We start from the raw sequence: 45,299 nt of genomic DNA, 5'->3' as shown, positions 1-45,299 counted from the left end.
GAGCAGGATGCCTATCTCTGTCCAGAGCGACACGGGCTGATCTACGCCACCACCGACCGCCATGGTTATCGGCACTACCGCAGTGACCCTGCCATTTGTCGGCACTGCCCACGACTGACCTCCTGCACGAGAAGCGCCAATCACACCAAGCTGGTGACCCGGCACGTCTGGGAGGACGCCAAGGAGCGTATCGAGAGCCATCGGTTGAGCGACTATGGGCGAGGGCTCTACAAGCGACGAAAGGAGACGGTGGAGCGAAGCTTCGCCGATGCCAAACAGCTACACGGCCATCGCTACGCTCGGATGCGGGGACTGGCTCGGGTGAGAGAGCAGTGTCTGCTTGCCGCAGCCTGCCAAAACCTGAAGAAGATGGCCCTGGCGCGGATGCGCCGGCTATTTTCATCCATTTTTGGGGCCTGGAGCGTTGTTCAACGGCGCTGTGAGGCGGTGATAAGCGCCATGACCGTCATCTACCGATTCCCTGGATTTCTGCACGCAAAGTGGGTGGCTTGAACTGAAATGAAGAACCCTGCCTGTAAAAGCAGGGTTCGTCAGCAGTCTGAAGGGACGCCTCGGCGTCCCTTCAGATTAATGACAAACCCCTTTTAACCCAGCGACGCTCTCGATCCTGGCGAGTCGAGAACCGTTTGGGTCCTAACGCGCCTCTTGCTCGCTTAGATGCGAGGGGCGGACCCCTCGCGCTCCCCCTGAAAGGGGACGCGCCGCCACGAGATCGCGAAACCCTGGCCGATCAATCGCTTGCCCTCGGGTCGGCGCGCATGGACGTCTGACCGCCATGGATGGCGGGAATGCGGAAAATGCAGGAGCAGTTTTTCCGCCCTGTCCGGGCGCGCCTTTTGCGACATCCATGTCGCAAACCCCGGTGCAAGCGATTGCCGTCCAGCGCGCTCTCGGAGGCGGCTGGAAGCCATCGTGGCATCTTCAAATACTTTGTCAGCAGTCTGAAGGGACGCCTCGGCGCCCCTTTTGCATGCTGGTCGCTCGAGAATCGGGGTGCTCAGTGCAGCCCCTGGCCGCTGTCGCCGCGAATGATACCGACGCCGATACCCTCGATCTCGAGCTGCTCACGCTGCCCATCGACCTCGATCGGGGCGAAGTCGGGGTTTTCGGCGATCAGGCGGATACGGCCGCCGCTGCGCTCGAAGCGCTTCACCGTGACCTCCTCGCCGAGCCTCGCGACCACGATCTGACCGTTGCGCACTTCGCTGGTGCGATGGACCGCGAGCAGGTCGCCGTCGAGGATGCCGGCGTCGCGCATCGAAAGCCCCCGCACCCGCAGCAGGTAGTCGGCGCGAGGAGTGAAGTAGTCCGCCGGTAGCGGGCAGTAGCGATCGACGTGCTCGGCGGCGAGGATCGGGCTGCCGGCTGCGACCTGCCCGATCACCGCGAGCCCGCGCTCTTCCGCGGGGGGGGCGGAGAGTACGCGGATGCCGCGCGAAGCGCCGGGAATCATCTCGATCACTCCCTTGCGCTTGAGCGCCTTGAGATGCTCTTCCGCGGCGTTGGCCGAGCGGAACCCCAGCGCGCGGGCGATCTCGGCGCGGGTCGGCGGGTAGCCATGGCTGGCCAGGGTCTCGTTGATGAAATCGAGCACGTCTTGCTGACGCTGGGTGAGGGGCTTGGTCATTGCATCGGGCCTGTGATGGCGTCTATGGACTGTGATTGTATCCAGTATATTCGCCGGCGCAAGCGAGAGGGCGATAATTTTGTGTCGGCACAAGCGCTTAGCGCTATTTTCCTGGCTGTTCGGGAGTCAGGTAGCCGGCTCGATCACCTGGAGTGGGCAGTGGGGACGTGCCGCTTCGATGTACGCCGCCGGTGGCAGCACCTAGAATGGTCAGGGTCCTCGCCGCGACCAGCTAGTCAATCCTTCTCGCGGCCCCGACCCGGAGAAACGCATGTCCGCCCAACTTGGCCCAGTGATGCTCGATCTCGCCTCGATGGCGCTCGACGACGAGGAGCGCGAGTTGCTCATGCACCCCGCCGTCGGCGGGGTGATCCTTTTCACCCGCAACCTTGAATCGCCCGCCCAGGCGCGCGCCCTGTGCGAGTCGATTCGCGAACTGCGCCCGCAGCTTTTGATCGCGGTGGATCACGAAGGAGGGCGCGTCCAGCGGCTGCGCACCGGGGTCACCCGGCTGCCGCCGATGGCGGCGTTCGACCGCCTGCATGCCGAGGCGCCCGAGTCCACGCTCGCGCTGTTGCGCGATACCGGCTGGCTGATGGGGCTGGAACTCGCGGCCTGCGGGTTCGATTTCTCCTTCGCACCGGTGCTCGACGTCGATGACGACCGCTGCCCGGCGATCGGTGACCGCGCCTTCTCGGCCGACCCCGAGCGGGTCGCGCTGCTGGCCGGGGCGCTGGTCGATGGGCTCGACGAAGCCGGTATGGTGGCGCTCGGCAAGCACTACCCTGGCCATGGCGGTGTCGACGTCGACTCGCACCACGAGCTGCCGGTCGACCCTCGGCCGTTCGAAGCGCTGCGCGCCCACGACCTGGTGCCGTTCGAGCGGCTATCCCCGCGCCTCGGTGGCGTGATGCCGTCGCATGTCCGCTATACCGCGTTCGACGACCAGCCGGCGGGCTTCTCGGTCCGCTGGCTCGAGTATCTGCGCAGCGAGCTCGGTTTCCGCGGCGCGGTGCTTTCGGACGATCTCGGCATGCAGGGCGCGCATTTCGCTGGTTCTCCCGCCGATCGCGCGCGGCGCGCGCTGGAAGCAGGCTGCGATATGGTGCTGATCTGCAATGACCGTGCCGCGGCGCTGGCGGTGCTCGAAGCGGTCAGCTACGATCCGGTGCGCTCGCGGCGACTCAATGCTCTGCGTTACGATCATCCCCGCCCCGATCTAGGCTCCGTCGACGCGCTCGGCCGCTGGCGTACCACCCACGTGCGGCTCGAACAGCTCGCCGAAGAGCATGGCTACTGAGCCAGCCACTCAATCGACAACCCGATACGACTCCCATTGGACAAGATGCCCGACACTGCCCCTTTCGATCCTCAACGTCATCGTCTCGACATGCAGGCCTTGATGGATCAGGCCGATTGCCTGGTCACCCTCGATGAGATCGAGCACGCGCTCGATCAGATGGCCGCCGAGATAGGCGAGCGCCTCGGCGACGAGCTGCCGCTGTTCTTCTGCATCATGAACGGCGGCTTGATCACCACCGGGCATCTGCTCACCCGGCTCGGCTTCCCGCTCGAGATCGACTACATGCACGCCACCCGCTATCGCGGCGGCCTGCGCGGTGGCGAGCTGTTCTGGCGGGTGTCGCCGGAGCGGCCGATGGTCGGTCGTCATGTGGTGATCGTCGACGACATCCTCGACGAGGGCGCGACGCTCGCGGCGATCATCAACCATTGCGAGAAGGCCGGTGCCGCCAGTGTCTCCACCGCGGTGCTAGTCGAAAAGCGCCACGACCGCAAAGCGGTGCCGGGGCTGCGGGCCGATTTCTGCGGCCTCGAGGTCGAGGATCGCTATGTGTTCGGCTTCGGCATGGATTACCAGGGCTACTGGCGCAACGCACCGGGTATCTTCGCGCCCAAGGGACTCTAAGCCCAAGGGTGGGGGCGCCGGGCCCAGGCGGGCTGGTGGCGCGGGCAAGAGAGCGGCTGCCCGTTGCCAGCCTGCGGCGAGCTGGTCGGATTTCCCCCGAGTGAACGGGAGTGCTGAGGCTACGTTCGACCTCCGGGGCGGGGTTCGCTGATCGGTGTCGCCTCATAATCGCGCCGATGGCGAACTTCTGACCTTTCCCCGCGTCTACATTAGCGCTATCGTCTGGCCCCGCCGGGGGCGCCTCCTCGCTCGCACCTCGGCTGGCATCGAGGAGATCATGTTGCTACCGAGTTCGTCCTGGCTTCGACGCGCATCCTCGCGCGCCTGCGGCGATGGAAACATCTGCGAATGACTGATCAGATCGAGCGTGATGGATCGTCGCGACCCGCGGACGCTCCTGGATCTTCCCCTGTCGCCAGACGGGCCCACTCGGTCCTCCCATGGCGCCTGATCGAGCGAGTCACCGCCTACCGGCAGTCGATCGGAATATTCTTCACTTTGCTGGTCTTCGTCGTCGCGCTGGCGGTTTGCTGGCACATGCTCGAAGAGGTCAATCCCGAGCTCCTGAGAGGTGCGATCTACAGCGTGCCGATCAGCGCCGTGCTGCTTTCGCTGATCGCCGCCTCGGCCAGCTACGTGATGCTGCTCGGCTACGAATGGTCGGCGGCGCGCTATGCGGGGGTGCGCCTGCCGCCCGCGGCGTTGGTCGCAGGCGGTGCCTGCGCCTCGGCGATCGGCAATGCGATCGGGCTATCGATGCTCTCCGGTGGCGCGGTGCGCTGCCGGCTCTACTTTCGCCATGGCCTCGGCACCGTCGAGGTGGCGAGGATGTCGGTATTCGTAAGCCTAGCGCTCGGTTTCGCCTTGCCGCCGCTGGCGGCCGCCGCGGCGCTGCTCGACCTCAACGCGGCCTCGCGGGCGCTGCGGCTGCCGACGCCGATGGTGGTGGCGATAGCCTCTGGGGTGTTCGCGCTCTATGCGTTGGTGATCGCGATCCTCTGGTGGCAGCGCCTGCCGGAGCGGCCGACGCCGGATTCGCGCTTGTTCCGTTTAGGACCATGGTCATGGCGGCTACCCGGGATCAGGCTCTCGCTGCTGCAGCTGGTGATCACCCTGCTGGATGTGATCTTCGCCGCGACCGTGCTCTATCTGCTGCTGCCCAGCTCGCCGCCGTTCAGCACCTTCTTGCTGGTCTACCTGCTCGCGCTCGCCGCTGGCGTGCTCAGCCACGTGCCCGGTGGCATCGGGGTGTTCGAGGCGATCATCCTCGCGGCCTTCGCCAGCGAGGTGGGCGCGGCGCCCCTGACCGCGGCGCTGCTGCTCTACCGGGCGATCTACGTACTGCTCCCGCTGATCCTCGCCTGTCTCACCCTGCTGCTCAGCGAAGGGCGCCGCTACCTGCCGGCACGCTCGACCATGCGCACGGCCTCGGGGCTGGCGGCACCGGTGCTTTCGCTGCTGGTGTTCTTCTCAGGCGTGGTGCTGCTGTTCTCGGGGGTCACGCCGGAATTCGGCTCGCGGCTCGAGACGCTCGGCTTCTTCCTGCCGCATCGACTGATCGACGCTTCGCACTTCGCCGCCAGTTTGATCGGGGTGCTCTGCCTGCTGCTGGCGCGCGGGCTGCGTCGACGGCTCTCGGCCGCCTGGGCACTGACGCTGGCGCTGCTTTTGATCTCCAGCGTGCTGTCGCTGCTCAAAGGGCTGGCCTTCGCCGAGGCGGCGGTGACGATGGGCACTGCGCTGCTGCTGGTGGTGTTTCGCGACGCTTTCTATCGTCGCAGTCGGCTCCTGGCGCTGCCGATCTCAGCGCGCTACCTCGCCGCGAGCTTTTGCGTGGTGCTTGCCTCGGTGTGGCTGATGTTCTTCGTCTACCAGGACGTGCCCTACCGCAACGAGCTGTGGTGGCAGTTCGCCCTGGATGCCGAGGTGCCGCGGGCGCTGCGCGCGGTGCTCGGCAGCAGCGTGCTGCTCGGGGTGATCGCGCTGGGCTGGCTGATGCGTCCGCACCCTCAGGCATTGAGCATGCCGACCAAGGACGAGCTGGAGGAGGCGCTGGCGATCGTCAAGCGCTCCTCCCAGCCCGAGGGCGGGCTGGTGATGAGCGGCGACAAGGCGCTGATGTTCAACGACGCGCGCAGCGCGTTTTTGATGTACAGCCGCCGCGGGCGCAGCATGGTCGCGCTGTTCGACCCGATCGGCGAGCCCCTCGATCGCGCCGGGCTGATCTGGACCTTCCGCGATCTATGCGACGAGCACGGCTCGCGTCCGGTGTTCTACCAGGTCCGGGCGGAGAACCTGCCTTACTACATGGACATCGGGCTGACCGCGGTCAAGCTCGGCGAGGAGGCGCTGGTCGATCTCGATGGGTTCGATCTCGATGCCAAGCAGAAGAAGGACCTGCGCTATACCTGGAACCGTGCTCAGCGAGATGGGCTCGCGCTCGAGGTGTTCGAGGCCGGCGAAGCACCGCTCGATCAGCTAGCGCCGATTTCAGCGGCCTGGCTCGAGACCCGGCGGGTGCGCGAGAAGGGCTTTTCGCTGGGCTGCTTCGACCCCGACTACCTGCGCCATTTCCGCATCGCGGTGATCCGCCACGACGGCCGCATCGTCGCCTTCGCCAACCTGCTCGAGACCGAACGTGGCGAGACCGCGAGCATCGATCTGATGCGTTCGCTGCCCGAGGCGCCGAAGTCGACCATGGAGTTTTTGATGATCGGCCTGATCCTGCGCTGCAAGGCCCAGGGGATGCGCCACTTCAGCCTCGGGATGGTGCCGCTGGCCGGGTTGCAGCCTCGCCGTGGCGCACCGATGACCCAGCGCCTCGGTGCGATGATCTTCCGACGCGGCGAGCAGTTCTACAATTTCCAGGGGCTCAAGCGGTTCAAGGACAAGTTCGACCCGCACTGGGAGCCTCGCTACATGGCGGTGCCGGCGGGTCTGGACCCGTTGGTGGCGCTGACCGATACCGCCGCGTTGATCGCCGGCGGCTTCACTGGACTGGTGAAGCGTTGAGATGAGTAGAGCACGACGAATTGGCCGCCGCACAGTGCTGGTCCGGGGGCTATGGGGACTGGCGGCATTGGCGGTGGCGATGGGGGCGGTGGGCTATTGGTGGCTCGAGCGTCCGCCGCCCCAGGCCAGTGTCGAGGTCCGCACGCTGGAGGATGGTGCGCGGCTGGTAGTGGCGAACCCCCCTGGTGAGGCCACTGCGAGGGTCGTGGTCGCCGCCACCGCGCGCGAGCGGCTCGATCCTGCGCGGCTCGAAAGTCTGGCCGAGCGCACCGATGCCAGCTTGGTCGAGTTCGAGCTGATACCCGATGGCAGCTGCGCCGACCAGCGCCGGCGCTTCGCTCAGGCCAGCGAAGCGCTGGGCGGCGAGCCGACGGTGGTGGTCGGGATCGGCCCCGCGGCGACCTTCGCCTACCGCTGGCTCGCAGAGCAGCGCAGCGACTCATCCCGCGCGCTCTCCGTCGGACTCGACGTCGAGCATGGCGATTGCCCGGAGCCGCTGCCGGCTCAGGCGCCCCACGGGGTGTGGAACATCGTCTGGAACAATGGCGTCGAGGATGCCACGGGGCTGTTCGTGCGCGGTCTCGAGCATACCCAGGTACGCACCACCATCGGCGACTACGCCGCCGATCTCCCGACCCTGGCCGCTGAGCAGCTGCAGGCGATGCTGATCGGTGCGCGGGCGGACCTGCCGGTGATCGAGCTGCCTCCCGCCCAGGTCGAGGGCGGCAGCGGCGCGCGTGCCGACACGGTGACGCTCTACTATTCGGGAGACGGCGGCTGGCGCGACCTCGACAAGGTCACCGGCGAGTACCTCGCCGCCCACGGCTACCCGGTAGTGGGCGTCGATACGCTGAAGCTGTTCTGGCAGCACAGGAGCCCCGAGCAGAGCGCGGCGGATCTCGCCGAACTGATGCAGCGCTATCGGGAGAAGTGGGGCGCGCGGCACTTCGTGCTCGCCGGCTACTCGTTCGGCGCCGACATCATGCCGGCGCTCTACAACCGGCTCTCCGCCGAGGACCAGGCGGCGGTCTCGTCGCTCATCCTGATCGCTTTCTCCGACACCGCCGACTTCGAGATCGCGGTCGAGGGCTGGCTCGGTGCCAAGGGCAGCGAAACCAGAACCGGCCCGGAGCTCTCAAGGATCGCGCCGGACAAGATCGCCTGCATCTTCGGCGAGGAGGAAGCGGACGAAAGCGGCTGCAACCAGCCTGGCGCGGTGGGCGAGAAGATCGGCCTGCCGGGAGGGCATCACTTTGACCAGGACTACGACCGCCTTGCCCAGGTGATGATCGCCGCGATCGACAAGCGCCGCGCTCAGTAGCCGGGGCTTGTCGTCGAGCAGGGCGCCCTGGGGCGCCCTTTTTGCACTGCGCGTCGGCCGTTCAGGCGGCTTCGACCCGGCTGCGGTCGAGTCGTTCGAGCAGTGCCTCGATCTGCTTGAAGCGCTGCTCGACGTCCTCCATCTGCGCCTGGATGCGCAGGGTCTGGGCGCCGTCGAGGCGATAGCGCTCGGGTTCGCGCTGGATCAGGGTGACCAGGGCCATCGGGTCGACACTCGGACGGTCGCCGAAGATCAGCCGGCCACGCTCGGGTCCGGCCTCGATGCGCGCAACGCCGAGACGCTCGGCGAGCGGCTTGAGCCGCGCCTGGCGGAACAGGTGCTTGACCGGCTCGGGGAGAATGCCGAAGCGGTCGATCATCTCGACCTGCAGTTCGCGCAGCTCCGCATCGAGGCGTGCGTTACTGATCCGCTTGTACATCACCAGGCGCTGCTGCACGTCGGGAAGATAGTCGTCGGGAATCAGCGCTGCGACGCCGAGGTTGATCTCGACGCCCTGGGTGATCGGCGCATCGAGGTTCGGCGTCTTGCCGGCGCGGATCGCTTTCACCGCGCGGTCGAGCATCTCCATGTAGAGCCCGTAGCCGATCGTCTCGATCTGGCCGCTCTGCTCCTCGCCGAGCAGCTCGCCTGCGCCGCGGATCTCGAGATCGTGACTGGCGAGGTTGAAGCCCGCCCCCAACGCATCGGACTGGCTGATCGCTTCGAGCCGCTTGGTCGCGTCGCTGGTGATCTGGCGCGGCGGCGGGGTGAGCAGGTAGGCATAGGCCTGGTGGTGGGAGCGACCGACCCTGCCGCGCAGCTGATGCAGCTGGGCGAGGCCGAATTTGTCGGCGCGCTCGATCACGATGGTGTTGGCGCTCGGCACGTCGATGCCGGTCTCGATGATGGTGGAGCAGACCAGTACGTTGAAGCGCTTGTGGTAGAAGTCGCTCATCACCCGCTCCAGCGCGCGCTCGGCGAGCTGGCCGTGGGCGATGCCGACCCGTGCGTCGGGTACCAGCTCGCGCAGCTTCTCGGCGGTGGCCTCGATGGTCTTGACCTCGTTGTGCAGGTAGTAGACCTGGCCGCCGCGCAGGATCTCGCGCAGGATCGCCTCCTTGAGCACCGACTCGTCGCGCTGCTGGACGAAGGTCTTGACCGACAGCCTGCGCGCCGGCGGGGTGCTGATGATCGACAGGTCGCGCATGCCGCTCATCGCCATCGACAGCGTGCGCGGAATCGGCGTGGCGGTCATGGTGAGCACGTCGACCTCGGCGCGCATCGCCTTCAGCCGTTCCTTCTGGCTGACCCCGAAGCGGTGCTCTTCGTCGATGATCACCAGGCCGAGGTTGGCGAACTCGACGTTGCGCCCGAGCAGCTTGTGGGTGCCGATGACGATGTCGGCCTGGCCTTCGCGCAGCCGCTCGATCGCTTTGTCGTGGGCCTTGCCGCTGTTGAAGCGCGACAGCAGCTCGATCGAGATCGCGGTCTCGGCGAAGCGGTCGCGGAAGTTCTCGAAGTGCTGCTGCGCCAGCAGGGTGGTCGGCACCAGCACCGCGACCTGACGGCCGGAGTTGACCGCGAGGAAGGCGGCGCGCATCGCGACCTCGGTCTTGCCGAAGCCCACGTCTCCGCAGATCACCCGATCCATCGGCCGTGGCGAGGTCATGTCCTCGATCACCGCTTGGATCGCGACTCGTTGGTCGGGCGTCTCCTCGAACGGGAAAGTGGCGGTGAAGCGCTGGTACTGTTCGTCAGGTGGCTGGCAGGCGAAACCTTCGCGGGCCTCACGCCGGGCATAGACGTCGAGCAGTTCGGCGGCGGTATCGCGGATCTTCTCCGCGGCGCGCTTGCGCGCTTTTTCCCACTGGTCGCTGCCGAGCTTGTTGAGCGGCGCGTGCTCGTCGCTCGCGCCGTTGTAGCGGGAGATCTGATCGAGCGCGTCGATCGGCACGTAGAGCTTGGCGCCGTCGGCGTACTCGAGGGCGAGGAACTCGGCCTGCTGGCCGCCGGCCTCGATCCGCTCGAGCCCGAGATAGCGCCCGACCCCATGGGCGCGATGGACCACCGGCGAGCCGGCGCGCAGCTCGGAGAGATGACGGATCATCAATTCGTCGTCGTCGGTGGCGCGGACCTGCTGCCGGCGGCGCTGGCGGACGATATCGCCGAACAGCTCGTTCTCGGTGACGATCGCCACCCGCTCGTGCTCGAGGCGCACGCCGCTCTCGATGGCGCCGAAGGTGATCATCACCGGCTGGTCGGCGTCGAGGAACGCCTGCCAGCTCTCGGCCTCGGCGAGGCGCAGCCGCAGCGGCGCGAGGGTCTCCTCGAGCGACTCCTGGCGGCCGCGAGTCTCGGCGACGAACAGGATGCGCTCTCCGGCGTCGAGGCTGGTCTGCAGGAAGCCTTCCAACGCGCGCAGCGGCTTGGCGCTGCGCGCGTCGATCGCCACCTGCGGGATCGGCCCGGTGGCGAACGCCACCGCGTGAGGATGCGCTTCGCGCTCGAGCTGCACCCTCGGGTGGCGCTTGATCTCGGCGAACAGCGCCTCGACCGGGATGAACGCGCGGTGCGGCGGCAGCAAGGGCCTGGTCGGGTCGACGCCGAGGTTGTCGAACCGCGACACGATCGAGTACCAGTGGTGCTCGGCGGCCTCGAACACGCCGGGGGCGAGGGCGAGGCGCAGCCCGTCACCGAAGTGCTCGAACAAACTCGAGGTCCGCTCGAAGAACAGCGGCAGGTACTGCTCGAGCCCGGGCGAGGGGATGCCCGCCAGGGCGTCGACGTACAGCGGCGAGCGGCGTGGGTCGATGTCGAACAGGGTCTCGAAGCCTTCGCGGAAGCGGGCGATCGCCTCCGGGGTGAGCGGATACTCGTGTGCCGGCAGCAGCTCGATCTCCTCGATCTTGTCGAGCGAACGCTGGCTCTCGGGGTCGAAGGTGCGAAGGGTATCGACCTCGTCGTCGAACAGATCGATGCGCAGCGGTGCCCGCGAGCCGACCGGGTAGAGGTCGATCAGCGCGCCGCGGAAGGCGTACTCGCCGGGCTCGAACACCGTCTCCACCGCGCGATAGCCGCTACGGCTGAGCTGTTCGCGAAACCGCTCGCGTTCGAAGCGATCGCCCACCGCCAGGCGCATCGCCTGCACCGCCACGTAGTCCGGCGGTGGCAGTCGTTGCATCAGGGTATTGACCGGCACCAGTACGATCGATGCGTCGCCGCGATGCAGGTTCCTCAGCGTGCGCAGCCGCATCGAGACGATGTCCCGATGGGGCGAGAAGCTGTCGTAGGGCAGCGTTTCCCAGTCCGGAAAGGAGAGGATCGTCTGTTCCGGGCTGGCGAAGAAACCTATCGCTGCCTCCAGGCGCTGGGCGGCTGCGGTGTCCTGGGTGATCACCAGCAGCGGCGTTTTCTCCTCGGCGGCGAGGCGTGCAAGGGCCAGCGCGTCCGCGGCGCCATCGGGAAGCTGCCAGAAGCGGGTCTCCCTCGCGTTGCGGGGCGGGGGAGGCGTCAGGGGCGATACGAGAGCGGATGAAGAGTCGGGCATGGACGTTGTCGAGACGGCCTTTTTTCTCGTGGGTGTCAGCCCGCGCCGCGATGGCGGCGCAAAGGCGAGCGGACGGGGCGCCTGGCGGGCGCGCCCGCGGACGGCAAGACACTATACCGCCGGCAAGGGTAAATGTACTCCCCCGCGCTCGCCGACGCTGGACAAGCTGGCGCCGCTGACGGCAGGCTGTGGCCCGGAGCTCGCTTGCGCGAGCGCTCGCGGGTGGAGGCGGGACGATCGATGAGGTATCCGATGAGGGCTGCGCGGGCGTTGATCCTGCTTGCCATGATCACGCTGCTCGGCGTGATCGCGCTGTTGGTGGCGATGCTGTGGCCTGCGTCCAACAGCGAGCCTGGGCTGAGGTTCAGCGGGGTCTCCGACGGCGGCGGCTATCGGCTAGTGATTCCCGGCCGCTACACGCCGGAGCAGGCCGAGCGGCTCAAGCATTTGATCGGTGCGCGACTCGAGGAGGTCGACGAGCGCTTCTCGCCTAAGCGCACCGATAGCGAGGTGAGCCACTTGGCTCGCGCTCCGTTCGGCGAGGCGGTACCGATCAGTGCCGGCTTGGCGGGCGTGATCGGCGCGCTCTACGCTGCCAGGGAGCTGAGCGGTGGCGCTTACGCCGCCTTGTCGCCTACCCCGCTGAGCGCATGGTGGCAGCCGCAGTCGCCAGCGCTCGAGTGGGTCGATCGCTTCGTTTGGCATCCCCCAGGCCCAAGTGCCCTGCTATCGTTCGATGATCGAGCGCTGCCTTTCGCCCCGGCTCGCCTGGCGGTCGAACGGTTGATCGGTGGGATTGGCGCCGATGCGCTCGCCGATGCGCTCGACGGCGCAGGCGTGGAGCGCTACCGGATCGAAGTGCAGGGCACCGTGCGGGTACGCGGCGGCCCGTGGCCATTCGCGCTCGACGGGGCCGACTTGCTCTCGCTCGACCAGGCGGCGGTGGCCTGGGCCCAGGGCGCGGACGGCACGCAGTGGCTGGTGGTCGCACAGCGAGCACAGGCCGCCCGGCTCACCGCCGATATCCTCGCGGCCCTCGATGCGCAATCCGCCTTCGCACTGGCGCAGCGGCATGGCTGGGCCGTGCGCAGCGTGAATGAAGCGGGGCGAGTCCGGGTCAGCAGCGCGTTCGATCGAATCGAAGTCGAGCAGCCAACGATGCACTGATGCGCTCAGCACTCTCAAGCGACCAACAGCGAGGCGTGAGATGACAGTATTCAGCTACGACGTGGTGGTGATCGGGACCGGGCCCGCCGGGGAGAGTGCGGCGCTCAACGCCGCCAAGCACGGCAAGCGGGTCGCGGTGGTCGAGCGTCGTCCGGTGGTCGGGGGCAATTGCACCCATAACGGCACGATTCCCTCCAAGACGCTGCGCCACGCGGTGAAGCAGATCGTCGACTTCAACACCGGGCGATTGTTTCGCGAGGTCGGCGAGCCGCGGGTCTTCCCGGTGCCCAAGGTGCTCGAAAGCTCGCGCCGGGTGATCGAGGAGCAGGTCGAGATGCGTACCCAGTTCTATGCCCGCAACCGGATCGACGTGCATTGTGGCCACGCCCGCTTCAAGGATGCCAACACCCTGGTGATCGACCCGCATGACGAGGAGGGCAGCGTTACGCTCAAGTTCGCCAGTGCGGTGATCGCCACCGGCTCACGACCCTACCGGCCCGCGGACATCGACTTCGACCATCCGCGGATCTACTGCGCGGACAAGATCCTCACCCTCGAGCACACCCCGCGAAGCCTGATCATCTACGGCGCTGGCGTGATCGGCTGCGAGTATGCGTCGATCTTCTCCGGGCTCGGGGTCCGGGTCGAACTGATCGACAACCGCGATCGGCTGCTGTCGTTTCTCGATGACGAGATCAGCGATGCGCTCTCCTACCATCTGCCCAGCAGCCACGGCGTGCTGGTTCGCCACAAGGAGGAGTACGAGCGGATCGAGACCGACGACCGTGGCGTGGTGCTCTACCTGCGTTCCGGCAAGCGGCTGCGCGCCGATGCGCTGATGTGGGCCAACGGTCGTACCGGCAATACGGACGATCTGGGCCTCGATGCGATCGGGCTCAAGCCCAACTCGCGCGGCCAGCTCTCGGTCGACGACCACTACCGCACCGAGATCGAGCACATCTACGCCGCCGGTGACGTGATCGGCTGGCCCAGTCTCGCCAGCGCGGCCTACGGGCAGGGTCGCTCGGCCTCCGCCGATCTGCTCGAGAGCCCGCAGTTCAAGCTGGTCGACGATATTCCGACCGGCATCTACACCATCCCCGAGATCAGCTCGCTCGGCCACACCGAGCGCGAACTGACCGACCAGCGCAGGCCCTACGAGGTGGGTGTCGCGATGTTCAAGGAAACCGCGCGAGCGCAGATCACCGGCGATACCGTCGGCATGCTCAAACTGCTGTTCGATCCCGAGAGCCACGAGATTCTCGGTATTCACTGCTTCGGCGACCAGGCATCGGAGATCGTCCACATCGGCCAGGCGATCATGAACCAGCCCGTCGGGGCCAATACCATCGACTACTTCGTCAACACGACCTTCAATTACCCGACCATGGCCGAAGCCTATCGTACCGCCGCGCTCAACGGCCTCAATCGGGTCGAAGGGCTGATCTGAGTCAAGCCCCGCGATAGCGATGGATCCGCAGGCTCGGCAGGTAGGGCTCGTCCTCGAGCCGGGCATCGCGCCGCCGCGCACGGGAGCGCTCCGCCGGCGGGCTGGCGGGCGGCAGGTTGTGATCGGGCAGCCGAGGGCTGCGCTCGCGCTCGCCCGGTGGCAGCACCAGCGGCAGGGCGACGTTCATCGCCTGGCGGGTATGGCCGTCTTCGAGCGGTTCGCGAAAGAACAAGTTGGCGCGCATCACCGGTGCCTGGTGCTGCACTTGGGCGAGTATCTCTGTGCTGGGCAGTGCGGCGAGGCGCTGGTACTGGATTCTAACGTGCGGCGCATCGAGATCGAGGCGCTTGAGCCGCTCCTCGGCCTCGGCGACGCTGAGCCGCTTGATCGAGCGGCCATTCGAGTACCAGGCCATCCGCACCCTGGCGACCGGGGCCGCGGCGAGGGGCATGCGGCGCCAGCACTGCTTGAGGTGCAAACGCGCCATCCCTCGGCCCTTGAGATGATCGTGGAGCAGCGGATGGCGAAACGGTAGCGTCGCCTTGATCTCGGCGATCATCCCGGGAGCCTGGGCCTTGATCTGCTTGATCAAGGCACCGAAGGCGTCCTTGCGTGCATTCACGGCCTCGACCCGCTGCAGCAGCGCTGCGTCCGCGGCGATCAGCCCCACATAGCTGCGCGTCGCGCGGCCGTCCTGCCCATCCTGGTACCAGAAGTCGGTGAGCGCCGCGCGCAGCCACGCCTCGGGGCTCTGCGTCGGTTCCAGCTGCCAGCTCGGCAGTCCGGCGCTGGCGAAGGCGGCGGCGAGTTCGAGGCTCTGCTCGATCAGATGATCGAATGCGTGTTCCAGCTCGGCGAGCAGGCGGTACTCAGGGGTAAGGGGCATGGTGGCTCTCCCGATGCGTTCGTATACCGTTATCTCATGCATCTGGGCGGTCGACAACCGGCGGCTTCGACCGGCGCTGGTCCGGTCCAGCCGCTTGCGTTGGTCGCCTGCGTGGCGCGCGCAGAGCAAGGCCAGGGGAGCGCTGGTTTCGCCCGGCAGTGCCTGGCTTGATTGAAATCGTCTATCGGGATTCCGGGCAACCGATGCATGGTGGAGAAAAAGTTCGTACCATGGGCGCCCTTCGACGTCGGGTGCGTGCGTCGCGCACCGGGGACGTGGGCGCTGAACGCTTCGATCCTACGCTGGTCGAAGTCCGAGCACTGCGCGTCGCATCGATGCTCTCCCGCTCGCCGTCACCGCGGCCGGGTGGGGCGCTGGATGCAGCGCGCGGTCGACCGAGCCTTTCCCAGGAATCAACACGCATGCTGGATCGCATTCCTTTTCTGATTGGGCTTCGCTATACGCGAGCCAAACGGCGCAACCACTTCATCTCGTTCATCTCGATGACTTCGATGCTCGGCCTCACCCTCGGGGTGGCGGTGCTGATCCTGGTGCTATCGGTGATGAACGGTTTCGATCATGAGCTGCGCTCGCGGGTGCTCGGCATGGTGCCGCACACCAAGATCGAGCAGCAGGGCGGGGTCCAGGACTGGCAGGCTTTCTCCCGCCAGCTCGAGCAGTATCCCCACGTGATCGCCTCGGCGCCCTACGTCGAGCAGCAGGGTATGTTCACCTCGCGGGGGCGCAACTCCGGTGCCCAGGTCACCGGGATCGATCCGGCGCTCGAGCCCAAGGTCTCGATCGTCGCCAACCACATGGTCCAGGGCGATCTCGACGATCTGCAGCCGGGCAGCTGGAACGTGGTGCTGGGCGAGCTGCTCGCTCGCTCGCTCGGCGTCGGCGTCGGCGACCGGGTGACCCTGCTGGTGCCGGAGGCATCGATCACCCCTGGCGGCGTATTCCCTCGCCTGCGTGCGTTCACCGTCAGTGGCATCTTCAGCGTCGGTGCCCAGCTCGACGGCAGCCTGGCCTATGCCAATCTCCAGGACATGCAGGCCCTGGCGCGGCTCGATGCGCCCCAAGGCATCCGCTTGCAGCTCGACGATCTGTTCCAGGCCCACCGGGTGACCCAGCAGATCATCGACCAGCTGCCCTACGGATTCCGGGGAATGGACTGGACCTATACCCAGGGCAACCTGTTCCAGGCGATCCAGATGGAGAAGCACCTGATCGGCCTGCTGCTGACGGTGATCGTCGCGGTGGCGGCGTTCAACATCGTCTCCACCCTGGTGATGGTGGTCACCGACAAGCGCGCCGATATCGCCATCCTGCGCACCCTCGGGGCGACGCCCAGGACGATCATGGGGATCTTCGTGGTCCAAGGGTTGACCATCGGGCTGGTCGGTATCCTGCTTGGCCTGGTGTTCGGCGTGCTGCTGGCGCTGTCGATCTCGGAGATCATCGCCTGGGTGCAGAACGTCTTCGGTATCCAGTTCCTCGATCCCAACGTCTACTTCATCAGCTACCTGCCTTCGCGCATCGAACTCTCCGATCTCGGCGTGATCGTTGGCGTGGCGTTCGTACTGAGTTTCCTGTCCACGCTGTATCCGGCCTGGCGCGCATCCCGCGTGCAGCCGGCGGAGGTGCTGCGCTATGAGTGAGCTGATGCTCGAATGCCGCGACCTGTCCCGGGTCTATCGGGAAGGGCCGCAGGATCTCACCGTGCTCTCGGAGCTCGAGCTCAGGGTCAACGCCGGTGAGCGGGTGGCGATCATCGGCAGCTCCGGCTCCGGCAAGACCACGCTGCTCAACCTGCTCGGTGGGCTGGATACCCCCTCCAGCGGTGAGGTGCGCGTAGCCGGGACGTCGCTCGCGTCGCTCGGCGAGGCCGAGCTCGGTCGCTTTCGCAATCGCCATATCGGCTTCGTCTACCAGTTTCACCATCTGCTCGCTGAGTTCACCGCGCTTGAGAACATCGCCATGCCGCTGGTGATCCGCGGGCAGACGCGCCGCGAGGCGAGGGTCAGGGCCGAGCAGCTGCTCGAGCGAGTGGGCATGGCATCGCGCGGCGAGCACAAGCCCGGCGAGCTCTCCGGCGGCGAGCGCCAGCGCGTGGCGATCGCCCGCTCCTTGGTCACCGATCCGAGCCTCGTGCTGATGGACGAGCCGACCGGCAACCTGGACCAGACCACCGCCGGGCGAATCCTCGACATGCTCGACGAGATCGCAAGCCAGAGCCGCTGCGCCTTCGTGATCGTCACCCACGATCCGTTGATCGCCTCTCACCAGGATCGCGTCCTGCGTCTCGACGGTGGCAAGTTGAACCCGCAGTGATCGCCTGGCGGGCTACGTGTGCCCGATCCTGCCCTTGGCCGACCAACGCCGCCCCTGACCGGGGCGGCGTTCGCGTTCCAGGCTATGGGCTCAATCCCGCGCCTGCGGTGCCGTTGAATCGAGCATCGGATCGCGACGGGAGGCGCAATGTGGGCGCGGATGGGGGCCGCGGGCGCGACGCTGTCGATCCTCGCCGGCGCGGCGCTCGGCATCGGCATCGAGGATGGACGCTGGACGTCACTCGCTTGGAGTGGACTGCTCGCATCGCTGCTGTGCGCCTTGGTCCTTCTTCCCTGGCGCTGGAGCTTGATGCTGGCGCTCTTCACGCTGTCGCTGGCCCATGGCTTGAGCGCGGCCGATCGCCGCCTGCTGGAGGGGCTCGCCCAGCAGACCCTCGTGCTCGAGGGACGCATCGTCGAGCTCGAGTGGCGGGAGGATGGCAGTGCGCGTCTCGAGCTGGTGCTCGACAGCTGCGCGCCCATCGATTCCTCTCTGCCTGGCTGTAACCGAGTCTCCCGGGTACGCCTGAGCTGGTTCGCACCGCCCGAGCTGGCGGTGGGCGAGCGCTGGCGGGTGAGTGCGCGCCTGCGTCCGGCTCACGGCTTGGCCAACCCCGACGCTTTCGACTATGGCGCCTGGTTGATGCGTCAGTCGATCGGTGCGACCGGCGGTGTGCGGGCGGCGCCGAGTGCCGAGCGACTCGCCGCGCCGCGCGCCTCGGCCCGCGCTTGGCTTGAGCGCACGGTGGCGGCGCACATCGAGGCGCCGGCCGCGCTGCGCTGGGCCCGAGGCCTGGTGCTCGGCGACGCCAGCGCGTTCGGCCCATCGGACTGGTCGATGCTCAACGATACCGGCACTACTCACTTGGTGGTGGTCTCCGGCATGCACGTTGGGATGGTCTCGCTTTGGGTACTGGGTGTCGCTCGGTTGGCGGCCAGGCTTTTCTCCCCGGGGCGTTGGCGGCAGGCCCGCTGGCCTTGGCTGCTGGCGCTGGGGGTATCGTTTGGCTACGTCGCGCTTTCCGGCTTCGGTCCGCCAGCGACGAGGGCCTGGGTGATGGCGGTCGCGGTAGCCTGGGCGGCGAGCGGGCAACATGCTTTCGCTTCCTTCACCGGCTGGTGGCTGGCGCTCGGCTTGCTGGTGCTGGTCGACCCGTTGGTGATCCTCCGGCCGGGCCTGTGGCTTTCGTTCATCGCCGTCGCCGCATTGCTGATCGGCTGGCGCTGGCGACGCAGGCGTAGCGGTCCACTTGCGCTTGTGCATACGCAACTCACCCTGGGCATACTGCTCGACGGCGCGGCGCTGTTCTCCTTCGGACGGCTTGCGCCGCTGTCGCTACCGCTCAATCTGGTGGCGATCCCGTGGGTCACGATGGTACTGATGCCGCTTGGCCTGCTGGGCACCCTCTGCGCGCTGTTGCCCTCGGTCGAACCTGCCAGAACGATCTGGCGGTTGTTCTCGCTCGCCGTGGCGGCCTTCGAGGGATTGCTCGCCCTGGCCGCCGGGGCGGCACCGGGGTGGGAGCCGCCGGCCACGAGGGTGTTACCGCTCGCGGCTCTGATGGTCGGGATCGGGACGGTCTGGCTGCTGCCTGGGTTCTCGCTGCGCTGGCGGCTGGTGGTGAGCATCGCGCTGTCGCCCCTGCTGCTGGCTCCGCTGAAGTCGCCGCAGCTGCCGGAAGGCGCTTTTCGGCTCACCCTCTATGATGTCGGCCAGGGACAGCTTGCGGAGATCGAGACCCGCACCCATCGGATGCTCTATGACGCAGGCCCACGTACCTTTGGCGGTTTCGTCGCCCTGGAGCGGCTGTGGCCGCCAGGGCGGCGATTCGATCTGGCGGTGATCAGCCACGCCGATCTCGACCATGCCGGTGGAGTGGCCGCGCTGCTCGACCGGCACCGGGTCGACCGCTGGCGCGCACCGTTGATCGAAAGCTTGCGTTTGCCGCCGCCGGTGGCAGCGACGCTTGCCTTCTCCGCTTGTCGTGCCGGTGAGGCGTGGCGCTGGGACGGGGTGACCTTCCGCTTTCTCTGGCCGCCTGTCGCGGAGCCATTGAGTAGCGAAGAGAACCAGCGCTCCTGCGTGCTGTCGGTTGAAGGTGAGGGCGGCCGTGTGCTGCTGCTCGGCGATATCGACCAGCGGATCGAGCACCGATTGCTGCCGATGCTTTCCGCACACCTGGTCGCGATGGTCAGCGCCCATCACGGCAGTGCGAGTTCTTCCGCGCGGGCGCTGCTGTTGCGTGCTCGTCCGCAGCACGTGCTGCACAGCGCGGGTTACTTCAACGCCTTCAGGCATCCCGCCGATGCCGCGGTGAGAAGGATCGACGAATGGGCGGGATGTCAGTGGAACACCGCCATCGACGGTGCGCTCAGGCTCACCGTCGGTGCCGGCGGCGGCAGGGTGGAGGCCGAGCGAAGCCCGCGCGGTGTCGGCCCCGAATGTGTTGGGGTATCATCCAGCCCCTGAATGGAGCGACACGACCGACCGATCGCCGTGGCGGTCGCAAGACCCTGGGAGAGACTCTTGGATCAAACTTCTAGCTGGGCGCTCTATCGCCGTCTGCTTACCTATGTGAAGCCGCTTTGGAAGGGATTCGCGCTTTCGCTGCTGGGCTATGCGATCTATGCGGCTTCCAGTACCTGGATCGCGGACATGATGCGCAGGCTCGTCGACGGCATCCAGAATCCGTCAGCGGATTTTCGCTACCTGCTGCCGCTGTTCATCATCTGCATGTTCGCGCTGCGGGGCGTGGGTACCTTCCTCGGCACTTACTGCATGGACTACGTCGCCCGCAAGGTGGTCCACGAGCTACGCGTCGACGTATTCCGCAACATGCTCAAGCTGCCGGGGCGCTTCTTCGACCAGCACTCGAGCGGACACCTGCTGTCGCGGGTCACCTATCACGTCGAGCAGGTCACCGGGGCTGCGACCAAGGCGCTCACGGTGATCATGCAGGAGGGCTTGTTCGTGATCGGTCTGACCAGCTACCTGCTCTGGACCAACTGGCGACTGACCCTGGTGTTTCTTGCCATCACGCCGCTGATCGGTCTGGTGGTCAACTACGCCGGTCGCCGGTTCCGGCGCCTTTCCCGGCGCATCCAGCGTTCGGTGGGCGAGGTCACCCACGTCGCTTCCGAGGTGCTCACCGGCTACCGCGTGGTGCGCACCCATGGCGCCGAGGAGCACGAGTATCAGCGCTTTCGCGCGGTCAGCGAGTACAACCGCCAGCAGAGCATGAAGGAGGCGCTGACCCGCGCGGTCAGTGCGCCGGTGATCCAGACCCTGGTCGCGGTCGCGCTGGCCTTCCTGGTCTGGCTCGCGATGGCGCCGGGACTGATTCGCGAGATGACGCCGGGGCAGTTCGTCGCCTTCATCACCGCCGCGGCGATGATGGCCAAACCGGTCAAGTCGCTGTCCGAGATCAACGGCATGATCCAGAAGGGGCTCGCCGCTGCGCAGGAGCTGTTCGACATTCTCGACCGACCGAAGGAGGCCGATCAGGGCAGCTACGATCCGGGTCGCGTCCAAGGCCGGGTGCGCTTCGAACACGTCGGCTTTCGCTATGAAGAGGATGGCCAGCAGGTGCTCGAGGACATCGATTTCGACGTCGAGCCTGGCGAGATGATCGCGCTGGTCGGACGCTCGGGCAGCGGCAAGAGCACGCTGATCAACCTGCTGCCGCGCTTCTACCACCCCACCGAAGGGCGGCTGCTGCTCGATGGGATGCCGGTCGAGGACTACAGTCTCGCTGCGCTGCGTCGCCAGCTGTCGCTGGTCAACCAGCAGGTGACCCTGTTCAATGCCAGCATCGCCGACAACATCGCCTACGGGATCGATCATCCCGATCGCGAGGCGATCGTCGCCGCGGCCAAGGCCGCCTATGCCGACGAGTTCATCTCACGTCTGCCGAAGGGCTACGACACCTTGATCGGCGACAATGGATTGATGCTCTCCGGTGGCCAGCGCCAGCGTCTGGCCATCGCGCGGGCGATCTTCCGCGACGCGCCGATCCTGATCCTCGACGAGGCGACCTCGGCGCTGGACACTGAGTCCGAGCGTTTCATCCAGAAAGCGCTCGAGACCGTCTGCCAGGGACGCACCACCTTCGTCATCGCCCACCGGCTCTCGACCATCGAGAAGGCCGATCGGATCATGGTGCTCGACCACGGCCGGCTGATCGAGAGCGGCACCCACCGCGAGCTGCTCGCGCTCGATGGTGCCTACGCAGCGTTGCATCGGATCCAGTTCAACGAGGAGCGGGTCGAGGCATGAGCCTTGGCTCGCGATTCGAGCAGGGTTGGTACCAGGGCGCTCGCTGGACGGCGTGGCTCACCCCGCTCGAGTATCTCTACCGCAAGGTGGTGGCCAAACGCCGGGCGCGCTACCGCGCCAGCCCTTCGAGCCGCTACCGGGCGCCGGTGCCGGTGATCGTGGTAGGCAATCTCACCGTCGGTGGCACCGGCAAGTCGCCGCTGGTCGCCTGGCTGGTCGAGCTGCTGCGCGAGGAGGGCTGGCGCCCCGGGATCGTTTCGCGTGGCTATGGAGGCAGGGCCGAGGTGTATCCGCTGCGGGTCGAGGCCGATACCGACCCCCGCCTCGCCGGCGACGAACCGGTCATGCTGGCGCGCCAGACCGGGGCGCCGCTGGCGGTGGCGCCGAGGCGTGCGAGCGCGGTGGCCATGCTGGTCGAGGATGGCTGCGATATCGTGGTCAGTGATGACGGCTTGCAGCACTATGCGCTCGAGCGTGATCTCGAACTGGTGGTGGTCGATGGCGCCCGCGGTTTCGGCAACGGTCGCTGCCTGCCGGCGGGGCCGCTGCGCGAGCCGCTGGCGCGGCTCGATGAGGTCGATGCGGTACTGGTCAATGGCGAGCCGGCCGTGCCGATACCGGTGGGTTTTCATCGCGCGCGGTTGGCCCCGGTCGCTTTTCGCCGCCTGAGCGACGATGCCCGCCTGCCGCTTGAACCCTTGCCCTTCTCCGTGCCGGTCCACGCACTCGCCGGTATCGGCAATCCCGGGCGCTTCTTCGCCAGCCTCGAGGCATTGGGTATCGAATGTCGTCGCCACCCCTTCGCCGACCACCACCGTTTTACCCCGGAGGATCTCGACTTCGGCGATGATCTGCCGCGAGTGATGACCGCCAAGGACGCAGTGAAGTGTCGTGCGTTCGCCGACTCGGGCTGCTGGGCGCTGGACGTCGAGCTGCAGCCGGAGCCGGCGTTCGCCGAGATGCTGCGCGATCGTCTCAAGACGCTGGGCCCGCCTTCCCATGGCCGAGCTGGGGTCGGCGCCGTCGTCGGTTTACCATGACGATACGAGCCCACCGTTCGTTCAAACGTTCGTTCAAAGAAGGAATTCAACGATGGACAAGGAGCTGCTGGCGATGCTGGTTTGCCCACAAAGCCAAGGCAAGCTGGAATACGACCGCGAGCGAGAGGAGTTGATCTGCCGCGAGAGCGGTTTGGCCTATCCGATCCGCGATGGCATCCCCGTGATGCTGGTCGAGGAGGCGCGCTTGCTCGAGGTCGAGGAGAAGCTTGGCAAGCCGCGTCTTGAGCCGCCTGCGCTGGGCGTGGACCAGCCGCGTGGGTGAGGAGGCCGCGATGGACGAGCCGCTGTTCGAACGAGGATTCTGGGTGGTGATTCCGGCACGCTTCGCCTCGGCCCGGCTGCCGGGCAAGCCGCTGGTCGAGATCGCCGGCATGCCGATGATCGAGCACGTCTGGCGCCGGGCCTGTGCCTCGAGCGCCCACCGGGTAGTGATCGCGACCGACGATGAGCGCATCGAGCGAGTCGCGCGCGACTTCGGCGCCGAGGTGATGCTGACCTCGCCGGATCACGAGAACGGCACCTCGCGCCTGGCCGAGGTGGCCGAGCGGTTCGAGCTGCCGGCCGACACCCGGGTGGTCAACGTCCAGGGCGATGAGCCACTGCTGCCGTCGACGCTGATAGACCTGGTCGCCGAGAGCCTGTTGGCCAACCCGGAGGCGTCGATCGCGACCCTCGCGGAGCCGATCAGCGACCCCGAGACCCTGGCGCGCGCAAGCGTGGTCAAGGTGGTGCGCGACCACTCGGGCCGGGCGCTCTACTTCTCCCGCGCGCCGATTCCCTGGCAGCGCGAGAGCTGGGGTGACGAAGGACCCAGGGCGCTCGACTCCCTGCCGACGCCGGAGAGATTCGATGCCGGCTGGCTGCGCCACATCGGGCTCTATGGCTATCGGGTCGGTTTCCTTCAGCGCTACGCCGGTTGGCCGCCCGCACCGATAGAGCAGCTCGAGCAGCTGGAACAGCTGCGCGCGCTCTACTACGGCCACCGTATCCAGGTCGAGGTCACGCCGGTCGAGTATCCGGCCGGTATCGATACTCCCGAGGATCTCGCCCGGGTACGGCGCCTGCTGGAGGGGCGATGAGCGTGCTGCAGCCTCACGGTGCCGCCGAGGTGGGCGTGCTGTTCGTCTGCCTGGGCAACATCTGCCGCTCACCGACGGCCGAGGGCGTGTTTCGCCATCGGCTCGCACAGCGTGGGCTGTCTTCCCGGGTGGCGGTCGATTCATGCGGTACCGGCGACTATCACCGCGGCGAGCCGCCGGACGCGCGCGCACGTCGTGAGGCGCGAGCCCGCGGCATGCCGATCGACGATCTTCGCGCCAGGGGGCTGACCCAGCGCGACTTCGCCCGCTTCGACTATCTGCTGGCGATGGACCGCACCAATCTCGATACGCTGAAGCGCCTCGCCCCGGCGGACTTCACCGGGCGCATCGCGCTGCTGCTCGACTTCGCGGCCGAGCATCGAGGCGGAGAGATTCCCGATCCCTATTTCGGCGCCGACGACGGCTTCGGCCGGGCGTTCGAGCTCATCGAGGCGGGATGCGCGGGGCTGATCGCCGAGCTCTGCTCTCGGTTTGGATGGCGGCAAGCTTGAAGATCATTGCCAACGCGCCGCTCGACGCGGCCAATACCCTCGGTTTTTCCGCCATCGCCGAACGGCTGGTACGGCCGGCCGACCTCGCTGAGCTGCGTGGCTCGCTGGCGCTTGCGCGTCGCTCCGGCTGGCCCGTGACCCTGCTCGGCGGTGGCAGCAACGTGGTGCTCTTCCCCCATTTGGAAGGACTGGTCGTGATCCCGAGCGGCGCCCGCCGCTGGTTCGAGATCGAAGGCGAGGAAGCGCGGCTGCATGTGGAGGCCGGGGTAGACTGGCCGACGCTGGTGGAGGAGGTCGCACGAGCCGGCTGGTGGGGCCTTGAGAACCTGGCGCTGATTCCCGGGCACGCGGGCGCTGCCCCGGTGCAGAACATCGGTGCCTATGGCGTCGAGCTCGCCGACTGTCTCGAGGCGGTCCATGTGGTCGATCTGGCCGACGGTCGCTATCGGGTGATGGCGCGCGACGCCTGTGGTTTCGGCTATCGCGAGAGTCGATTCAAGGGCGAGTTGAGCGGGCGGGTGGCCATCGTCCGGCTGGTGCTGAGAGTGTCGCGAAAGGTCCGGCCGAAGCTTGGCTATGGCGATCTGGCCGAGCGGGCGGCTGGTGCCGTCCACCCTCTACAGGTGGCGGAGGCGGTCAGCGCGATTCGCCGTGAGAAGCTGCCCGATCCCGCCCGTCTCGCCAATGCCGGCAGCTTCTTCAAGAATCCAGTGGTCTCGCTCGCGCAGGCCGAGCGGCTGCGCGCCGAATATCCCCAGCTGCCCTGCTACCCCGCGCAAGGGGGAGTCAAGCTCGCTGCCGGCTGGCTGATCGAGCAGTGCGGTTTCAAAGGCATGCGCAGCGCAGCGTTCGGCGTGCACGATCGCCAGGCACTGGTGCTGGTGCACTTCGGCGGCGGCGAGGCCTGCGAACTGATCGCCTTCGCCGAGCGGATATCCGGCGAGGTGGAGCGCCGCTTCGGAGTCAGGCTCGAGCCCGAACCGCGCAGGCTGGGGCAGGAGGTTTCCTCCGGGCTGGTCTAGTCGACGGTTTGATCCAAAAAAAACCCGGCCGTGGCCGGGTTTCGTCGTTCGAACGGGTGGAGCCGGCAGGCGGCTCCCGCAGCGTCAGCGGTCGTGCTTCTCCTGCTGCTGCCGACGACGCTGTTCACGCGGGTCATTGTGAGCACGGCGGCGTGAGCGGCGCTGGCTGGCCTGTTCGGCGGTTTCCGCCGTAGCGTCGGCCGCCGGGGCGGTGGCTTCGGCTTCGGTCGCGACACCGGGCTTCGCTTCGCTTCGCTCTTCGGCCTTGTCTTGGCTGGCTTCGGCCTGGGCCTCGGCGGGCTTGGTCTCATGCTTGGCCGCGCTGGCTTTGGCCCGAGCCTCGGGCTTGACCGTATGCTTGGCCGCGCTGGCTTTGGCCTGAGCCTGAGCCTCATGCTTGGCGTCGGCCTCGCTGGCTTTGGCCTGAGCTTCGGACGTAGCCTCGGATTCGCTGGCCTTGGCCTGAGCCTCGGGCTTGGCCTCGTGGATGCCTTCGGCCGTCCCCTCGCTGGCTTTTTCCTTGGCTTCGGGCGCCATGCTCGGCTGGTCCGATTCCTGGCCCGACATGCCGACCTTGCCGACGGGGTCGCTGGCTTGATCGTCCGGCGCCGCGGTGGCGGAGTCGGCAAGCTGACGCGAGGGCTCGACGATCGACGGGCCGCTGCCACGAGGGCTGGCAGGAGTGGCCAGCCGCGCCTCGTTCTGGTCGCTCTGGTCGTTCTGGTCGCTCTGGTCGTTCTGGTCGTGCTGGTCGTGCGACGAGCGTGCGGATGCCTTGCTCTCCACGTCCTTGACCTCGGCGCTCGCCGCTGGCTCGCTCACCGGGACTGCAGGGTAGGCGATTCCACCTTCCGCTGCGGCCGCGTTGGCGAGGATCGCGCTGCCGGAAGCCGGCTTCGCTGCGGCCTGGCGCTCGTCGGTCACGGTGCTTTCGCCCGGCGCCGGTGCGCTGTCGCGACCGAAAGTGCGGTTGCCCCCTGGGACTTCGCGCTCCTGGCGGCGCTGCGAACCGCGCGGGTTACGAGGCCGCTCCTGCGGTTGCGCGTCGCTGCCCTGGGGCTGCTCCGCGCTCTCCTGGGATTCGGGCGCTTGTGCGACCGGCGCGACCGTCGTCTCGTCTGCACCCTCCTTCGCCGCCGCGGCCTGCAGGTGCTGCTGCTCGGCGATCGCATCGGGATTGAGCGCACGGGTGCGGGTACGCTTGCGCGGGTTGTTGCGCGTGCGCTTGGGCTGGTTGACGGAGTCCTGCTCGACCGGCGCATCGGGTTGGACGGGCTGCTTGCGAGCTTCAGCGCGGCCGCTCTGGCGCTCCTGATCGCGGGCGGGCGCGCTCTCCCTGGCCGGCTGGCTGTTGTCGCGCCCAGCGGTCGGTTTTTCGCGCACGCTCGGCTCGGTCACCTTGTCGGTGTCGCGCGGGCGGCGCGACTCCTGGCGCGGGCCCTCGCTGGTCCTGCCGCGTGCCTCTTCGCCACGCTCATCGCGGCGCGGGCGACGCTGGCGGCCGCTGTCGCGCTCCTCCTTCACCCGCTGCTCGGCGGGCTCCCGGGCCTGCTCGCGCGCGCCTTGGCCAGCGCTGGCGTCGCGGCGCGAGCCGTTGCCCTGGCCGTTGCTGCGGGGAGCACTGCCCTGCGACCGCTTGGGCGAGGGAGAGGATTGCTGCTTGGCGCTGGTATCACGCCTGGTATCGCTGGTCGCGGCATCGCCGCCGAGGATGCGACCCATGCTGCGCACCAGGCGAGTGATGAAGCCGCCCTCGCTGGCCGCCGGCGCGGCCGGCACGACCGATGCGGTCGGGGCTGGCTCCTCCAGGGCGGGTTCCTCGATCAGCGAGGAGGGCGCCGGGGTGGTGTGGCTTACGGTCTTGACCGCGGCCTCGGTGCGCACCGCTACCTTGCCGATACCGCTTTCGACCACTGGTGCTTCGTAGTTGGTATCCAGCTCGAAGCTCGACTTGCCGAGATCCTCTTCCTCGATCTGGTCGTCGCGCAGGCGCTGCACATCGTAGTGCGGGGTGTCCATGTCGGGTTCGGGCAGGAGCATCACCCGCACGCCCTGGCGCCGCTCGACTTCGGCGAGGACGTGGCGCTTCTCGTTGAGCAGGTAGGTCGCGACCGGTACCGGCAGCACCGCGCGAATCTGGGCGCTGCGATCCTTCATCGCCTCTTCCTCGATCAGGCGCAGGATCGACAGCGACAGCGAGCGGACATCGCGGATGGTGCCTTGGCCGTTGCAGCGCGGACAGACCACGCCGCTGGTCTCGCCGAGCGAGGGGCGCAGGCGCTGGCGCGACATCTCCATCAGGCCGAAGCGCGAGATACGTCCGACCTGAACTCGGGCACGGTCGAGCTTGAGCGCATCGCGCATGCGGTTTTCGACTTCACGCTGGTTCTTCGCCGGCGACATATCGATGAAGTCGATCACCACTAGTCCGCCAGAGTCGCGCAGGCGCAGCTGGCGTGCGATCTCGTCGGCGGCCTCGAGGTTGGTCTGCAGCGCGGTTTCCTCGATATCGCCGCCGCGAGTGGCACGCGCGGAGTTGATGTCGATCGACACCAGCGCTTCGGTGTTGTCGATCACGATCGCGCCGCCGGAGGGGAGCTTCACCTCGCGCTGGTAGGCGGTCTCGATCTGCGACTCGATCTGGAAGCGGGAGAACAGCGGCACTTCATCCTGGTAGAGCTTGATCTTCTGCTGGTAGCTCGGCATCACCTGCTGGACGAAGCCGAGCGCCTCGGCATAGACGCTTTCCCCATCGATCAGCACCTCGCCGATATCCTGGCGCAGGTAGTCGCGCATCGCGCGGATGATGACGTTGGACTCGCGGTAGATCAGGAAGGGAGCGGAGCGCTGGTTGGCCTCCTCGGTGATCGCCTCCCAGACCTGGACCAGGTAGTCGAGGTCCCACTGCAGCTCCTCGCTCGAGCGCCCGATGCCAGCGGTACGCACGATCACGCCCATCTTGTCGGGCAGGCGCAGGTCGTTCATCGCCTCTTTCAACTGGCTGCGCTCATCACCCTCGATGCGCCGGGAAATGCCGCCGGCGCGGGGGTTGTTGGGCATCAGCACGAGGAAGCGGCCGGCCAGGCTGATGAAGGTGGTCAGCGCCGCGCCTTTGTTGCCGCGCTCCTCCTTGTCGACCTGGACGATGATCTCCTGGCCTTCCTTGAGCACTTCGCGGATGTTGGGGCGACCGCCGGAGGAGGGGTCCTTGATGAAGTACTCGCGGGCGACTTCCTTGAGCGGCAGGAAGCCGTGGCGCTCGGCGCCGAAATCGACGAAGGCGGCCTCGAGGCTCGGTTCGACCCGAGTGATCCTGGCGCGATAGATGTTGGCCTTCTTCTGTTCACGAGCACCTGATTCGATGTCGAGATCGTAAAGGCGTTGTCCATCCACCAGAGCGACGCGAAGCTCCTCGGGCTGCGTCGCATTGATGAGCATTCTTTTCATATCGTCTCGCTGACTTAGTCGCGCCGGGCGACGGGCGTCGGCGAACCGCTTGGTGCTTCGTGTTGTGCTCAGTGCATGTCGGGTGGTGCGTCCTGCACGTCCTACGATCGGACCGCGTCCGCGGAGCCGAGGTGGAGACGAACAAGGTGTGCAAGGTTGGTCATGATGAGTACGAGGCGGTGAGCGGAACGTGTTGCGGTGGCAATGCGCCATCCGGTTCCGCGGTCGACCGCCAGACACCTGGCATTCGTCGATTCGATGACGCCGACTCCGGCACGGGATGATGGTAAGTACCCGTGTATGTCGAAACCGGGCGTTTCGTTTTTTCGCGCCTAGCGCACGCTGTGCCGGCCCGCTGAAGGGTCGGTCCCTGCAAGGCCGAGCCGTCGAGCCGCTCGTGGCGGTTGCTCGCACGGTGGTTTTGGCCTTGTCGTGCAACGTGTGTTCAGCGCGTTCTATATCGTTTGCCAGGCCCGCATGTCCTTGATCTCGCGGGCGCTTTGGGTGCAGCGGCGATGCCGCCGCTTACCCCATGTAGGCAGGCGGAATATACCAACAAAGGCCTGGGCGAGCAATTGGCGTCGGCGGCGCGACAATCGGCTAGAATGGCCGATCAAGTCGCGAGGTCGCTTCGTTCGGAGCACCGCGGCAATGGAGGTTCGCGGCGACGTCGCGGGTCTTTGGCGAGACAGGGGAGCGGTATGGGCGACAAGCAGGAGACGCAGGCGCAGTCCACGCAAGGGCAGGGCGTGCAAATGCTGGAGGTCAACGAGGGGCAGCACGGTCAGCGGCTCGACAACTACCTTCTCGGTCGGCTGAAGGGGGCGCCGAAGTCGCTCGTCTACCGGATCATTCGTCGTGGCGAGGTGCGGGTCAACAAGGGGCGTGCCAAGGCCGAGACCCGGCTCGCGACCGGCGACATGGTCAGAGTGCCGCCGCTGCGCCTGGCCCCGGAAGAGGCGGTGCAGGAAGTCTCCGAAAACCTGAAGAATCTGCTCGCCAGCAGCGTGCTGGCCGAGTCCCACGATTGGCTTGCGATCAACAAGCCGGCGGGGCTCGCCGTGCACGGTGGCAGCGGCGTGAAGATCGGCTTGATCGAGGCGCTGAGGCAGGTCCGCTACGACCTGCCTTTTCTCGAGCTGGTGCATCGGCTCGACCGCGACACCTCGGGATGCCTGCTGCTGGCCAAGAGTCGCGAGGGGCTTTTGGCGCTCAACGCGGCGATCAAGGACAAGCACATGGACAAGCGTTATCTCGCACTGGTCGAGGGGCGCTGGCCCGCGCGGCGCGATTGGGTCGCCGCGCCCCTTGCCCGTTACGACGCGGGCAACGGCGAGCGCCGGGTGCGGGTGGAGCGCGACGGTAAGCGTTCGCGTACGCTGTTCGACGTGCGTGAGACGTTCGTGCGTGCGACCTTGGTCGAGGCCTCGCCGATCACCGGCCGGACCCACCAGATTCGCGTCCACGCCGCCCACGTCGGGCATCCACTGCTCAATGACGCCAAGTACGGCAGTCACGAAGGAATGCGGATCAGCGCGCAGCTCGGGCTCGAGCGGCTGTTCCTGCATGCCCACTCGCTCGGTTTCGCGGATCCGCGCAGCGGACGCGCGATCGAGCTCAAGGCGCGCCTCGACCCGGCGCTCGACGCGGTGCTCGTGCGCGCCCGCGAGGCGCGTTGAGCGAGGGGCGGGCGGCATGGGGCGGGGGAAATCGTCAAGACGAGGACGGAACGAATGCGCTATCGGCTGGTGATCTTCGATTGGGATGGAACCTTGATGGATTCGGTCGCACGGATCGTTGCGGCGATGCAGCGCGCCGGACGCGAGCTGGGAATGGGGGAGTTCGCGCCGCAGCAGGTTCGTGACATCGTAGGGCTGGGGCTGCCGGAGGCGATCGCGACCCTGGCGCCCGGGCTTGGCCCCGAGCGCGCCGAGGCGCTGCGCCAGCGCTACGTCGAGCATTTCGTCGCCGCCGAGACGCAGGCGCCGGACACTCGCTTCTTTCCTGGCGTGGAGAAGGGCTTGGGTGCGCTGCATCGCCAGGGCATGCGGCTTGCGGTGGCGACCGGGAAGAGCCGGCGCGGGCTCGACCGCGCGCTGGGCAAGGCGGCCGGGGTGGCGGGGTTTTTCGAGGCCAGCCGTACTGCCGACCTGACCCGCTCCAAGCCGGATCCGTTGATGCTGGTTGAGCTGTTGGAGGAGACCAGCGTCGACGTCGGCCAGGCGCTGATGGTCGGGGATAGCGAATATGACCTGGCGATGGCCCGGGCGCTCGGGATGGACGCGGTCGGGGTGGCATGGGGCGTCCACGCGCCGCAGCGGCTGATGCGCCAGGCGCCGCTCTGGGTCTGCGAGGATTTCGCCGCGCTGGTCGACTGGCTGGGAGGAGGCTCGATGAGCCCCCGGATACCTGGTGCGGTCGCGATGTGATTTTTGGAATCAGCTGGTAGGAAGCGTGCAATGAGCGATGAACGAAACGAGTGGGACGAGCCGGCGAGCGGCGAGCGTATGGCGAAGACGACACCGGCGTCCGAGGCTTCGGACGCCGGCCCCGCGGCGGTGAGCGAGGCCCAGGCGCGGGCGACGCTGATCCGGCTGGCCGAGGAGATGCTGGTCGAGCGGCGCCGCTCGCGGCGCTGGCGACTGTTCTTCCGCTTGGTCAAGCTGGTGATCTGGCTGGCCATCTTCGCCGGCATCCTTTGGGCGGTGATGCGCTACGACGGCGACGCCGGGCTGGTCGGTCCCCATGTTGGGGTGGTCGAGATCGACGGCGTGATCTCCGACGATAGCGAAGCCAGTGCCGAGCGCATCATAGAAGGGCTCGACGCTGCTTGGAGCAGTTCTGCCCAGGCGGTGGTGCTGCATATCAATAGTCCTGGCGGCACCCCGGTGCAGGCGCAGCGGATCTACGCCGAGGTGATGCGTTTGCGCGAGGCCGGCGACAAGCCGATCTATGCGGTGATCGAGGACCTTGGCGCCAGCGGCGCCTACTACGTCGCCTCGGCGGCCGAGCGGATCTACGCCTCGCCCTCGAGTCTGGTCGGTTCGATCGGCGTGATCCACGCCGGCTTCGGGCTGGAGGGAGCGATCGATATGCTCGGCATCGAGCGTCGCGTGTTCACCGCCGGCGAGAACAAGGACATGCTCGATCCGTTCAGGCCGGTAACGCCCCAGCAGCAGGAGTTCTGGCAGCAGGTGCTCGATACCACCCATCGTCAGTTCGTCGATGCGGTGAAGGCGGGCCGCGGGGATCGTCTGGCGGATGACCCTGAGCTGTTCAGCGGCTTGGTCTGGAGCGGTGAGCAGGCGATGTCGCTGGGGCTGGTCGATGAACTGGAGAGCTTCGATCAGGTGATCCGGGCCCAGGTCGGTGATGCCACCGCCTACGTCGACTACACCCCCAAGGTCGACCCGTTGGAAAGAGTCGCCCAGCGCCTTGGCGTGATGGCGGCGAGCTTCCTGGGTCTCGAGCTCGAAACCTCGCGCTCACCGTTGCGCTATCAGTTGAACTGAACCTCACCTGGCGCCGAGCGGGTCCAGGCCCGCCCGGCGCAGCATCGCGCAGAGACGAATCAAGGGCAGGCCGATCAGCGTATTCGGGTCATCGCCCTCGAAGCGTTCGAACAGCGCGATGCCCAGCCCCTCCATGCGAAAGGCGCCTGCGCAGTCCAGCGGTCGTTCGCGGGCGACGTAGCGTTCGATCTCGGCACCATCCAGGCTGCGGAACACCGCGTCGAAGCGCTCCACCGCACTCTGGTGCGTGCCGCGGTACCCATCGACCAGTGCAACTCCGGTATGAAAGCTCACCCGCTGGCCGGAGAAACCGCGCAGCTGCTCGCGGGCGGCCGCCTCGATACCAGGCTTGCCCAGGACGAGCCCATTGAAGGCGCAGACCTGGTCCGAGCCGATCACCAGCGCTTGCGGGTGCTCCCGGGCTACCTTCCACGCTTTCTCGAGCGCCAGTCTCGCCGCCAGCGCTTCGGCGGATTCATGCTCTGCGGGGGTCTCGTCGATCTCCGGTGAGACGCAGTGATAGTCGATGCCCAGGCGGTCGAGCAGCGCTCGGCGATAGGGCGAGGAGCTGGCGAGGATCAGCTTCGGCGGCGGTGTGTCGTTCAAGCGGGACTTCCATGGCGGGGTGAGCGGCAGGTGTGGTGCGCGGCGCGCTTTGACAGGCGCCTGGACAGTCCCTATTATTGCGCGCCTATGTCAACCATGCGAATTCCCCATACCGTCGAGCCCTACCGGCTCGCCGCCAACGCCGAGCGATTGGAAGGCCTGATCCCGCTCGCTTCGATGCCGCGTCTGGTTGATGCGCTCGGGGAGCAGCAGGGTGACTGCCGGGTGCGCCTCGCCTTCGATGTCGACGCTCAGCGCCAGCGTCATATCGATGGCAGGCTCGAAGCGCGGGTGACGATGCATTGTCAGCGCTGCCTGCAGCCGATGGAGGTCGAGATCGAAAGCGACTTCCTGCTCGCGATGGTCTCGAGCGACGCCCTCGCGGCGGAGCTACCGAAGCGTTATGAGCCGGTGCTGGTCGAAAATGAACAGCTTCAACTGCTGCCGGTGGTCGAGGATGAACTGCTCCTCAGCCTCCCGCAGGTGGTCTATCACGACGATGCCGATTGCGGTGTCTCGCGCGACCAGCTGCAGAGCGGTAAAGCCGTCGAGGACGACAGGACCAACCCATTCAGCGTGCTGCGTTCGCTGAAGGACAAACCTTGATTCTCCGGGCGCCCTGCGCTCGGACACTACCCGTAGGAGATTCAACATGGCCGTTCAACAGAATCGCAAGACCCGCTCCAAGCGCGGCATGCGTCGTGCCCACGATGCCCTCAGCGCTCCGGCGCTGGCCCAGGACAAAGAGACCGGCACTACCCATCGCCGTCACCACGTCTCTCCCGACGGCTTCTATCGTGGTCGCAAGGTCGTCGACGTCGACGCCTGAGCGCGGCGTCGACCGGCCGCGGCACGGCTGATTCCAGCGCTTGCGGGCGGTGCGTATCGCCATCGATGCGATGGGCGGGGACTTCGGTCCCCGCGTCATCGTCAGGGGCTGCTTCGAGGCGCTCAAGCGTGACCCTTCGCTGTCGCTTTTGCTTTTCGGTAGTCGAGCCTCTCTCGATGAAGCGTTCGAGTCCTTGCCGCGCGCCATGGCGCCGCTGCGAGAGCGGATTTCGCTTCGCTACGTCGAGCGCAGCTTTCCCTCAGCGGAACTTCCTTCCCATGCCCTGCGCGGGCGCTATCTCAGCGATCATGATGCCTCAAGTCTCCACGCCTCGATTCGTGCGGTCGAGCGCGGCGAAGCCATGGGCTGCGTCAGCGCCGGGGACACCGGTGCGCTGATGGCTGTGGCGCGTCATTGTCTCGGCATGCTGGAAGGCATCGTGCGTCCGGCGATCAGTTCGGCGATCCCCACCATCGGCGAGCGGCCCTGCTACGTGCTCGATCTCGGCGCCAACGTCGACTGCCAGCCGCGCCACCTGCTGCAGTTCGCACGCATGGGGGCCGAGATGGTCAGGGTGGTCGATGGCATCGAGCGGCCCAGGGTGGCGCTGCTCAACATCGGCTCGGAAAGTCGCAAGGGGAGCCGCTTGGTGCGCGAGACCGATACGCTGCTGCGTGCACTCGATGCGCCGCGCTTCGATTACCAGGGCTTCGTCGAGGGCGACGGCATCTATGCGGGCAGTATCGACGTGATCGTTTGCGACGGTTTCGTCGGTAACGTGGCGCTGAAGACCAGCGAGGGGCTGGCCAAGATGCTAGGGCGCAAGCTGCAGGTGACCTTCGAGGCGAACTGGCGCACTCGGCTGGTGAGCTTTCTCGCCCGTCCGGCGCTGTCGCGCTTTCGTCGTGAGATCGATCCGGTGCGCTACAATGGTGCCAGCCTGCTCGGCCTCTGCGCGACCGTGGTCAAGAGTCACGGTGGAGCCGATGCGCTCGGCTTCTCGTACGCGATCTCGAGAGCCGTGACCGAGGTCTCGGGACGCCTGCCCGGCCGGCTCGCTGAGGGACTGGCGAAGTGACCGCCTCATTCCAGTCTGTGATCCGAGGCGCTGATCCCTCGGATCCAGATCATTCGATCGCATACAGATAGGTACTTCCAGATGACCGCTAACCTCGCTTTCGTCTTCCCCGGCCAGGGCTCCCAGCATCTCGGTATGCTGCGGGAACTCGCCGAGCGCTACAGCGTGGTGCGCAGCACGTTCGAAGAAGCCTCCAGTGCCCTGGGCTTCGATCTTTGGCACACCATTCAGGAGGGCAGCCCCGAAGCGCTCAACGCCACGGCGGTGACCCAGCCGGCGCTGCTGACCGCAAGCGTGGCGATCTGGCGGGTCTGGCAGGAGCTCGAAGGCCCCCGCCCGACGCTGATGGCGGGGCACAGTCTCGGCGAGTACAGTGCGATGGTCTGCGCCGGCACGCTCGGCTTCGCCGACGGTGTGCGTCTGGTGCGCCTGCGTGGAGAGGCGATGCAGGCAGCGGTGCCCGAAGGGGTCGGTGCGATGGCGGCGATCCTCGGTCTGGAGGATGCTCAGGTAGAAGTGGCTTGCCGTGAGGCCGCGCAGGGCGATATCGTCGCGGCGGTGAACTACAACTCTCCGGGGCAGGTGGTGATCGCCGGGCATCGGGCAGCCGTCGAACGCGCCATCGCTGCCTGCCAGCAGGCGGGCGCCAAGCGGGCGCTGCCGTTGCCGGTATCGGTGCCGTCTCACTGTGAGCTGATGCGTCCTGCGGCGCTGCGGCTCGGTGCCGCGCTTGCCGAGCTCGAGGTCAAGCCGCCGCGCTATCCGGTGATCCAGAACGTGGATGCGCAGAGCCACGATGATGTCGAGGTCCTGGCAGCGCGGTTGGTCGAGCAGCTCTATCGACCGGTGCGCTGGTCCTCTTGCGTCGAGGCGCTGGTCGAGCAAGGCTCGCGGGTGTTCATCGAGTGCGGTCCCGGCAAGGTGCTGACGGGACTCAACAAGCGCATCGACCGGCGGATCAAGGGGCTCGCGGTGAACGATCCTGAGTCCCTGACGAGCGCGCTGGAACTTGCGCGCGAAGAGAATGAAGAGAGCGAGTGACTGGATATGGCGAGTGAAAGGAAGGTGGCGCTGGTGACCGGCGCCAGTCGTGGGATCGGACGTGCGGTGGCCCGCCAGCTGGGAAGCCAGGGGTTCTTCGTGATCGGTACCGCGACCAGCGATGCCGGTGCCGAAAGGATCACCGCCGATCTCACCGAGCACGGCGTCGAAGGGCAAGGGGCCATGCTGGAAGTCAACGACGCGGCCGCGATCAGCGCGCTGGTCAACGACATCACCGAGCGATTCGGTGCCCCGCTGGTGCTGGTCAACAACGCCGGGATCACTCGCGACAATCTGCTCATGCGGATGAGCGAGGAGCAGTGGGACGAGGTGCTGGACACCAACCTGAAGTCGGTCTACCGGCTCTCCAAGGCTTGTCTTCGCGGGATGACCCGTGCGCGCTACGGCCGTATCATCAACGTGAGTTCGGTGGTCGCGACCTTCGGCAACCTGGGGCAGACCAACTACGCCGCGGCGAAGGCCGGGATGGAAGGGTTCAGCCGTGCGCTCGCCCGCGAAGTAGCCTCGCGCAACATTACCGTCAATTGTGTCGCTCCCGGCTTCATCGCCAGCGACATGACCGAGGTCTTGCCCGAAGCGCAGCGTGATGCGCTGCTTGGGCAGATTCCGCTCGCCCGCCTGGGCAAGCCGGAAGAAATCGCTGCCGCCGTCGGCTTTCTGGCCAGCGATGCCGCCGCTTATGTCACCGGTGAAACCCTGCACGTCAACGGTGGCATGAACATGCGTTGATCGCCCTCGGTGGCGTTGTTGCGTCACTCTGGAGCGGTCTATAAACTACCGTCAGTCTTGAACCGGCGGAATCCGTACTATTAGGAGCACAGACAACATGAGTACCATTGAAGAGCGCGTCAAGAAGGTCGTGGCCGAGCGCCTGAACGTCAAGGAAGAAGAGATCCAGAACAGCTCTTCTTTCACTGAAGACCTGGGCGCTGACTCGCTCGACACCGTTGAGCTGGTAATGGCTCTGGAAGAGGAATTCGATACTGAAATTCCCGATGAAGAAGCCGAGAAAATCACTACCGTGCAGGAAGCGATCGACTACATCAACGCTCACCAGTGAGCGTATGACGCGGCGCCTCGGGTTGGCGTTCGCGTCGTGTTATCGATGACCGCCGCGCGTCTTGTACGCAGGAAAAACCGCTCCATCGGAGCGGTTTTTTCATATCCGAAGCCTCGGCTGGGATGGCTCCGCCCGCTTTGGATTCCCACCGCTCGGGGCTTTGCCCGCCTGGATTGCGTGGTTGGAGTGCGAGGGACCGAATCGGCGTTCGAACGAGGTGCGTTTGACGCTATAATCTCTGCTTCGATTACGCTCTCCCCGAGGGTGTCATCGGGTAGAGAGGGCGGCGCGCGGTTGGCGGTGCCGTTCCCGCTCCCGCAGCGCGACTCGGATCGTCGCATCCAGGTCGCGGCACAATCAGAGAGCGGCGCTTGCGCCGCGTTAGAGCAAGGTTTGGAGGAGTGATGATGCCTCGCAGGAGAGTCGTGGTGACCGGACTCGGTATGCTGACCCCGGTCGGCAATACCGTCGATGAGAGCTGGTCGAACATCTTGAAGGGCAAGAGCGGTATCGGACCGATCGAGCACTTCGATGCTTCCACTTTCAATACCCGGTTCTGTGGCTCGATCAAGGACTTCGACCCGACGCCCTATCTCAATCCGAAGGAAGCGCGCAAGGTCGATCTGTTCATCCAGTACGGGCTCGCCGCCGCTGCCCAGGCGATCGCCGACTCGGGGATAGTCTGCAGCGAAGACAACGCTCATCGTATCGGCGTCGCCATCGGCTCCGGGATCGGTGGCCTGCCGATGATCGAGAACAATCATACGGCGCTGATCAACGGCGGTGCGCGTCGCGTCTCGCCATTCTTCGTCCCTGGCTCGATCATCAACATGGTCGCGGGCAACCTGGCGATCCAGTACGGCTTCACCGGGCCCAACATCGCGATCACCACCGCCTGCACCACCGGCACGCATAACATCGGCTACTCCGCGCGTACCATCGCCTACGGCGACGCCGACGTGATGGTCTGCGGCGGCTCCGAGATGGCCTCTTCGCCGCTCGGCATCGGCGGTTTCTCCGCGGCTCGCGCGCTCTCCACCCGCAACGATGACCCTCAGGCCGCCAGCCGTCCGTGGGATCGCGGCCGCGACGGCTTCGTGCTCTCCGATGGCGCCGGCGTGATGGTACTCGAGGAGTACGAGCACGCCGTCGCGCGCGGCGCGACGATCTATGCCGAACTCAAGGGCTTCGGCATGAGCGACGACGCCTATCACATCACCTCGCCGAACGGCACCGGTGCCGAGATGGCGATGCGCAACGCGATTCGTGATTCAGGCATCGCGCTGGAGTCGTTGCAGTACATCAACGCCCATGGTACTTCGACCATGGCCGGCGACGTCGCCGAGAGCCAGGCGGTCGAACGGGTGATGGGCGAGGCCTCGAAGCAGGTCGCGGTGAGCTCGACCAAGTCGATGATCGGCCACCTGCTCGGCGCCGCCGGCGCGGTCGAGGCGATCTTCTGCGTGCTCGCGCTGCGTGACCAGATCGCCCCGCCGACGATCAACCTCGATGAGCCCGACGAGGGCTGCAATCTCGATTACGTACCCCACGTCGCCCGTGAGATGCGCATTGACCATGCGCTTTCCAATTCGTTCGGCTTCGGCGGTACCAATGGCTCGCTGCTGTTCGGCCGGGTGTGAAACCGGGGGATGAGGCAGGCATGAGCGAGCCCGACGGGGCGGGTCCAGCGAGGAGCGAGGTGGGCGGCGATACGATGCTGCCCTTCGACGACCGCGGGCTGGCCTATGGCGACGGCGTATTCGAAACCGTGCTGGTACGCGATCATCGCCCGACCCTCTGGCAAGCCCACCATGCCCGGCTGGTGCACGGTTGCGAGGTGCTCGGCATGTGCCCGCCCGATCGCGAAGCGCTGGAGGCCGCCTTTGCCGGCGCTGCCGGTCTCAAGGTGACCAAGCTGATCGTCACCCGCGGCAGCGGCGGTCGCGGCTACTTGCCGCCAGCGCAGCCGAAGGTCAGGCTGCGCTGGCGCTCGACGGTGTTCGTCCCCGATGCCGCGCGCTGGAGCGCGGGCGTCGAGGTGGGACTCTGCCGACTGCGCCTGGCCCGTCAGCCGGCGCTGGCCGGCATCAAGCATCTCAACCGGTTGGAGAACGTGCTCGCTCGGGCGGAGTGGCGCGGGGAAAAGATCGCCGAGGGCCTGCTCGCCGACCAGCAAGGTTGGCTGACCGAGGCGACGGCGATGAATCTCTGCTGGCACGATGGACGCCGCTGGTTCACGCCGCCGCTCGAGCAGTGCGGCGTCGCGGGCACGCTGCGCGCAGCGCTGCTCGAGGCAGGCTCGCTCGAGATCGCGCCGCTGCATCTCGACGAGCTGACGCGCGCTCGGGCGCTGTGCCTGATCAACTCGGTGCAGGGGCTGTGGCCGCTGCGCCGGCTGCACTTCCCCACGCAGCGGGAGCCCTTCGAACCGCCATTGGCCGATGCCCATCTCGCGCTGCAGCGCAGCGCCCATCGACTGCTCGGGTATCATCGCTGAGCGCCGCGACATCATTACGGGTCCAATATCATCGTCATGCGTTTGCTCAAACCGTTTTTACTCCTGTCGCTGGTGGTTGCCCTCGCGCTTACCGGCGGTTACTACTACTGGCGCCACCAGCTCGATGCACCGATCGCGCTGTCGCAGCCAGAAATCTACGAAGTGCGCCCGGGCGACGGTGCCCGTGCGACGCTGGCCAGGCTCGAATCCCGCGGGGTGATCGCCGAGCAGTGGCCGTTCAAGCTGCTAGGGGTGGTCGAGCCCGAGCGACTGACTGGACTGAGGGTAGGGGAGTTCATGCTCGAGCCGGGCATGAGTGGGCTCGATTTGCTGGCCAAGCTCTCGAGCAACGATGTGGTCACCTATACCGTGACCATCCCCGAGGGGCGCACCTTCGCTCAGATGAGGGGACTGCTCGACGCAGCGCCGAAACTCGAGCACCAGAGTACGGGTCTCGATGACGAGGCACTGATGGAGGCCCTGGGATACGCCGGCGAGCACCCCGAAGGGCGATTCTTCCCCGCGACCTATCGTTATCGAAAGGGCGACAGCGATCTCGAGCTCTTCGGTCAGGCCTACCGGTTGATGAGCCGCGAACTCGAGCGCGCTTGGGCGTCGCGCGCCGAAGGGCTGCCCTACGACGATCCCTATCAGGCGCTGATCATGGCATCGTTGATCGAGCAGGAGACCGGCGCGCCGGAGGAGCGAAGGGAGATCGCCGGGGTTTTCGTGCGTCGGCTCGAGCGCGGCATGCGCCTGCAGACCGATCCGACCGTCGTCTATGGGCTCGGCATGGCCAGCGGCCAGGGGCTTACAAGACGTGATCTGGCTGCCGATAACCCTTACAACACCTACCGTATCGACGGGTTGCCGCCGACCCCGATCGCCTTGCCGGGCCGGGCGTCGATCGAGGCTGCGTTGGATCCGGCGCCAGGGGACACCTACTACTTCGTTGCGATGGGCAACGGCCGCCATCGGTTCTCCCGGACCCTCGCCGAGCACAACGCGGCGGTGCAGCGCTACATACGCGACCGACGCGGTGCAGCGCAAGAGGGAGACGCACCGCCCCTGGGCAGCGGTGCGGGGGTGAGCGAGGGCATAGGCGAACAGACACCTTGAGGAGCAGCGCGATGAACCCGTGCGACGATAGGGCCAGAGGACGCTTCATCACCCTCGAGGGCGGTGAGGGGGTCGGCAAGAGCACCAACGTCGATTTCGTCGTCGAGCATCTGCGCGGTCGTGGGTTGGAGGTGGTGCGCACCCGGGAACCCGGCGGCAGCCCACGTGCCGAACGTATCCGCACCCTGCTGCTCGACCCCGCGGCGGATGAGCCGCTCGACCAGACCGCGGAGCTTTTGCTGATGTTCGCCGCCCGGGCCCAGCATCTGGCGATGACCATTCTTCCCGCGCTCGAACGCGGAGCCTTCGTGGTCTGCGATCGCTTCACCGATGCCACCTACGCATACCAGGGCGCCGGCCGGGGTATCGATCGGGCGGCGATCGAAACGCTCGAGCGCCTGGTGCAGCACGGCCTCGAACCCGATCTGACGCTTTTGCTCGACATGCCGGTGGAGGCCGCGCTCGCTCGGATGAACGCCCGCGGCGCTACGCTCGATCGATTCGAGACCCAGGCGCCCGAGTTCTTTCGTGCCGTGCGTGAAGGCTACCGCCATCGTTACGAGGCGGCGCCGCAACGCTTCGAATTGATCGACGCCGCTCCTGAGCTGGCGCAGGTCCAGGCGGCGATCGCCGCGGTGCTCGACCGGCGCCTGGCGCAGTGGGAGACGATATGAGCGAACGCAAGGTGGATCGACCGCTGGCCTGGCAGCTCGACGACTGGCATCGGCTGGTCGAGCTGATCGAGCGTGACCGGCTGCCCCATGCGCTGATGCTCGCCGGGCCCGCCGGGCTCGGCAAGGGTCACTTCGCCGAGCTTGTCATCGCCCGGCTTCTATGTGCCGCTCCGCAGCAGGCGGCGGCGGGAGCGGTCGCCTGCGGGCGCTGTCATGGCTGCTCGATGCGCCTTGCCGGCCACCATCCTGACCTGCTCACCGTGGCGCCGGCCGACCAGGGGCGGCTGATTCGCATCGATACGGTGCGCGGGATCAACGACTTCCTTGCCCAGACCGCGCAGCAGGGCGGCTATCGGATCGTGCGCTTGAACGGCGCCGAGGCGATGACCATCGGAGCGGCCAATGCGCTGCTCAAGGGGCTCGAGGAGCCCGGCGACCGTACCCTGTTCCTGCTGCTCTCGGACATGCCCTCGCGGGTGATGCCGACGGTGCTCAGCCGCTGCCAGCGCTGGAGCTTCACTGCGCCGAGCTTCGATGACTGCCTGCCCTGGCTGGTCGAGCGGCTGGCCGATGAAGATGATGCGCGATTCTGGTGGCGGGTCGCCGGCGGCATGCCGCTGGCCGCCGTGGCGCAAGGCGAGAGCGAGGCACGCAAGCTGCGCCAGCGGCTCACCGAGCTCTTCGACGCGCTGGTGCGGGGCGCGGAGCCGGTGGCCGAGGCTGCGCGCCTCGACCGCCAGCAGCTCGGTGCGATCCTTGGCTACGGTATCAGCTGGCTCGAAGACCTCATCCGCCTGGGGCTCTCCGGCAACGTCGAGTCGCTGCGCAATCCCGATCTGCTGTCGCTCTATCGCCAAGCGGTGAAGAACGCCCGGGTGCGTGATTGGTTCCGCCTGCTCGACTACGCCCGCGAACAGCGCCGGCTGATCGCCCAGGGCGGCAATCCCAATCCCCAGCTGGTCCTCGAGGCCTGGCTGATCCGCTGGGCGGCGCTGCTGCGTTCGTAAGCCCCGATGCGCTGTCGAATCCAACCATGAGAACGCCATGACTCGAAGCTTCACTGCGTCCGCGGCGCCGCTGGCCCAGCCGCACTTCATCGACTCCCACTGTCATCTCGACCGGCTCGATCTCGCGCCCTACCAGGGTAGCCTCGACGCGGCGATCGATGCAGCCCTCGAGGCGGGCGTCGGCCGGATTCTCGCCATGGCCACCGACCTGGACGACCTGCCCGGGCTGGTCGAGATCGCCCGCAGGCATCGCTGCGTCGAGATCGCCGCCGGCGTGCATCCGCTCAAAGCGCTCGAGCATGAGCCCAGCCTGGACGAGATCCGCGCCTGCATCGAGCGCTTCGCGCCGGTCGCGGTGGGCGAGATCGGGCTGGACTTCGCCGATACCGAGGCGGCGGTGCCGTTCGAGACCCAGCGCCTGCGCTTTCGCAATCACCTGATCGCGGCGACCGAAGCGGAACTGCCGGTCAGCGTGCATACCCGCGCCGCCGGGGACGAGACGCTGGCCTTGATCCGCGCGCACGCGAATCCTGACATAGGCGGCGTGCTGCACTGCTTCACCGATGATATCGACATCGCCCGCGAAGCGATCCGGCTCGGTTTCTACATCTCGCTTTCAGGCATCGTCACCTTCCATCGCGCGGAGAACGTTCGCGAACTGGCGCGTCGGCTTCCGCTGGATCGGCTGCTGGTCGAGACCGACAGCCCCTGGCTTGCGCCGGTGCCCCATCGCGGCAAGCCCAACGAGCCCCGTCACGTGGTCGAAGTAGCGAAGACCATTGCCGAGGTGCGGGGTATCAGTCTCGACGAGGTGAGGATGCAGACCAGCGCCAATTTCTATCGACTGTTCTCGCGTGTGCGCTGAGCGCTCGGCGGTGAACCCCAGCGCCACGCGCTCAGCGCTGCTCGAGCGGCTGACCGAAGAGCAGCGCGCGGTCGTCGCCCACCGCCGGGGACATGCCCGTGTCGCTGCGGTGGCGGGGGCCGGCAAGACCTCGACCCTGGCCGCCAGGGTCATGGCGCTGCTCGACGATGGTGCCGACCCCGAGCGGATGCTGGTATTGATGTTCAACCGTGCGGCCCGCGACGAGTTCGCCACCCGTCTCCAGAGCCTCGCCGCACCGGGACAGCGGCTGCCCCGGGTGCGCACTTTCCACTCGATCGGGCATCGTCTATGCGGCTCGCTGACCCGCTGGGGGGTGCTGCCGGCACGGCGGTTGATCGAAGCGGAGTGGCAGCGCGAGCGGCTCGCCCGCCAAGCGATGATACGTACCCTCGAGGAGTATCCCGAGCTCGGCGAGGAGGCGCTCGAACCCGAGCGGCTCGAGGCGTTCGGTCATTTCTGCGAGCGGGTCAAGGGCGAGCTGGTAGCGCCGGAGCAGATGGTCGAGAGCGACGACTTCGGGGCCGAGACGCGCCATTTCCCCACCGCCTATCGAATGCATGAGTCACTGCTCGAGGCGCAGGGGCTGATGACCTACGCCGATCTGCTGCATCACCCGCTGCGGGCGCTGGCGCGCGATCCATCTCTGCGCTTGCGGATCCAGGGTTTCCTCGACCATGTGATCGTCGATGAATACCAGGACATCAACGAGGCGCAGCTGCGCCTGCTGGCGCTGCTCGCCGCCCCCCATGGCGAGGTGATGGCGGTGGGCGATGCCAACCAGTGCATCTACGAATGGCGCGGTGCCAGGGTCGATGCGATGCTCGAGCGCTTCGACCGCTGCTTCGGCAAACCGACCGACTATCCGCTCTCCTACACCTTTCGCCACGGTCACGCGCTGGCGCTGCTCGCCAACCATGCGATTGCCGCCAATCGCCGCCGGCCCGACCAGCTCACGCTCGCCGCACCGGGCACGCCGCAGACGACGATCGAGGCCCGAAGCGGAGCGAGGGCGCTGATCGAGACGCTCGAAGCTTGGCTCGACCAGGGCCGTCCGCTCGACCAGGCGGCGGTACTGGTGCGCAGCTGGACGCTGAGCGTGCCGGTGCAGCTGCGGCTGCTGCGCGCAGGCATTCCCTTCCAGCTCGGCCGCGAGGATCGCTTCGTCTTCCGCCTGCCGCTGGTCCGCGCGCTCGCCGGCTACCTCGAGCTTGCGCTGCAGCCGCGGCTGCTCGCCGATCCTGCGCATCTGATGTTGCTGTTCTCCCAGCCGTCCACCTTCGTCGCTCGAGAGCGCCTCGAGCGGATCTGCCATCGACTGGCCGAGTCGCAGCGATGGCTGGCCCGCGAGGATGCGCTGCTGGAAGGGCTCAAACCGATCCAGCGGCGCAACCTGAAGAAGCGCTGGTCGCTTTTGTGCGAGCTGCCGCGGCTGGCCCAGTGGTCGCCGGCCCGGCTGCTCGCCAAGGTGATCGAGACCCTCGATGCGGAGAAGCTGCTGCGTCGCGCCGCCGCGCGCAGGGAGAAAGGCGAGGAGGACGTGCGCCTGCTCGACGTGCTGCTCGAGCAGGCCGGAGAGCTCGCCGACGATACCGCCGCCTTCGTCGCGCTGTTGAAGAATCCGGTGGAGGCGCGTACCGACGGCGTGGTGATCTCGACCATCCATGGCGCCAAGGGGCTCGAGTGGCCGCTGGTCGCGGTGTGGGGGCTCAACGAGGAGGATTGCCCGCTCTATGGGCGTGAAATGCCGCTGACCCCTTCGGGGCTGGAAGAGGAGCGCCGGCTGTTCTACGTCGCGGTCACCAGGGCCAAGGAGCGCCTCGCGCTGTTCGACGACGGTGGTGAGCGTCGCCCGAGCCGGTTCCTCGCCGAGAGCGGCTGGGAGGCCTGCACCGCGGTCGCCGAGGCGATGGTGGCGGGGGCGAATGCACCGATCGCAGTGTCCGATCCTGCGCTGGTGGAACGCTACCTCCACGCCTTCGGTCAGGCGCTGGCGCTGCGCCAGGGTGATCGCCCGTCGCTGCCGGGAGGCTGGCGTCCTGGCGAGTGGATCGAGCACGCCACCTTCGGGCGCGGCGAGATCGAGCTGGTCGAAGGGGAGGGGGAGCGCTGCATCCTGGAGGTACGCTTCTCGACCGCCGGCAAGCGGCGCCTGCTCGCCGCCCGCGCGCCGATCGAGCCCGCCTGAACCTTGGCGGAGAGGCGCAGTGAGCGCATCATCGGCGATGAAGGCAAACCAAAGAGGAGCTTCCATGCATTCACCGCTGGTCGACGTTCCCACCCT

Annotated in this window: 38 protein-coding genes (1 of these 38 only partly in view); 33 read left to right on the top strand and 5 right to left on the bottom strand. The window is 67.0% G+C overall.

Going from position 1 to position 45,299, the window contains the following annotated elements; genetic code table 11:
* A partial coding sequence (locus Q376_RS0106765; RefSeq protein ID WP_211266610.1) for a transposase occupies positions 1 to 513 on the top strand: 513 nt, incomplete at its 5' end.
* A 505-nt stretch (positions 514 to 1,018) separates the two neighbouring features.
* Here Q376_RS0106765 and lexA read toward each other — a convergent pair.
* The gene (gene lexA, locus Q376_RS0106760) at positions 1,019 to 1,648 is read right to left on the bottom strand and encodes a transcriptional repressor LexA (RefSeq protein ID WP_027349682.1); all 630 of its coding nucleotides are present in this window, start codon (positions 1,646 to 1,648) and stop codon (positions 1,019 to 1,021) included.
* A 271-nt stretch (positions 1,649 to 1,919) separates the two neighbouring features.
* On the opposite strand from lexA, the gene nagZ reads away from it, so the two are divergent.
* From nagZ to Q376_RS0106740, 4 genes are all read left to right on the top strand, one after another.
* Positions 1,920 to 2,948, top strand: a complete 1,029-nt coding sequence (nagZ, locus tag Q376_RS0106755) for a beta-N-acetylhexosaminidase (RefSeq protein WP_027349681.1) — start codon at positions 1,920 to 1,922, stop codon at positions 2,946 to 2,948.
* Between the two features lie 90 nt (positions 2,949 to 3,038).
* Positions 3,039 to 3,575, top strand: coding sequence for a hypoxanthine-guanine phosphoribosyltransferase (locus tag Q376_RS0106750; protein ID WP_027349680.1), 537 nt, complete (start codon positions 3,039 to 3,041; stop codon positions 3,573 to 3,575).
* Between the two features lie 348 nt (positions 3,576 to 3,923).
* Positions 3,924 to 6,587: a bifunctional lysylphosphatidylglycerol flippase/synthetase MprF gene (gene mprF / locus Q376_RS0106745; protein WP_052365019.1), complete on the top strand. Its 2,664-nt coding sequence runs from the start codon at positions 3,924 to 3,926 to the stop codon at positions 6,585 to 6,587.
* Between the two features lies 1 nt (position 6,588).
* Positions 6,589 to 7,908 carry an AcvB/VirJ family lysyl-phosphatidylglycerol hydrolase gene (locus Q376_RS0106740; protein WP_027349678.1) on the top strand — a complete coding sequence of 440 codons (1,320 nt, stop codon included), beginning with the start codon at positions 6,589 to 6,591 and terminating at the stop codon, positions 7,906 to 7,908.
* A 61-nt stretch (positions 7,909 to 7,969) separates the two neighbouring features.
* On the opposite strand, the gene mfd is transcribed toward Q376_RS0106740, so the two are convergent.
* Positions 7,970 to 11,455, bottom strand: a complete 3,486-nt coding sequence (gene mfd / locus Q376_RS0106735; RefSeq protein ID WP_027349677.1) for a transcription-repair coupling factor — start codon at positions 11,453 to 11,455, stop codon at positions 7,970 to 7,972.
* A gap of 240 nt (positions 11,456 to 11,695) precedes the next feature.
* On the opposite strand from mfd, the gene Q376_RS0106730 reads away from it, so the two are divergent.
* Together Q376_RS0106730 and sthA are read left to right on the top strand one after the other, a co-directional pair.
* On the top strand, positions 11,696 to 12,622 hold the full coding sequence (locus tag Q376_RS0106730) for an FAD:protein FMN transferase (RefSeq protein ID WP_162177889.1): 927 nt from the start codon (positions 11,696 to 11,698) through the stop codon (positions 12,620 to 12,622).
* A gap of 40 nt (positions 12,623 to 12,662) precedes the next feature.
* Positions 12,663 to 14,072 (top strand): Si-specific NAD(P)(+) transhydrogenase, encoded by a 1,410-nt coding sequence (gene sthA / locus Q376_RS0106725; protein ID WP_027349675.1) that lies wholly within the window; start codon positions 12,663 to 12,665, stop codon positions 14,070 to 14,072.
* Position 14,073: 1 nt separating this feature from the next.
* Here sthA and Q376_RS0106720 read toward each other — a convergent pair whose 3' ends face one another.
* Positions 14,074 to 14,958 (bottom strand): hypothetical protein, encoded by an 885-nt coding sequence (locus Q376_RS0106720; protein WP_027349674.1) that lies wholly within the window; start codon positions 14,956 to 14,958, stop codon positions 14,074 to 14,076.
* 422 nt (positions 14,959 to 15,380) lie between these two features.
* Between Q376_RS0106720 and Q376_RS0106715 the strand changes: the two genes are divergently transcribed.
* The 9 genes from Q376_RS0106715 to murB all read left to right on the top strand — a co-directional run bounded on the left by Q376_RS0106715 (position 15,381) and on the right by murB (position 25,241).
* Positions 15,381 to 16,619 (top strand): lipoprotein-releasing ABC transporter permease subunit, encoded by a 1,239-nt coding sequence (locus tag Q376_RS0106715; protein ID WP_027349673.1) that lies wholly within the window; start codon positions 15,381 to 15,383, stop codon positions 16,617 to 16,619.
* Complete coding sequence (locus Q376_RS0106710) at positions 16,612 to 17,292, top strand: ABC transporter ATP-binding protein (RefSeq protein ID WP_027349672.1); 681 nt, start codon at positions 16,612 to 16,614, stop codon at positions 17,290 to 17,292. The genes Q376_RS0106715 and Q376_RS0106710 overlap by 8 nt, the downstream gene beginning before the upstream one ends.
* Positions 17,293 to 17,439: 147 nt before the next feature.
* The gene (locus tag Q376_RS21660) at positions 17,440 to 19,761 is read left to right on the top strand and encodes a DNA internalization-related competence protein ComEC/Rec2 (RefSeq protein WP_081803433.1); all 2,322 of its coding nucleotides are present in this window, start codon (positions 17,440 to 17,442) and stop codon (positions 19,759 to 19,761) included.
* 57 nt (positions 19,762 to 19,818) lie between these two features.
* Positions 19,819 to 21,567 (top strand): lipid A export permease/ATP-binding protein MsbA, encoded by a 1,749-nt coding sequence (gene msbA, locus Q376_RS0106700; RefSeq protein WP_027349671.1) that lies wholly within the window; start codon positions 19,819 to 19,821, stop codon positions 21,565 to 21,567.
* Complete coding sequence (lpxK, locus tag Q376_RS21655) at positions 21,564 to 22,607, top strand: tetraacyldisaccharide 4'-kinase (protein ID WP_052365018.1); 1,044 nt, start codon at positions 21,564 to 21,566, stop codon at positions 22,605 to 22,607. Before msbA ends, lpxK begins: the two co-directional genes overlap by 4 nt.
* Positions 22,608 to 22,659: 52 nt before the next feature.
* Positions 22,660 to 22,890, top strand: a complete 231-nt coding sequence (locus Q376_RS21650; RefSeq protein ID WP_052365017.1) for a Trm112 family protein — start codon at positions 22,660 to 22,662, stop codon at positions 22,888 to 22,890.
* Between the two features lie 10 nt (positions 22,891 to 22,900).
* Positions 22,901 to 23,707 (top strand): 3-deoxy-manno-octulosonate cytidylyltransferase, encoded by an 807-nt coding sequence (kdsB, locus tag Q376_RS0106685; protein ID WP_043446541.1) that lies wholly within the window; start codon positions 22,901 to 22,903, stop codon positions 23,705 to 23,707.
* Complete coding sequence (locus Q376_RS0106680; RefSeq protein WP_043446538.1) at positions 23,704 to 24,219, top strand: low molecular weight protein-tyrosine-phosphatase; 516 nt, start codon at positions 23,704 to 23,706, stop codon at positions 24,217 to 24,219. The genes kdsB and Q376_RS0106680 overlap by 4 nt, the downstream gene beginning before the upstream one ends.
* The gene (murB, locus tag Q376_RS0106675; protein WP_027349668.1) at positions 24,216 to 25,241 is read left to right on the top strand and encodes a UDP-N-acetylmuramate dehydrogenase; all 1,026 of its coding nucleotides are present in this window, start codon (positions 24,216 to 24,218) and stop codon (positions 25,239 to 25,241) included. Before Q376_RS0106680 ends, murB begins: the two co-directional genes overlap by 4 nt.
* 84 nt (positions 25,242 to 25,325) lie before the next feature.
* Here the strand turns inward: murB and rne are convergent, their stop codons facing one another.
* A complete protein-coding gene (gene rne / locus Q376_RS0106670) occupies positions 25,326 to 28,688 on the bottom strand; it encodes a ribonuclease E (RefSeq protein ID WP_027349667.1) in 3,363 nt (1,120 codons plus the stop codon).
* 701 nt (positions 28,689 to 29,389) lie between these two features.
* On the opposite strand from rne, the gene Q376_RS0106665 reads away from it, so the two are divergent.
* Genes Q376_RS0106665 through sppA form a run of 3 tightly spaced genes read left to right on the top strand, consistent with a single transcriptional unit; the run spans position 29,390 to position 32,200 of the window.
* Positions 29,390 to 30,367: an RluA family pseudouridine synthase gene (locus tag Q376_RS0106665; RefSeq protein WP_052365015.1), complete on the top strand. Its 978-nt coding sequence runs from the start codon at positions 29,390 to 29,392 to the stop codon at positions 30,365 to 30,367.
* Between the two features lie 54 nt (positions 30,368 to 30,421).
* Positions 30,422 to 31,117: an HAD family hydrolase gene (locus tag Q376_RS21645; RefSeq protein ID WP_052365014.1), complete on the top strand. Its 696-nt coding sequence runs from the start codon at positions 30,422 to 30,424 to the stop codon at positions 31,115 to 31,117.
* A gap of 30 nt (positions 31,118 to 31,147) precedes the next feature.
* Positions 31,148 to 32,200 carry a signal peptide peptidase SppA gene (gene sppA / locus Q376_RS0106655; RefSeq protein ID WP_027349665.1) on the top strand — a complete coding sequence of 351 codons (1,053 nt, stop codon included), beginning with the start codon at positions 31,148 to 31,150 and terminating at the stop codon, positions 32,198 to 32,200.
* A gap of 3 nt (positions 32,201 to 32,203) precedes the next feature.
* Here the strand turns inward: sppA and Q376_RS0106650 are convergent, their stop codons facing one another.
* A complete protein-coding gene (locus tag Q376_RS0106650; RefSeq protein ID WP_043446535.1) occupies positions 32,204 to 32,806 on the bottom strand; it encodes a Maf family protein in 603 nt (200 codons plus the stop codon).
* 87 nt (positions 32,807 to 32,893) lie between these two features.
* Here Q376_RS0106650 and Q376_RS0106645 point away from each other — a divergent pair, with 87 nt between their 5' ends.
* From Q376_RS0106645 to Q376_RS0106580, 14 genes are all read left to right on the top strand, one after another.
* Positions 32,894 to 33,412, top strand: a complete 519-nt coding sequence (locus Q376_RS0106645) for a YceD family protein (protein WP_027349663.1) — start codon at positions 32,894 to 32,896, stop codon at positions 33,410 to 33,412.
* A 46-nt stretch (positions 33,413 to 33,458) separates the two neighbouring features.
* Positions 33,459 to 33,635, top strand: coding sequence for a 50S ribosomal protein L32 (gene rpmF / locus Q376_RS0106640; RefSeq protein WP_027349662.1), 177 nt, complete (start codon positions 33,459 to 33,461; stop codon positions 33,633 to 33,635).
* 49 nt (positions 33,636 to 33,684) lie between these two features.
* Positions 33,685 to 34,713 carry a phosphate acyltransferase PlsX gene (gene plsX, locus Q376_RS0106635; protein ID WP_027349661.1) on the top strand — a complete coding sequence of 343 codons (1,029 nt, stop codon included), beginning with the start codon at positions 33,685 to 33,687 and terminating at the stop codon, positions 34,711 to 34,713.
* An 81-nt stretch (positions 34,714 to 34,794) separates the two neighbouring features.
* Positions 34,795 to 35,754: an ACP S-malonyltransferase gene (fabD, locus tag Q376_RS0106630; protein WP_027349660.1), complete on the top strand. Its 960-nt coding sequence runs from the start codon at positions 34,795 to 34,797 to the stop codon at positions 35,752 to 35,754.
* Positions 35,755 to 35,760: 6 nt separating this feature from the next.
* The gene (gene fabG / locus Q376_RS0106625; RefSeq protein WP_027349659.1) at positions 35,761 to 36,504 is read left to right on the top strand and encodes a 3-oxoacyl-ACP reductase FabG; all 744 of its coding nucleotides are present in this window, start codon (positions 35,761 to 35,763) and stop codon (positions 36,502 to 36,504) included.
* Between the two features lie 97 nt (positions 36,505 to 36,601).
* Positions 36,602 to 36,835, top strand: coding sequence for an acyl carrier protein (gene acpP / locus Q376_RS0106620; protein ID WP_027349658.1), 234 nt, complete (start codon positions 36,602 to 36,604; stop codon positions 36,833 to 36,835).
* 407 nt (positions 36,836 to 37,242) lie between these two features.
* On the top strand, positions 37,243 to 38,475 hold the full coding sequence (gene fabF / locus Q376_RS0106615; RefSeq protein WP_027349657.1) for a beta-ketoacyl-ACP synthase II: 1,233 nt from the start codon (positions 37,243 to 37,245) through the stop codon (positions 38,473 to 38,475).
* Between the two features lie 20 nt (positions 38,476 to 38,495).
* Positions 38,496 to 39,332 (top strand): aminodeoxychorismate lyase, encoded by an 837-nt coding sequence (gene pabC / locus Q376_RS0106610; RefSeq protein WP_245598913.1) that lies wholly within the window; start codon positions 38,496 to 38,498, stop codon positions 39,330 to 39,332.
* Between the two features lie 36 nt (positions 39,333 to 39,368).
* On the top strand, positions 39,369 to 40,451 hold the full coding sequence (gene mltG, locus Q376_RS21640) for an endolytic transglycosylase MltG (RefSeq protein WP_211266609.1): 1,083 nt from the start codon (positions 39,369 to 39,371) through the stop codon (positions 40,449 to 40,451).
* A gap of 11 nt (positions 40,452 to 40,462) precedes the next feature.
* Positions 40,463 to 41,125: a dTMP kinase gene (tmk, locus tag Q376_RS0106600; RefSeq protein ID WP_027349655.1), complete on the top strand. Its 663-nt coding sequence runs from the start codon at positions 40,463 to 40,465 to the stop codon at positions 41,123 to 41,125.
* On the top strand, positions 41,122 to 42,132 hold the full coding sequence (gene holB, locus Q376_RS0106595) for a DNA polymerase III subunit delta' (protein WP_027349654.1): 1,011 nt from the start codon (positions 41,122 to 41,124) through the stop codon (positions 42,130 to 42,132). The genes tmk and holB overlap by 4 nt, the downstream gene beginning before the upstream one ends.
* Positions 42,133 to 42,169: 37 nt before the next feature.
* The gene (locus tag Q376_RS21635) at positions 42,170 to 42,997 is read left to right on the top strand and encodes a TatD family hydrolase (protein WP_052365013.1); all 828 of its coding nucleotides are present in this window, start codon (positions 42,170 to 42,172) and stop codon (positions 42,995 to 42,997) included.
* A gap of 10 nt (positions 42,998 to 43,007) precedes the next feature.
* Positions 43,008 to 45,203 (top strand): ATP-dependent helicase, encoded by a 2,196-nt coding sequence (locus Q376_RS0106585; protein ID WP_245598912.1) that lies wholly within the window; start codon positions 43,008 to 43,010, stop codon positions 45,201 to 45,203.
* 64 nt (positions 45,204 to 45,267) lie between these two features.
* On the top strand, positions 45,268 to 45,299 hold the beginning of the coding sequence (locus Q376_RS0106580; protein WP_027349652.1) for a sulfurtransferase. Its footprint extends 802 nt past the window's final position; the window shows 32 of its 834 coding nt (coding positions 1-32); it begins with the start codon at positions 45,268 to 45,270; the stop codon falls past the right edge of the window.

The organism is Halotalea alkalilenta DSM 17697 (assembly GCF_000621205.1).
GTDB lineage: Bacteria > Pseudomonadota > Gammaproteobacteria > Pseudomonadales > Halomonadaceae > Halotalea > Halotalea alkalilenta.
This window is presented reverse-complemented; position numbering and strand designations above follow the sequence as displayed.

Excerpts from the sequence above, each read along its gene's own strand:
- lexA (WP_027349682.1), bottom strand. The coding sequence starts at position 1,648 with ATGACCAAGCCCCTCACCCAGCGTCAGCAAGACGTGCTCGATTTCATC.
- nagZ (WP_027349681.1), top strand. The coding sequence starts at position 1,920 with ATGTCCGCCCAACTTGGCCCAGTGATGCTCGATCTCGCCTCGATGGCG.
- Q376_RS0106750 (WP_027349680.1), top strand. The coding sequence starts at position 3,039 with ATGCAGGCCTTGATGGATCAGGCCGATTGCCTGGTCACCCTCGATGAG.
- mprF (WP_052365019.1), top strand. The coding sequence starts at position 3,924 with ATGACTGATCAGATCGAGCGTGATGGATCGTCGCGACCCGCGGACGCT.
- Q376_RS0106740 (WP_027349678.1), top strand. The coding sequence starts at position 6,589 with ATGAGTAGAGCACGACGAATTGGCCGCCGCACAGTGCTGGTCCGGGGG.
- mfd (WP_027349677.1), bottom strand. The coding sequence starts at position 11,455 with ATGCCCGACTCTTCATCCGCTCTCGTATCGCCCCTGACGCCTCCCCCG.
- Q376_RS0106730 (WP_162177889.1), top strand. The coding sequence starts at position 11,696 with ATGAGGTATCCGATGAGGGCTGCGCGGGCGTTGATCCTGCTTGCCATG.
- sthA (WP_027349675.1), top strand. The coding sequence starts at position 12,663 with ATGACAGTATTCAGCTACGACGTGGTGGTGATCGGGACCGGGCCCGCC.
- Q376_RS0106720 (WP_027349674.1), bottom strand. The coding sequence starts at position 14,958 with ATGCCCCTTACCCCTGAGTACCGCCTGCTCGCCGAGCTGGAACACGCA.
- Q376_RS0106715 (WP_027349673.1), top strand. The coding sequence starts at position 15,381 with ATGCTGGATCGCATTCCTTTTCTGATTGGGCTTCGCTATACGCGAGCC.
- Q376_RS0106710 (WP_027349672.1), top strand. The coding sequence starts at position 16,612 with ATGAGTGAGCTGATGCTCGAATGCCGCGACCTGTCCCGGGTCTATCGG.
- Q376_RS21660 (WP_081803433.1), top strand. The coding sequence starts at position 17,440 with ATGTGGGCGCGGATGGGGGCCGCGGGCGCGACGCTGTCGATCCTCGCC.
- lpxK (WP_052365018.1), top strand. The coding sequence starts at position 21,564 with ATGAGCCTTGGCTCGCGATTCGAGCAGGGTTGGTACCAGGGCGCTCGC.
- Q376_RS21650 (WP_052365017.1), top strand. The coding sequence starts at position 22,660 with ATGGACAAGGAGCTGCTGGCGATGCTGGTTTGCCCACAAAGCCAAGGC.
- kdsB (WP_043446541.1), top strand. The coding sequence starts at position 22,901 with ATGGACGAGCCGCTGTTCGAACGAGGATTCTGGGTGGTGATTCCGGCA.
- Q376_RS0106680 (WP_043446538.1), top strand. The coding sequence starts at position 23,704 with ATGAGCGTGCTGCAGCCTCACGGTGCCGCCGAGGTGGGCGTGCTGTTC.
- rne (WP_027349667.1), bottom strand. The coding sequence starts at position 28,688 with ATGAAAAGAATGCTCATCAATGCGACGCAGCCCGAGGAGCTTCGCGTC.
- Q376_RS0106665 (WP_052365015.1), top strand. The coding sequence starts at position 29,390 with ATGGGCGACAAGCAGGAGACGCAGGCGCAGTCCACGCAAGGGCAGGGC.
- Q376_RS21645 (WP_052365014.1), top strand. The coding sequence starts at position 30,422 with ATGCGCTATCGGCTGGTGATCTTCGATTGGGATGGAACCTTGATGGAT.
- sppA (WP_027349665.1), top strand. The coding sequence starts at position 31,148 with ATGAGCGATGAACGAAACGAGTGGGACGAGCCGGCGAGCGGCGAGCGT.
- Q376_RS0106645 (WP_027349663.1), top strand. The coding sequence starts at position 32,894 with ATGTCAACCATGCGAATTCCCCATACCGTCGAGCCCTACCGGCTCGCC.
- rpmF (WP_027349662.1), top strand. The coding sequence starts at position 33,459 with ATGGCCGTTCAACAGAATCGCAAGACCCGCTCCAAGCGCGGCATGCGT.
- fabD (WP_027349660.1), top strand. The coding sequence starts at position 34,795 with ATGACCGCTAACCTCGCTTTCGTCTTCCCCGGCCAGGGCTCCCAGCAT.
- fabG (WP_027349659.1), top strand. The coding sequence starts at position 35,761 with ATGGCGAGTGAAAGGAAGGTGGCGCTGGTGACCGGCGCCAGTCGTGGG.
- acpP (WP_027349658.1), top strand. The coding sequence starts at position 36,602 with ATGAGTACCATTGAAGAGCGCGTCAAGAAGGTCGTGGCCGAGCGCCTG.
- fabF (WP_027349657.1), top strand. The coding sequence starts at position 37,243 with ATGCCTCGCAGGAGAGTCGTGGTGACCGGACTCGGTATGCTGACCCCG.
- pabC (WP_245598913.1), top strand. The coding sequence starts at position 38,496 with ATGAGCGAGCCCGACGGGGCGGGTCCAGCGAGGAGCGAGGTGGGCGGC.
- mltG (WP_211266609.1), top strand. The coding sequence starts at position 39,369 with ATGCGTTTGCTCAAACCGTTTTTACTCCTGTCGCTGGTGGTTGCCCTC.
- tmk (WP_027349655.1), top strand. The coding sequence starts at position 40,463 with ATGAACCCGTGCGACGATAGGGCCAGAGGACGCTTCATCACCCTCGAG.
- holB (WP_027349654.1), top strand. The coding sequence starts at position 41,122 with ATGAGCGAACGCAAGGTGGATCGACCGCTGGCCTGGCAGCTCGACGAC.
- Q376_RS21635 (WP_052365013.1), top strand. The coding sequence starts at position 42,170 with ATGACTCGAAGCTTCACTGCGTCCGCGGCGCCGCTGGCCCAGCCGCAC.